Below are 57,671 nucleotides of genomic sequence, written 5' to 3' on the forward strand. Positions count from 1 at the left end.
AGCGGGCTAACACCGCCAGTGCTTGACGTTTACCCACGGGCCCTCAACGTCCCCGCATTTCTTGCGGCAGTGTGCTGGCTTGAGTTCGTTGCCAATGTTCTCGCTAAACGCCTCACCCGCTTCATGCGCGTGTGGCACGGCCGAGGATATCGCTGTTCCAGCGCCGCATGTCGGTAGTGAATGTGGGTTGCTGTGTCGTACAGGGCAACGCCCGCACTTGTCGCCGCATCGCGTCGCGAGGGTTTCCTGTGCGGTGCGAATGCCTACACACAGTTTGCCGCAAAGGGGCCGGGGATATTCGATGTCGCGGGCCGTAACGCAGGTGCAGGAAGCAGGTGAGGCGCTCAGGCAGCGCGCTGGCAACGAACATGAGCAGGTAAGCTGCCGTGTGAAGCATGGGGACGTTGAGAGCCCGTGGGTAAGGGTCAAGCACTGGTGGTGTGAGCGGCTTTTTTCTGCCTACTCTTCTTTGCCGCGGCAAAGAAGAGTAGGTGCCGCCCCGCACAGGGGCAACGTCCGCGCCGCGAGGCGCATACGCGGATGCCCGCGAAGGGCAAAGCAGACCAACCGTCCGCGGATGCCCGCGATAAGGGCGAAGCAAACGAACGCATCGCGGATGCCCGCGAAGGGCGAAGCAAACGAACGCATCGCGGATGCCCGCGCAGGGCGAAGCAAACGAACGCATCGCGGATGCCGGCGAAGGGCAAACCAAACGAACGCATCGCCGATGCCCGCGCAGGGCAAACCAAACGAACGCATCGCGAATGCCGGCGAAGGGCAAAGCAGACCAACGCATTCGCGGAGGCCCGCGATAAGGGCAAAAAACCAATGCGTCGCTGACATTAAAAAGAACCCGTCGCTTCCACGCAAGACGCCTCGCGCCACGTCACCTAAACTAGGACCATTACTGTGAACGAGCCCCAAGGACCCGCCATGAACGACCAGAACGTAACCCGCCAGACCTTCGACGAAGTCATGGTCCCCGTATTCGCGCCCGCGTCTTTCGTGCCGGACCGCGGCGTCGGTTCCCGTGTGTGGGACACGCAAGGCAAGGACTACATCGACTTCGCGGGCGGCATCGCCGTGACGGCGCTGGGCCACGCACATCCGGAACTGCTGAAGGTTCTGCACGATCAGGGTGCGAAGCTGTGGCACATCGGTAACGGTTACACGAACGAGCCCGTGCTGCGTCTGGCCAGGCGTCTCGAAGAACTGACCTTCGCCGACCGCGCGTTCTTCGCGAACTCGGGCGCGGAAGCCAACGAAGCCGCGCTGAAACTCGCGCGCCGCGTTGCGTTCGAGCGCTTCGGCGCGGAGAAGGACGAAATCATCTCGTTCACACAGTCGTTTCATGGCCGCACGTTCTTCACAGTGAGCGTCGGCGGCCAGCCCAAGTATTCGGAAGGCTTCGGCCCCGTGCCCGCAGGCATCCGGCATCTGCCGTACAACGACATCGATGCGGCGCGCGCGGCCATCGGCCCGAAGACGTGTGCCGTGATCGTCGAGCCGTTGCAGGGCGAAGGCGGCGTGATTCCCGCCGATCCCGCGTTCCTGAAGGCGCTGCGCGAAGCGTGCGACCAGCACAATGCGCTGCTGATCTTCGATGAAGTGCAAACAGGCGTGGGCCGCACTGGCTTCTTCTACGCGTACGAGGACACGGGCGTGACGCCCGACGTCCTGACGACGGCCAAGGCGCTCGGCAACGGCTTCCCGATCGGCGCGATGCTGACCACGAAAGAACTCGCCGCGCACTTCAAGGTCGGCGTGCACGGCACGACATATGGCGGCAATCCGCTCGCGACGGCGATCGCGCTCAAGGTGGTCGATCTCGTCAGCGACCCGAAGCTGCTCGAAGGCGTGCGTGCCCGCAGCGAAGCGCTAAAGGCGACGCTCGCGAAGATCAACGAACGCTTCGGCATTTTCAGCGACGTGCGCGGCAAGGGCCTCCTGATCGGCGCCGAACTTACGGACGCCTACAAGGGTCGCGCGAAAGACTTCGTGACGGCAGCGGGCAATCACGGCGTGATCATGCTGATGGCGGGCCCCGATGTGCTGCGTTTTGCGCCGTCGCTGATCATTCCGCTCGACGACATGAACGAAGGTCTCGCGCGCTTCGAAAAGGCGATCGAGGAAGTCGTCGGCGCTGCGGCACTGGCCAAGTAATCGTCGAGCCACATTAAAGCTTCATTACACGAGACCACGATGCTCTTCGTCCGCCCTGGCCGCCTGGCCGATCTCGACGCCTTGCAACAGATGGCGCGCAACGCGCAGCCCGTGCTGCACTCGCTGCCGCACGACCGGCGCGCGCTGGAGGCGCGCGTCGCGTTGTCGGAAGACTCATTTCGCGCGGAAGTCGATTTTCCGGGCGAGGAGTTCTATCTCTTCGTGCTGGAGGACAGCGAGACGGGCAAGCTGCACGGCACGGCGAGCATCGTCGCGGCGGCCGGCTACTCGGAACCGTTCTACGTGTTCCGCAACGATGCCCTCATTCATGCGTCGCGCGAGCTGCACGTGAACCGCAAGATTCACGCGCTGACGATGTCGCACGAACTGACGGGCAAGAGCCGTCTCGCGGGCTTCTACATCGACCCCGCGATGCGCGGCGATGCCGCCGCCCATCTGATGTCGCGCGCGCGCATGATGTACATCGCCGCGAACCGCAAGCGCTTTACGTCCGAGGTGTTCTCGCTGCTGCTCGGCGTGACGGACGACGCGGGCGTGTCGCCGTTCTGGGAGGCCGTCGGCCGCAAGTTCTTCGGCCGCAATTTCGCGGACATCGAAGTGCAGTCGGGCGGACGCAGCAGCACGTTCATCGCGGAAGTGATGCCGAGCTACCCGATCTATGTGCCGCTCTTACCCGAAGCCGCGCAGCGCGTGCTCGGCGAGCCCGACGAAAAGGCACTGCTCGCGTACGACATCCACATGGAAGAGGGCTTCGAGACGGACCGCTACGTCGATATCTTCGATGCGGGCCCGGTGCTCACCGCACAGGTCGATCGCAGCACATGCGTCGCGCGCAACGAGCCGCGCATGGTGCGCGAGGCATCGGCGCAGCGGGGCGCGACGTATCTGATCGCGAGCAACAGGCCCGGCGAGTTCCGCTGCGTGCTCGCCGATCTGCCCGCGCACAAGGACGAAGGCGCGCCGCTGCCGGCGGCCGCGCGTCATGCGCTCGGCGTGCAGGACGGCGAGGCCGTGCGTTGCGTGCCGCTGCATCAGCAGGAACAGAAACACACTACGGGAGAAGCACAATGATCGTCGTTCGCGTCGTGCAGACGGGCGATGTGGACGCGCTCGTCGCGCTCGCTCAGGAGACGGGGCCCGGTCTCACGACCTTCAAGCCGGATCGCGATGCGCTCGCCGCGCGCATCGCGCGTGCGCGCCGCACGATCGAGGACAAGGCCGCGTCGCACGAGAAGGGCTACTTCTTCGTGATGGAAGATTCGCAGACGAAGGACATTGCCGGCGTCTGCGGGATCGAAACGGCCGTGGGACTCGAGCAGCCGTTCTACAACTATCGCGTGAGCACGGTCGTGCATGCGTCGCAGGATCTCGGCATCTGGACGCGCATGCGCGCGCTCAACATCTCGCACGACCTGACGGGTTACGCGGAAGTGTGCTCGCTGTTCCTGAGCCCGCGTTATCGCGCGCATGGCGTGGGCGGCTTGCTGTCGCGCTCGCGCTTCATGTTCATCGCGCAGTTTCGCGACCGCTTCCCGCAGCGCATCTGCGCGGAGCTGCGCGGCCATTTCGACGCGGACGGCACGTCGCCGTTCTGGCGCGCGGTCGGCTCGCACTTCTATCAGATCGACTTCAACGCGGCGGACTATCTCAGCTCGCATGGACGCAAGTCGTTCCTCGCGGAGCTGATGCCGCGCTTCCCCGTGTATGTCGAACTTCTGCCCGAGGAAGCGCAGCAAGCGATCGGCCTCACGCATAGCGATACGCTGCCCGCGCGCAAGATGCTCGAAGCGGAAGGGCTGCGTTACGAGAATCACGTCGACATCTTCGATGCAGGCCCCGTGCTCGAATGTCACGTCGCCGACTTGCGCACGGTGCGCGAGAGCGTCGTCGTGCCCGTCGAAATCGCCGCGGTTCAAGCGCATGAAGAAGCCGCGCCGGAAAGCGGCCCGCGCTCGCTCGTATCGAACACGTCGCTTGCCGATTTCCGCACGGGCGTGGCCGCGGGCGTCGTCGAGGACGGCGTGTTCCGTCTGTCGGCGGACGAGGCGGCGGCATTGAACGTGAAGGCAGGCGAGCCGGTGCGCGTGCTGCCCCTGAAACGCAATGAGCGCAAGTGAGAGAGAAACAAGGACTGACATGAGCGAGCTTTTCATCAACGGCGAATGGATCGCCGGCACAGGACACGCATTCGCATCGCGCAACCCGGGCACGGGCGCGACGGTGTGGGAAGGCAATAGCGCATCGGCCGAAGATGTCGATCGCGCCGTGATGAGCGCGCGCCGTGCGTTCGCGATGTGGTCGGCCGTGAGCCTCGACGAACGCATCGCCATCGCGCGCCGCTTCGCTGCATTGATCAACGAACGCAAGGAAGCGATCGCCGAGGCGATCGGCCGCGAAACGGGCAAGCCGCTGTGGGAAGCGCGCACGGAAGCTGCGTCGATGGCCGCGAAGGTCGAGATCTCGATCCAGTCGTACAACGAGCGCACGGGCGAACGGCGCGCCGCGATGGCGGACGGCACGGCCGTGCTGCGTCATCGTCCGCATGGCGTCGTGGCCGTGTTCGGTCCTTATAACTTTCCTGGGCATCTGCCGAACGGGCATATCGTGCCCGCGCTGATCGCGGGCAATGCCGTCGTGTTCAAGCCTTCGGAACTCGCGCCGGGCGTCGCGCGCGTCACCGTCGAAGTGTGGCGCGACGCAGGTCTGCCCGCTGGCGTGCTGAACCTCGTGCAAGGCGAGAAGGACACGGGCATCGCGCTTGCGAATCATCGGCAGATCGACGGCCTCTTCTTCACGGGCAGCTCGGATACGGGCACGCTGCTGCACAAGCAGTTCGGCGGGCGGCCTGAGATCGTGCTCGCGCTGGAGATGGGCGGCAACAATCCGCTCGTCGTCGCGCCCGTCGCCGATATCGACGCCGCCGTGCATCACACGATTCAATCGGCGTTCCTGTCGGCAGGCCAGCGCTGCACGTGTGCTCGCCGCGTCTTCGTGCCGAACGATGCATTCGGCGAGCGCTTCATCGAGCGCCTTGTCGACGTGACGTCGCGCATCGCAGTGGGCGAATACAACGCCGATCCGCAGCCGTACATGGGTGCCGTGATCTCGGCGCGCGCGGCGGCGCGTCTCGTCGAAGCGCAGGCGCGCCTGATCGCCGACGGCGCGAAACCGCTCCTGAAGATGGAGCAGCGCGATCCGAAGCTCGGCTTCGTGACGCCCGCGATTCTCGACGTGACGAACGTGCTGAGCCTGCCCGACGAAGAGCACTTCGGCCCGCTCGCGCAGATCGTTCGCTATGGCACCTTCGACGAAGCGATCGCGGGCGCGAACGATACCGAGTTCGGTCTCTCGGCGGGATTGCTCGCCGACGACGAAGCGCTGTGGACGCACTTTCAGCGCGCGATCCGCGCCGGCATCGTGAACTGGAACCGGCCGACCAATGGCGCATCGTCGGCGGCGCCGTTCGGCGGCACGGGGCGCTCGGGCAACAACCGGCCGAGCGCGTACTACGCGGCCGATTACTGCGCGTACCCGATGGCCTCCGTCGAAAGCGCGCAACTGCAAATGCCCGCGAGCGTGTCGCCGGGTCTTCATTTCTAAGGATCGACGATGCAAGCCACTGAAGCGAATTTCGACGGACTCGTCGGACCGACCCACAACTATGCGGGGCTGTCGTTCGGCAACGTCGCGTCGCAGACCAACGAGAAGTCAGTTGCGAACCCGAAGGCCGCTGCGAAGCAGGGCCTGCGCAAGATGAAGCAGCTCGCGGACCTCGGTTTCAATCAGGGCGTGCTGCCGCCGCAAGAGCGTCCGTCGATGCGCCTGTTGCGCGAGCTGGGTTTCTCCGGCGATGAGGCGAGCGTGATCGCGCGCGTCGCGAAGAATGCGCCCGAATTGCTCGCGGCGGCGAGTTCCGCATCGGCGATGTGGACGGCGAACGCCGCGACCGTCAGCCCGTCCGCGGACACCCACGATGGCCGCGTGCACTTCACGCCCGCGAACCTGACGAGCAAGCTGCATCGCGCGATCGAACACGAATCGACGCGCCGCACGCTGCGCGCGATTTTCGCGGACCCGTCGCGCTTCGTCGTGCACGAAGCGCTGCCCGGCACGCCTGCGCTCGGCGACGAAGGCGCGGCGAACCACACGCGTTTTTGTGCGCAGTATGGCGCGAAGGGCGTCGAGTTCTTCGTCTATGGCCGCAGCGAATATCGCCGCGGACAGGAGCCGAAACGTTACCCCGCGCGTCAGACCTTCGAGGCGAGCCGTGCGGTTGCCCATCGTCATGGCCTTTCCGACGATGCAACGGTGTACGCGCAACAGACGCCCGACGTGATCGACGCGGGCGTGTTCCACAACGACGTGATCGCAGTGGGCAACGCGCGCACGCTGTTCTGTCATCAGTTGGCGTTCGTCGATCAGCAGGCCGTGTACGACGAACTGCGCGCAAAGCTCTCGAAGCTCAACGCCGAGTTCAACGTGATCGAAGTGCCGGACGCGCAGGTGAGCGTCGCCGATGCCGTGACGTCGTATCTGTTCAACAGCCAGTTGCTGTTGCGCGGCGACGGCCGCCAGGTGCTGGTCGTGCCGCAGGAGTGCCGCGAGAATCCGCGTGTCGCGGCTTATCTCGACGACCTGGCATCGGGCAAGGCGCCTATCGACGACGTGCTCGTGTTCGATCTGCGCGAGAGCATGAAGAACGGCGGCGGCCCCGCTTGTCTGCGTCTGCGTGTGGTGCTCAACGATGCCGAGCGTGGCGCGGTGACGCCGGGCGTGTGGATCGACGACAGTCTTTTCACGCGGCTCGATGCGTGGATCGAGAAGCACTATCGTGATCGCCTCGCGCCCTTGGATCTGGCCGACCCGCGGTTGCTTACGGAGTCGCGCACTGCGCTCGACGAACTGACGCAGATTCTGGGTTTGGGATCGCTGTATGACTTCCAGCGCTGATACGGCCGTGCCGGCGATGCTCGACGATTTCCTCGCGTTCACGCTCGCGGGCGCGCGGCCGGCCGACGATGCGCGCGATGGCGTGTGCGCGAACGGCGTGCGATGGTCGTGGATCGATGATGGCGTGCTGCAGTTCGAGCCTGCTGCGTCATCGGGCGGCGAGGTGCGCAGTGTGCTTGCATCGGCGGGCGTTCACGGCGACGAGACAGCGCCCATCGAGTTGCTGTCGTTTCTGGTTCGCGACATTGCGCACGGACGCGTTGCGCTCGCGTGCCGACTGCTCGTGATCCTCGGCAACGTGCAGGCGATGCGCGAGTCGTGCCGCTATATCGACGACGATCTGAACCGCCTCTTCAGCGGGCGTCATGCACAACTGCCCGAGAGTCGCGAGGCGCCGCGCGCTGCCGCGCTGGAGCGTATCGCGATGCGGTTCTTCGCCGATGCATCGAATACGCCCGGCGCACGCTGGCACATCGATATGCACACCGCGATTCGCTCATCCGTGTTCGAGCAGTTTGCGTTGTTGCCGCATACGGGCGCGCCGCTGTCGCGATCGATGTTCGAGTGGCTGCGCGATGCGCGCATCGCGGCTGTGCTGCTGCATACGACGAAGGGCAACACGTACTCGCATTTCACGGCCGAGTCGTGTGGCGCGGATGCCTGCACGCTGGAGCTTGGAAAGGTGAGGCCTTTTGGGCAAAACGACTTGTCGCGGTTTGCCGGTGCGGATCATGCCGTGCGGCAACTCATTGCGGGTGAGGCAGGGGATGCTTCGCTTGCGTTGCCGCGCGTGTTTACCGTGATCGATCAGATCACCAAGCAGAGCGATGCATTTGAATTGCTGTTCGCGAAGGACGTGGCTAATTTCACCGCGTTCGAGCGCGATACGGTGCTCGCGCGGGATGGGGATTATCGGTATGTCGTGCGGCACGATGAAGAGCGGATCGTGTTTCCTAATGCGACCGTCAAGCCTGGGTTGAGGGCGGGGTTGCTGGTCGTTGAAACGACTGATGAGACGCATTCGGTACTGATGTAGGTTTGTTGTCTGCGACGCTGTTGGTTTTTTAGCGTGCCGCTGGCATCAGCGAATGCTTCCGTTTTCTTTGGCCTTGCGCGGGCATCCGCGATGCGTTGGTGTGCCTTGCCCTGCGCGGGCATCCGCGATGCGTTCGTTTGCTTCGCCCTGCGCCGGCATCCGCGCCGCCAGGCGCATCGCGGATGCCGGCGGCACGCTGAAACAACAACAAAAGCCGTCGCAGACAAAAAGCCGTCGGCAGACACCAATTCCATTGCCCCTTTCCGACAAGAACTTGCAAATTCGCGCGCAGCAAGAACCCTCATAGCGACCACTAAAACACCGCTGCGCGGAATGAACAACGAGGACCCTGTAAAATCCACCGCCTTGTGCGCCGCACCAAGCCCCTCACAACCGTTTGAACCGTATTTTTGGCGTTGCAATGATCACGCGCACGCCCAACGCGGGGCGTACCGCACACCAGCACTTCTTGAGGAAAGCATCGATGAAAATGAGTTGGCAAAAAATGGCCGCGCTCGCCGCATTCGCGGGCGCGATGATGGCAGTGAACGCAACGGCCGCCCAGATCAAGGAACTCCGCTTCGGCGTCGAAGCGTCTTATGCGCCGTTCGAATCGAAGTCGCCGGCGGGTGAACTGCAAGGCTTCGATATCGACATCGGCAACGCCGTCTGCGCCAGACTCAAGACGAAGTGCGTGTGGGTCGAGAACGCGTTCGACGGCCTGATTCCCGCGCTCCAGGCCCGCAAGTTCAACGCGATCAACTCGGATATGTCGATCACCGACCAGCGCCGCGCTGCCATCGACTTCACCGATCCCATCTACGTGATCCCCAACCAGATGATCGCGAAGAAGGGCAGCGGCCTGCAGCCGACGGCCGCATCGCTGAAGGGCAAGCACGTCGGCGTGCTGCAAGGCACGATCCAGGAAACCTACGCGAAGGCCAAGTGGGCGCCCGCCGGCGTCGACGTGATTCCGTATCAGACGCAAGACCAGGTGTACGCCGATCTCGTCGCGGGCCGTCTCGATGCATCGTTCCAGGACGCGGAAGCGGCCTCGAAGGGCTTCCTCAAGAAACCGCAGGGCGCGGGCTTCGAATTCGCCGGCCCGCCCGTTTCGGATGAAAAGCTGCTCGGCTCGGGTGTCGGGTTCGGCATCCGCAAGGGCGACACCGCGCTGAAGGACGCCGTCAACCAGGCACTGAAGGAACTGAAGGCCGACGGCACGATCGACCGCCTAGCCGCAAAATACTTCGACGTGAAAGTCGTGCTCAAGTAATACGCGCGTCATCGGCTGCGGATACGCGCGCCGATGTTGTTCGACGACGGCCGCTTCGAGCGGCCGTTTTGTTTTTTTGCCCTTGTTTCATGGTCTTTTTCGCGTAGCCATGCTCCGGGGCCATTGTGGCTGCGCTAAAATCGGCGAGCGGGGGAAAAGGCTCGATGCGCCGCGCTCGGGAAGCGGGCGCCTCGAAACCTCAAGAACAACACTGAACGCGATGAGAGTACGAAGCGCCACGCTTCGCCGCAACCACATGTATGGGACCAGGTAGTCATGGGACGGGAGCCAAAGTGCCCACTTCCATCGACACGCGAGTCCTGGTCGACAGGGGACCGGAATGACCACCAACGCAGTCGCTGACGAACGCCAGGCAGAGGGCGTTCCCGGCATCGCGCAGGACCAGTGGGCAAACGTTTCAATCGCCCGTCAGCCTGTTCTGAATCGCGACAACATGTTGTGCGCGTTCGAACTCAAGGTGCACCAGCCGCCCGTCGCGCAAGCGAGCGAAGAGCCGGCGGCGGCAGACGAACCATCGTCGAAGGGGCAGGCGAGCGCAACGAAAGCCATCATTCACGCCGTTTTGCAGGCCGATGTGCGCGCCGCGCTCGCCGGTCATCCGGGCTATCTGCAGGTCACGCGCGAACTGCTGTTCGACGACGCGCTCCGCCAGATTCCCGCCGGGCGCTTCATGTTCGAGCTGCCGACCGAAATTGGAGCCGACGATCAGTTGATCGCACGCATCGTCGAGTTGCACGCTCGCCGCCATCGCTTCGTGCTCGACAACGTTGCGCAGGCCGACGAAACGTTCGCGCGTCTTCTGCCGTATGCGGATGCCGTGAAGATCGACATGAACCGCATCCCGCAGGCGATGTTGCCGAAGTTCGCGAGCGTGCTGAAATCGGCGGGCAAGCTGCTGATCGCGCTCGGCGTCGAGTCGCAAGCCGTTTTCGAGCAAGCCTTCAATCTCGGCTTCGACCGCTTCCAGGGCTATTACTTCGCGCATCCACAGGGCGCGGACGCGCGCAAGGTCAGCGCGCCGCGTCATGCGCTGCTGAACCTGCTGCAACTGCTCGGCGGCGAGCCGACAGTCGCGCAACTCGAAGCTGAACTGAAGCTGAACCCCGTGCTCGTGATGCACCTGATGCGCCTTGCGAACTCAAGCGGACTCGCGATGGGGCGCAAGGTCACGACGCTGCGCGAGGCGATCAATGCGACGGGCACCAACCGCATCGCCCGCTGGACGCAACTGCTGTTGTACGCGGACGGCCGCAAGGTCGCGCTCGAAGACGATCCGTTGCTGCAACTCGCCGCCACGCGCGCGCGCTTCATGGAACTCGCTGTCGAGCGCCTGCCCGAGGCGGGCCGCCACGAAACCGATGCGGCGTTCCTCACGGGCGTGTTCTCGTTTGTCGATTCGGTGTTCGGCGGCTCGCTCGAACAGACGCTGAACGTGCTCACGCTGTCGAAGCCGATCCGCGACGCGATTCTCCAGCGCGAAGGCGTGCTCGGCACGTTGCTGACCGTGGTCGAAGCGCTGGAGCGCGGCGCATGGGCCGACATCGAAAACGGCTGCGGGCGGCTCGAAGGCCTGCACGTGCACGATATCGCACAAATGGGCCTGGTCGCGGCCGCGTGGGCGGGCGTCGCGGATCGCAGCGCGGATGCGGCGGGGCTCGAGCGGATCGAAGATTGAACACGGCGCGCGGCTCGAACGCATGAGCCGCGCATGTCGATGGCAGAAGGCGCGCGCTTGACCTCCCGGCCTGAGCAGGTCAGCGCGGTCTTCGAGGGTGCTTCACAGCGTTTCCACTTCACTCACCGGCGCGTGCGCGAAGAACCGTCCCAGTTCTCGCGCGAGGTCGTTGAGCGCGGCCATTTCCCGCTGCGAGATGCGACGCGGCATATCGTGACGCGCCCAGTCGCCATAGAGCAGGGCGACCGTCGTTTTGTTTTCCATCACCACGGGCAGCAATACGAACGAATGCACGTCGTCGAATGCGCGGCGGTACCAATCGGGCAAGCGCGCGTGCATCTTCGGATCGCGTGCGTTCTCGATGAAGATGCCGACCGAGTTCGCGATCGCGAGATGAAACACGTCCGGCTCGAACGCCGTCGCGAAGCTGAGCTTGGGCAACGCCCCTTCGATCTTCGCGCCGAAGCCCATCGTCGCCTTGAAGATGCCGTTGCCCTGACGCACGAACACGACGGTGCGTTCGAAGTTCAGTCCGGCAAGCACGGTCTCCGATGCCATCGCGAGCGCGGGCGCAAGACCGCTGTCGCCCGGCAATGCCTGTAGCTCGACGACGCCCGCAAGAATGCACGATTCGGGGTCGAGCGACTCGCGCGCGATCGCATCGGCATTCGCGCGCAATTCGAAGATCTCGCGCATCACGCCGTTTCGGGTCTCTTCTTCGGCGAGCGTCAGGCTCATGTCGACGAGCACTTCGGGGTCGGTGCCGAGCGTGCGGCTGTAGCGCTGCGCAAGTTCGGCGATGCGCACGTCGCGTTGCGACTCGGGCAGATGCGCCTGCGTGAGCACGTTCGCGACTTCCGTCGAATAGTTCGTGATCGCGCGCAGCCATTGCGCCTGGCGCGGTTCGTCGTGCTGCAGTGGATCGAATTCCGTCATGCCGACGCGGATCATGTCCGGCAGGCGCCAGCGCGTCGCCGCTTCGAGTCCGATCTCCTCGAACGTCACGCCGAGCACGCTCTCGCACGCTTCGTTCTCGCCCATGCCCGTATCGACCTGGCGGCGAATCTGATCCCACTCGGCATCGAGATAGAACACGACGAGCAGCTTGCCGACCTGGCGCATCAGCGTGCACACGATGGCCTCTTCGCCCTGGCGCAGGTCGCCGCGTTCGGTGATCTTGCGCGCGACGCAGCCCGAGAGCATGGTGCGGTTCAGTTCGAGCTTCGCGTCGATGCGACGGGGCACGCTGTGATGAAAGTGATCGACGATCTTCAGGCCGACGACGAGATGGCCGACGGCGTCCATGCCGAGCACCATCAGCGCGCGCGAGACGGTCGTGATGTTGCCGCCGAACGCCATGTACATCGCCGAGTTCGCGAGACGCAGCACTTTCTGCGTCAGCGCGAAGTCGGAGAGCACGATTTGCACGAGCGCGCTGAAGTCGAGATCGTCGTTGTTCATCGCGGCCATCGTCGTGCGGAGCGACTGCTGCAGCATCGGAAAATCGCCGCGCTCGTTCATGCGAGCCCAGAGCCGGTCAAGCAGCGCAGCCTTTAGCATGGGAATCCCACGAAAGCCATACAAGTTCCAGTTAGCGGCACGCGCAAGCGCGGCCGATGCACAGTGCGAGCGCGCGTCATCTGAGTCACGCTTCACCATGCACGCGTAGCGCGCGCGATTCGAAGCGCTGTGCGAGTTCTTCCGAGGGCAGTGCCTTGCAGACGAGCCAGCCCTGAATGTGATCGCAGCCCATCTCGGTGAGCAGATTGCGCTGTTCTTCCGTCTCGACACCTTCGGCGACGAGCTCCAGATCGAGTGTCTGCGCAAGGCCCACGACAGCGCTGACGATGGCCTGATCGTTGCGCGAGGTTAGCAGGTTCTCCACAAAGCTCCGGTCGATTTTCAGTTTGGCCAGCGGAAAGCGTTGCAGGTACGCGAGGCTCGAATAGCCCGTGCCGAAGTCGTCGACGGCGAAGCGGATGCCGAGGCCCGTCAGCTCTTCGAGCAACGTCGTCGCGTGCTGCGGGTCGTGCATCAGCAGGCTTTCCGTGATCTCGAACACGACGCGGCGCGGATCGATGCCCGTCAGCGCAATCGCTTCGCGCACGCTCTCCTTGAAGCGAGGATCGCGGAACTGTTGCGGCGACACGTTGACGGCGACGTATTGCAGCCGGATGCCTTGTGCGTCCCAGCGGATCAGCTGCATGCACGCGGCCTTCAGCACCCAGTTGCCGAGGTAGTTGATGAGGCCGACCGATTCGGCGAGCGGAATGAACATCGACGGCGGCACGAGTCCGTGCACGGGGTGCTGCCAGCGGATCAGTGCTTCGACACCGACTACGCCGCGTGTCTGGCTGCTCGTGATGGGCTGGAAGTGCAGCGAGAACTCGCCATTGCGCACGCCGTCGTACAGGTCCGATTCGAGCTTCAGGCGCTCGGCGTCGGCGGGGCTGTCGTCGTGCATATAGAAAGCGAGCGTGTTGCCGCCCGCCGCCTTCGCGCGCAGCAGCGCGTGATCGGCCCAACGCAATAGCTGACTGTCGCGCGGCGAGGCGTCGGACGAGTCGGGCGTGCGCTGTGCGTCGGGCGTGCGCTGTGCGTCGGGCGTGCGCTGCGAGTCGGGCGTGCGCTGCGAGTCGGGATACAGCGCGATGCCGACGCTCGCCGACAGATGCACGGGCTGACGGTTGAATGTGTACGGCTGCTGGATCGCCGTCAACAGACGCCGCGCCAGCGCTTCGGCGGCGATCGCGGCGTCGGCGCGCGCATGCACGGGCGGCAGCAGGATCGCGAACTCGTCGCTGGAGATGCGCGCGATCACTTCGCCTTGTGTCGCCATGTTGATCAGGCGCCGTGCGGTATCGCGCAGCATCTCGTCGCCCGCGTCGTAGCCGAGCGCGCGGTTCACACGCTGATAATCGTCGAGATCGAGCAGCAGCAGCGCGGCCGCCTTGCCCGTCGCATCGGCCTTTCGCTGTGCGTCGCGCATGTCCTCGATCAGCGCGGGCAAGGTCGCGAGGCCCGTCAGATGATCGTGATGCAGTTGATGCCTGAGGTTCGCTTCCGCCGTGCGCCAGCTCGATACGTCGAAGCCGGCGATCGCATAGCCTTCGATGCCGTCGTGACAGTTGCGCACGATGCGCAGTTCGACAGGCACGGGGTAGGTCAGCGACTTGATCAGATCGAGCGTGACCTTTTCGATGGCGCCCGTTTCGTCGGCGCGGCGCAAAGCGGCATCGAGACGCATGACGTCGGCGGGCGCGACGAGTTCGTGCAGCGTGACGGTCTGCAGGTATTCGCGGTGGTAGCCGATGAAGCGCAGGCTCGCTTCCGACACATACAGGAACGTGAGGTTGCGTGCGACGTGCGCGAGGAAGTCGACGGCACCCGCAGCCTGCTCCAGGCCTGCCGCGAGGCTTTGCGCGACGGGCGAGCGCGCGGGCCGACGGACCGCGCGGAACCGGTCGATAGCCGTGCGCAGCAAGCCCCGGCGGGCTGGGGTGATCCTGGTCGCTTCCATGTATGTCGCTGACTACCCGGGTTCGTCGTGAGGCGGGACGGCCGCGCAATGCCCGCGACACGACGGGTCCGTGCGGGCGTAAGGCCATCCATCAGAACGGGATAACGACCCTCGCGGCGGAATCTTTAGCGCTCGCACATAAAAAGCGCCTTGACATGTGGTAGGGGCGGCCGATCGTGCACGCGTCGGTGAATTCCGCTAAAGTCGCGGCGATCGCGCACCGTTAACGCGTCCGATGTCCTGCTTTGCCCGAAGCACGCGCGTTGCCCTAAGGGTGGCGCGCGCCATCCCCACTCAACTCGCTATGGAATTCAAGCCGCCGGGAAAAATATCCGATCCGTCCCACGACAACGACGAAGCCGCTCGCCTCCAAACGTTTGCGCAAGCGCATGGCGAGGACTCGCAGTCCGCCTCGCAGTTCGTCTACGTGGGACGTCAGCCGATTCTCGACCGCAACGGCGCGTTGCATGCATACGAACTGCTCTTTCGCGGCAGCGCGCGCAACTACGCGGAGGTCTCCGACGATGCGCAAGCGACTGCACAGGTCGTCGTGCGCACGATCGGCGGCATCGGCGTGCAGTCGGCGCTGGGCACGCATCTCGGCTACGTGAACATCGGCCGCAAGCTGCTGTTCGACGACATCGTGCATCTGATGCAGCCCGAGCGCTTCGTGCTCGAAATCCTCGAAACGGTCACGTTCGATGCGCGGCTCATTGCGCGCATCGCCGAGCTGCGGCGCGCGGGCTTTCGCATCGCGCTCGACGACGTGTGCGACCTGTCGCCGAATCTGCTCACCGTGTTGCCACACGCGGACATCGTCAAGATCGACTTCCTGCAGACGGACCGCGCGCAGCTGCGCACGCTCACACGGACGCTGCGTATGCACGGCAAGACGCTGATCGCCGAAAAGATCGAAACGCGCAAAGACTTCGCGCTCGCCCGCGAGTTGGGCTTCCATCTGTTCCAGGGTTATTTCTTCGCGCGGCCGCAAGTGCTGTCGACGCGCCGCAACCGTTCATCGCGCACGTCATTGCTGCGGCTGCTTGCGCTGCTCGCGCGCGACGCGGTCATCGTCGAGCTCGAAGACGAATTGAAGCGCAATCCGAATGTGGTGATGCAACTGCTGCGGCTCGTCAATTCGAGTGCGTTCGGGCTCGGACGCAATATTTCGTCGCTGCGCGAAGCGATCATCGCGACGGGCACGCGGCAGATCGCGCGCTGGGCACAACTGCTGTTGTACGCGGGCGGCGGCGACCTGCCGTGGCGCTCCGATCCTCTCGTGCAGCTGGCGGGCACGCGTGCACGCTTCATGGAGCTGGCCGCGCGCCGGATACGCCCGAACGACGAAAGCTTCGCCGATGCAGCGTTTCTGACGGGCGTGTTTTCGCTGGTGCATGTGCTCGTCGATTCGACGCCCGATGAGACGCTCGATCCGCTGGACCTGTCGCCCGTCATTCGCGATGCGATCGTCGGACGCGAAGGGCCGATGGGCGCGCTGCTGCGGGTCGCGGAAGCGGCAGGCGAAGCGCAGGATGCGGCCGCGATTGCGGCGATTGCGACCTCGGAATCGCTGGCTGAATTCGCGGCGCTGACGCCCGCCGTGCTCGCCGAGTTGAACCTGTCGGCGGCAGCGTGGTTTGGTGCGCACCTCGTGGATTAAAGTCCTCATCCCATTCGTTTCATGGATTAGCGGGTGATGGTGCGCGACGTCAGCGGACTGCGAAGTCCATGATCGGTCCGGCAGCATTCATGCTGCGCGCCGACGCGCATTCGCCAAACGTGGTCCAATGTTGAAGGTCAGGTTACGGTTGCGACGGCTCGCATGGTTGATGCGCGAGCGTCGCGCGGCATCGCACGGGCATCGTGCGCTCACGATTCGAGGACTCCACATGAAGCAGAAGATCGTGCCGTTCGCGCTGGCGGCTACGCTGTGCGCGAGTTTATCGCTGTACGCGTTGACGGCTTCCGCCACGCTCAAGCCCGGCGACGATGCGCCGGACTTCACGACGCAGGCGTCGCTGGGGGGCAAGACCTATCAGTACCAACTCGCCGATGCGCTCAGGAAAGGGCCCGTCGTCCTGTACTTCTATCCCGCCGCGTTCACGAAGGGCTGCACGATCGAGGCGCACGAATTCGCGGAGGCCGTCGACGAGTACAAGAAGTATGGCGCGACCGTGATCGGCGTGTCGCACGACAATATCGACACGCTGACGAAGTTCTCGGTCAGCGAATGCCGCAGCAAATTCCCCGTTGCGGCCGACCCCGATTCGAAGGTCATCAACGCGTATGACGCGGGCCTGCCGATGCACGTGCCGATGGCGAACCGCGTGTCGTATGTGATCGCGCCCGACGGCAAGATCATCTACGAATACACGAGTCTGTCGCCCGACAAGCACGTCGAAAACACGATACAGGCGCTCAAGGAGTGGGCCGCGACCCACAAGCAGCCTTGATGCTGCTTCGTTGCGCGCAGTCCGCGTCGCTCCATTTCTGATCGACGATACGCGATGCCCATAGTCGTCGGACTGCTCTTACTGGCCGCGCTGATCTATGGCGCCGTGCAGGCGTTTCACACGCTGTCCGCGCAGTTCGGGTTGGGCGTGGCGGTCGGCGTCGCGGTGCTCGCCGTCGCGCTGCTGCTCGCGGCGCTTGCATGGTGGTGGCGTCGCCGCAAGGAAGTCGCGGCGAATATCCGCGACGGCGACTGGACGCATGAACTCAAAGGCGAGTGGGGCGACGTGCGGCTCGCGGCGGGCAAGCGTCTTTGCGACGTGCAGGTGAGCGGCACGCGCGGCTCATACATTTTCGCGGACCTTCGACAGGCGCAGCCGGTGCGCGACGGCGAGCGCTGGCAGGTCAAGCTCGATGTGAAGGATGCGGCGCATCCCGAATGGCGCTTGCCGATGACGTCGGAGCGCGAGGCGCGTCAGTGGACGCGCATTTTTTTGCTGGCGATGGTGCAGAAGCTTTGAGAAGCAGTGGCGCGGTTGTACTTCGCCGAACGCAGGCATCCGCATGATGCCTGGCGGAAGCCGGCGACGGGCAATGCACATCACAACACACGCCACCGCGTGCAGCGAACCGACCGGGTTCAGCTCCCTGAAGCCGCCGCCTGCGCCCCCTTGTTCTTCCGCGCTTCCCATCGCACGCGGAGGCGGTCCATATACAGATAGACGACGGGCGTCGTATAGAGCGTGAGCATCTGGCTCACGATCAGCCCGCCGACGATCGCAAGTCCCAGCGGCGCGCGCAATTCCGCGCCTTCACCGCGCCCGAACGCGAGCGGCAGCGCGCCGAGCAGGGCCGCGCAGGTCGTCATCATGATCGGGCGGAAGCGCAACAGGCATGCCTGCTCGATCGCATCGCGCGACGACAGCCCTTGCCGCGACGCATCGATTGCGAAGTCCACCATCATGATCGCGTTCTTCTTCACGATGCCGATCAGCAGGATCACCGCGATCAGCGCGATGATGCTGAACTCCGTGTTGAAGAGCAGCAGTGCGAGCAGCGCGCCGACACCCGCCGACGGCAGCGTCGACAGAATGGTCAGCGGGTGAATGTAGCTCTCGTACAGGATGCCGAGCACGATGTAGACGGCCGCGAGCGCCGCGAGTATCAGGATCGGCTGGTCGGACATCGATTGCTGGAACGCTTGCGCGGTGCCCTGGAAGCTGCCGTGGATTGTCGCCGGCATGCCGATCTCGGCCATCGTCTGGTAGATGATCTGCGTGGCCTGCGAGAGCGACTTGCCGGGCGGCAGGTTGAACGAGATCGTCGACGAGACGAACTGGCTCTGGTGATTCACCGCGAGCGGCGTGTTGCCGGGGCCGAAGCGGGCGATCGCGGAGAGCGGAATCATCGTTTCCTTCGAGGTCGACACGGCCGCGCCCGTCGACGCGCTCGACTTGCCGCTCGCCGCGATCGAGTTGTTCGCCAGATTGCGCGCGGAGTCGGCGGCGATGGCGGCCGCGCTCGACGCCGCCGTGCCCGCCGTACCGCCCGCCGACGAACGCGTCGTCGCTGACGTGACCGTTCCCGCCGTCGCGTTGGTGGACTGCGAGCCGCTCGCGCTGCCGCCCGACGTGCTGACCCACACCTGATTCAGCATGTCAGGGCTCTGCCAATATTTCGGCGCGACTTCCATCACGACGTGATACTGGTTCAGCGGGTTGTAGATCGTCGAGACCTGGCGCTGGCCGAATGCGTCGTACAGCGTGTTGTCGATCTGTGCGGGCTTGATGTTCAGGCGCGCCGCCGTCGCGCGGTCGATCGTCACCATCGATTCGAGACCGGCCTGCTGCTGGTCCGAGTTGACGTCGGTGAGTTCGGGTCGCTTTTGCAGCGCTTCCGTCAGGCGCGGCGCCCATTTGTACAGGTCGGCCGTGGTGTCGGAGAGCAGCGTGAACTGATACTGCGCATTCGACTGCCGGCCGCCGACGCGTATGTCCTGCACCGCCTGCAGGAACGTGCGCGCGCCCGCGACGCCCGACAGCGGCCCGCGCAACTGCTGGATCACCTGATCGGCGGAAATCTTGCGCTCAGTCTTCGGCTTGAGCGACACGAACATGAAGCCCGAGTTCGTCTGGCGTCCGCCCGTGAAGCCGACCACGCTGTCGACGGCGGGATTCGCCTGCACGATGCGCATCATCTCGGAGAACTTCACTTTCATCGCCTGGAACGAGGTCGCCTGATCGGCCTGGATGCCGCCGACCAGTCGCCCCGTGTCCTGCTGCGGGAAAAAGCCCTTCGGCACGATGATGTAGAGCGCGATGTTCAGCGCGATCGTGATGAACAGCACCATCAGGATCAGCAGCGGATGACGCAGCGACCAGCCGAGCGTGCGTGCGTAGCCGTGCTGCATCCTGTCGAAGCCGCGTTCGAGCCAGCGCGCGAAACGGCCTTCTTCGCGCTTTTCATGTGGCTCGAAGAGCAGGCGCGAGCACATCATCGGCGTGAGCGTCAGCGATACCATCAGCGACACGCCGATTGCGAGCGACAGCGTCAGCGCGAACTCGCGGAACAGCCGCCCGACGATGCCGCCCATCAGCAGGATCGGCAGGAACACGGCGACCAGCGAGATGCTGATCGACATCACCGTGAAGCCGACCTCGCGCGCGCCGACGAACGCCGCCTTCATGCGCGGCATGCCGCTCTCGATATGGCGCGTGATGTTTTCCAGCACCACGATTGCGTCGTCGACGACGAAGCCCGTCGCGATCGTGAGCGCCATCAATGACAGGTTGTCGATTGAAAACCCGAGCAGATACATCGCCGCGAACGTGCCGATGATCGAAATCGGCACGGCCACGCTCGGAATCAGCGTCGCGCGCCAGTTGCGCAGGAACAGGAACACGACCATCACGACGAGCGCGACGGCGATCATCAGCGTGTGCTCGGTGTCCTTCAGCGACGCGCGGATCGTCGTCGAACGGTCGGCCGTCGGCGTGACTTCGACGGCGGCGGGCAGCGACGCCTTCAGCTGCGGAATCATCGCCTTCACGCGATCGATCGTCTCGATGATGTTCGCGCCGGGCTGCCGGTACAGGATCACGAGCACCGAGCGCTCGTTGTTCATCAGGCCGAGGTTGCGCAGGTCTTCGACGGAATCGACGACCTCGGCGACATCGGACAGATGCACGGCCGCGCCGTCGCGATACGCGATCACGAGGTCCTTGTACTGCGAAGCCTGCTTCGCCTGGTCGTTCGTGTAGAGCTGCACGCGGTTCGGGCCGAATTCGATCGAGCCCTTCGGGCTGTTCGCATTCGCCGAAGCGAGTGCCGCGCGCACGTCTTCGAGACCGATGCCGTAGTGAAAGAGGGCTTGCGGCTCGAGCTCGACGCGCACGGCGGGGTTCGCCGAGCCGCTCACGTCCACTTCGCCGACGCCGTCCACCTGCGACAGCGACTGTTGCAGCACCGTCGCGGCCGAGTCGTATAGCTGGCCCGCCGTCATCGTCTTCGACGTGAGCGCGAGGATGAGGATGGGCGCGTCGGCGGGATTGACCTTGTGGTAGGTCGGGTTTTGCCGGAGGCTCGTGGGCAGATCGGCGCGCGCCGCGTTGATGGCGGCCTGCACGTCGCGCGCGGCGCCATCGATGTTGCGGTTCAGGCCGAACTGCATCGTGATGCGCGCCGAGCCGACGGAACTCGTCGACGTCATTTCGGTGACGTCGGCAATCGTTCCGAGATGCCGTTCGAGCGGACTCGCCACGCTCGTCGCGACGGTCTCCGGGCTCGCGCCCGGCAGGCTCGCCTGAATCGAGATGGTCGGGAAATCGACTTGCGGCAACGGCGCGACGGGCAGCTTTGCGAACGCGAACAGGCCAGACAGCGCGATGCCGATCGCGAGCAGCGTCGTGGCGACGGGGCGCTTGATGAAAGGGCGCGACAGGTTCATCGTTTCGGCCTCTTCATTCAGACGTCCGCGTCGGTGACGGGCGGCCGGGTCGAGCCGTCGCCATGGCCGTCACGATGAAAGCGCGCGCGCAGGCGCCGCGCAATCGAATCGAAGCCGAGATAGATCACGGGCGTCGTGAAGAGCGTCAGCAGCTGGCTGACGATCAGGCCACCCGCAATCGCGATACCGAGCGGCCGGCGCAGCTCCGAGCCCGCGCCCGTGCCGAGCATCAGCGGCAGCGCGCCGAGCAGCGCCGCCATCGTCGTCATCAGGATCGGGCGGAAGCGCAGCAGGCACGCCTGATAGATCGCTTCGCGCGGCGGCTTGCCGTGCTCGCGCTCGGCTTCGAGCGCGAAGTCGATCATCATGATCGCGTTCTTCTTCACGATGCCGATCAAGAGCACGATGCCGATGATGCCGATGATGTCCAGATCGTGGCCCGTCAGCAGCAGCGCGAGCAGCGCGCCGACGCCCGCCGACGGCAGCGTCGACAGGATCGTGACGGGATGCACGAAGCTCTCGTACAGCACGCCGAGCACGATGTACATCGTGACGACGGCGGCGAGAATCAGGAACAGTTCGTTCGAGAGCGACGCCTGGAACGCGAGCGCCGCGCCCTGGAAGCGCGTCTGGAACGACGCGGGCAGCCCGATGTCCTTCTCCGCCTGCTGGATCGCCTTGACGGCCGCGCCGAGCGACGCGCCGGGCGCCAGATTGAACGACACCGTCGTGGCCGGGAACTGGCTCAGATGCGTGACGAGCAGCGGCGCGGGCTTTTCGTGGAAGCTCGCGATGGACGCGAGCGGCACCTGACCGCCCGTCGACGTCGACGACGGAAGATAGATCGAGTTCAGCGAATCCGTGTAGTGCTGCATCTGCGGCTGCGCTTCGAGAATCACGCGGTACTGGTTCGACTGCGTGAAGATCGTCGAGATGATGCGCTGGCCGAACGCGTCGTAGAGCGCGTTGTCGACGGTCGCGGGCGTGATGCCGTAACGCGCCGCCGACGCGCGGTCGATTTCCACGTACACCGACTGGCCGTTGTTCTGCAGATCGGTGGCCACGTCGACGAGTTCGGGCGACTGTTGCAGGCGCTCCATCAGCTTCGGCACCCAGGTCGCGAACTCTTCGATGTTCGGATCGGTCAGCATGAACTGATACTGCGTCGGGCTCACCGTCGAATCGATGGTCAGATCCTGCACCGGCTGCATGTAGAGCGTCGCGCCCGGAATGTGCGACGTGTCGCGCTGCAACTGGCGGATCACTTCGCTTGCCGTCGCGTCCCGGTCGTCGCGCGGCTTCAGGTTGATCAGCATGCGGCCGCTGTTCAGCGTGATGTTGCTGCCGTCCACGCCGATGAACGACGTCAGGCTCTCGACGTTCGGATTCTTCAGGATCTCGGTGGCGAGCTGCTGCTGGCGCTCGGCCATCGACGCATACGACACCGACTGCGGCGCCTGCGTGATCGCCTGGATCGCGCCCGTGTCCTGCACCGGGAAGAAGCCCTTCGGAATGAACACATACAGCACGCCCGTGAGCACCAGCGTGAGCACGGCGACGACGAGCGTCGAGCGGTGCCGGTTCAGCACCCATTCCAGCGCGACGGCATAGCGCGCGATGATCCAGTCGATCGCCGCGTGTGCCTTCGCTTCGAAGCGGTGGCTTTCCTTGGGCGGCGTATGGCGCAAGAGCTTCGCGCACATCATCGGCACGAGCGTGAGCGACACGACGGCGGAAATCACGATCGTCACGGCGAGCGTGATCGCGAACTCGTGGAACAGGCGCCCGACCACGTCGCCCATGAAGAGCAGCGGGATCAGCACGGCGATCAGCGAGACCGTCAGCGAGATGATCGTGAAGCCGATCTGCTTCGAGCCTTTCAGCGCGGCTTCGAGAGGCGTGTCGCCTTCCTCGACGTAGCGCGCGATGTTCTCGATCATGACGATCGCGTCGTCGACGACGAAGCCTGTCGCGATGGTTAGCGCCATCAGCGAGAGGTTGTCGAGCGAGAAGCCGCACAGGTACATCACGGCGAGCGTGCCGATCAGCGAAAGCGGCACCGAAAGGCTCGGGATGATCGTCGCGTAGATGTTCGCGAGGAACAGGTACATCACCAGCACGACCAGCACGACCGACATCAGCAGCTCGAACTGCACGTCGCGCACGGACGCGCGGATCGTCGTGGTGCGGTCGGTGACGATCTGCACGTCGAGCGCGGCGGGCAGCGACTGCTGGAGCGTGGGCAGCAGCTTCTTGATGCTGTCGACGGTCTGGATCACGTTCGCGCCCGGCTGGCGCTGCACGTTCAGGATGATCGCGGGCGTGCTGTTCACCCACGCGCCGAGCTTCGTGTTCTCCGCGCCCGAGACGATGCTCGCGACGTCCGTCAGCATCACGGGGCGGCCGTTCTTGTACGCGACGACGGCGCTCTTGTACGCGTCGGCGTCCGTCAGCTGGTCGTTCGCGTTGATCGTGTACGCGCGCGTCGGGCCGTCGAAGTTGCCCTTCGGGGTGTTGACGTTGAGGTTCGAGATCGTCGTGCGCAGATCGTCGAGATTGAGGCCATACGACGCGAGCGCGCGCGGGTTCGCCTGGATGCGCACGGCGGGGCGCTGGCCGCCCGACAGGCTCACGAGGCCGACGCCCGCGACCTGCGAGATCTTCTGCGCGAGGCGCGTATCGGCGATGTCCTGCACCTGCGTGAGGGGCATCGAGTTCGACGTGATCGCGAGCGTGATGATGGGCGCGTCGGCGGGATTGACCTTCGCGTAGATGGGAGGCGCGGGCAGGTCCGACGGCAGCAGGTTGCCCGCTGCGTTGATCGCGGCCTGGACTTCCTGCTCGGCGATGTCGAGGGGCAGGTCGAGACTGAACTGCAGCGTGATGATCGACGAGCCCGCCGAGCTTTGCGACGACATCTGGTTCAGCGACGGCATCTGCCCGAACTGGCGCTCGAGCGGCGCCGTCACCGACGACGTCATCACGTCGGGGCTCGCGCCCGGATAGAACGTCTGCACCTGGATGGTCGGGTAATCGACTTCCGGCAGCGCGGAAAGCGGCAGGAAGCGCAGTGCGACGAGCCCGACCAGCATGATCGCCGCCATCAGAAGGGCGGTGCCGACCGGGCGCAGGATAAAGGCGCGGGATGGATTCATGCGAAAGCCACTGCCTTATTCCGCCGACGTCTGCGACGCGTGCCGGCGACGATGCGCGCCCGATGCGCCGGCCGCGCCCGATGCGCCTGATGCGCCCGCTGTGCCCGATGCGGCGCGGGCAGCCGATGCACCCGATGCACCCGATGCACCCGAGGCACCTGAAGCACCACGTGGCCGGTCAGCCGGAATGGTGATTTTCGCGCCTTCCTTCAAACGGTCCGAGCCGTCCGTCACGACGCGCTCGCCGACCTGCAGACCCGATGCGATGCTGGTGCGCTCGCCGTCGACGGGGCCGATCTTCACGGTGCGTACCGTCACCGTATTGTCCGGCTTCACGACATACACGAACGACCCCATCGAGCCGTTGAGCACGGCCGACGTCGGCACGATGATGGCGTTCTTCACGACGTTCACGAGCAGGCGCGTATTGACGAACTGATTCGGGAACAGCAGGCCTTCGTTGTTCTGGAACGTCGCGCGCAACTTCACGGTGCCCGTCGTCGTGTCGATCTGGTTGTCGACGGTTTCCAGATAGCCCGCTTCGAGCGACGTCGTATTGCTGCGGTCATACGCCGTCACCGACATCTTCGTGCCCGCGTGCAATTGCTTGAGGATGGCGGGCAGGTTGTCTTCCGAGGTCGTGAAGATCACGCTGATCGGCTGCAGTTGCGTGATGACGACGACGCCATTCGTATCGCTCGGCGTCACGTAGTTGCCGGGGTCGACCTGGCGCAGGCCGACGCGGCCCGACACGGGCGCCGTGATGCGCGCATAGACGAGATCGAGCTTGAAGGTATCGATGTTCGCCTGGTCGGACTTGACCTGACCTTCGTACTGCCTGACGAGCGACGCTTGCGTATCGACTTGCTGGCTCGCGATCGAGTCTTGCGACAGCAGTGTCTGATAGCGCTTCAGGTCGAGGCGGGCGGTTTGCAGGAGCGCCATGTCCTTGGCGAGCGTGCCTTCGGCGTTGGCGAGACTGATCTGATACGGACGCGAATCGACCTGTGCGAGCAGATCGCCTTGCTTCACCATCTGACCTTCCTGGAACGCGACCGTCTGCAGCGTGCCCGTGAGTTGCGTGCGCACCGTAACGTTCGCAAGCGGCGTGACGGTGCCGAGCGCGTTCAGCACGACAGGCATTTCGCCTTGGGTGACGGTCGCCACATGGACGGGCTGCGGCTGGTTCATGCCGCCTGCGCCGCCGCGGCGTCCGCCGCGCGCCGCCTGCGCGCCGCTCGCGCCCGTTGCCGCGCTCGCGCCGGCGTCGCTGCTGCTCCACGGATGCCAGCGCACCAGCACGATCGCCGCGACGATCGCGACGGCGACGATCAGCGCGACCGTGCGGCCGCGATGCCGCCTGACGGCGCCGGGTCCGGGTTCCTGTCCGGGAGCAGGGCTGGACGGACGGGCGTTGCGTGAAGGTTCTGGCTGATTTTTTTGTTCGTCCATCGGTTCGATCAAATGGCTGGCGTGAATTGAAGCAAACTTGCGATACGCGGCGCGCGAACCGACGCGTGCCGCGCGCGGGTTGTCGTGCTCGCGCTTGTCTGCGCGTCCGTCTGCGCGATGCTACGCGATGTGTGGCTCATCGAGATGACCACGACGTGACGGTGACGGCGGCCGCGTGAGTGGCCTGACGCGTTGTCGACATGAATGACGGCTCCTCCCTGATGGCCGTGCTTTTGCCCGCTGCGGATTCGACGTCGCGTTGCCGCGTCAGCGCTTTCGCTGCTGCAACGAAAGACCGGTCCGATGATCGCCCCGACGGGGCTGGCCGTTGCCGATGCGTGTCGCGTCGCATGTGACACGCGTGGGTGGCCCGGTCGCGCCGAAACCGGCCGCAACGAGCGTCGGCGCGCGGGAAAGCATGATGCTACGTCCCCGGCGGAGTTACAGTCCAGCGGCGTATCTTTCGGCGGATTACGACCGTTACATACCGCTGGGCGAATTGAAAGCCAGGCTTACCGAGTGGCGCGTAAGGTTGCGCGGCGACAGGCGCGCGACAAGGAGAGCGGCAAGGAGAGCGGCAAGGTGAGCGGCAAGGTGAGCGGCAAGGAGAGCGGCAAGGAGGGCGGCAAGGTGAGCGGCCGCGCGTCGACGCCTCGCGCGGGCGCGAAGCTCAATCGTCGAGCCGGCGGCCAGGCGTTCCGCCGATCTCATGGACGATTTTTTCGATCGTTTCGAGCAGCACGGGCGCCGCGCGCGACACGAGCCAGTCGCGCGGGCACTGATGCGCCGAGCCGCCGCAATTCACAGCGTAGCGCTCGCCCGACGGTCCGATGAAGCCGGCCGCGATCGCGTTGAGCCCCTCGTACCATTCGCCCGTCGCGATCGCGAAGCCTTGCGCGGCCGTTTCCTGCAGCGCCGCTTCGAGCCGGCTGCTGATGTGCCCCCACTCGTCGCCTGCCGCGGCCTGCAGGCCCGTCAGCAGACTCCGGCGATCCGTCTCGCTGAGCGCGGCGAGATACGCGCGGCCGACGGCCGTTCGGCCCAGGTCCATCCGCGAGCCGACGTCGAGGCGCGACACCAGCACGGCCGAGCGCGGCTTGATCGCATCGATGACGACCATGTCCAGCCGGTCGCGCACGGCGAGATGCACCGATAGCGACGTGCGTTCGGCCAGTTCGATCAGGAAGGGCCGCGAGCGCGCGCGGATATCGAAGTTGCGCAAGAAACCATTGCTCAGCTCGAGCACCGACGATGTGAGCACGAAGCGCTCGCTGTCGGGCAGACGAAACAGAAAACCTGCGCTGACGAGCGTCGCGGTGATCCGCGAAACGGTCGGTTTCGGAATCCCCGTCAGTTCCGTCAGCTCGCGGTTGGAGAGCGGCGCGTCGGCGGCGGCAATGCGCCGGAGCACGGTCAGGCCGCGCGCGAGCGCAGTGACCTCGTCGCCGGAGCCGTCTTTTTCCTTCAACGGATCGGTGGCGGACGGACGCGTCGATGACTGGTTCATGTTGGTTTTTATGAAACGTTATTTCACTATAATTGAACGCGCGTCGAAAGACAGACGCCCCCAAGCCGCGCTCGGCCTCTCTCAGCAAGGCCTAAGTCCTTTTTTCGTACGACCATTCATTGTATCGGATCGTCAGATGCGGGCCCGTCCAAGCTCTCAAATTTTGCTTGACTTAGTCAGCATTACCATAAAAAATGGAACTATATTCCGAAACCGGAGAAGTGGGCCTGCGCCCACATATCATTGCGCGTACAACCAGCGTGCGCGCCGGCGTTAGCCCGGTTCCGCTGCGCTTCGCAGCGGCTTCGAATACAGGATTTCTTTCTTCAGTACCGTCTCTCAGGTTCTAGCACGGCCCTCGGAATGGCTAGAACTTTTTGAAGGCGCCATGGCAACATGGCGCCTTTTTTTTGTCCGTCCGGTCGGTTGTCGTTTGCTTTAGTTTGCTCGTAGTTTTCGTCGGATGCGGTTTGCCGTCATGGCGTGCATCCGTAAACGACGCGGCGGCAGTCTGCTCGACTGCCGCCGGCAGGGCGCCCAAAGGAAAGAGAATCGCAGGCGCCCGTCTGGCTGCGCGACGCGAGGGTGCCTGTCAGAGCCCGCGGTCGCGCACCGCCGTCGGATCGACCGAAGTCGTGATCCAGTACGGATCGCGGTTGTAGTACTTGTGCATCTGCGTGCTCCAGGTCTCGTCGGCCATCGACGGCCAGTGGTCCTTGTCGAAGCCCGGTTCGTCCTTGATCCGCCGCGCGGTGATGTCGACGCGGAAAACTTTTTCGTCCGTATCGAGCGTCAGCGCGCTCCACGGGATCGCATGCAGATTGCCGCCCATGCCGAGGAAACCGCCTTCCGACAGCACCGCGTACGCGATGTGTCCGCTGCGTACGTCGAGCATGATGTCCGAAATCTTGCCGACGTGTTCGCCATCCGACGAGACGACCTTGTTGCCATCCAGCGTAGCCGCGGCCATCACCTCGGGCCCCGGACCTTCGCCGACTCCTCCGCCGACGATGCCTGCGCCGGCTTGCGCCGGGTTCATTTTCTTTGGCGTGGTCATGATTTCCTCCCTGGAAAAGTCCACGGGATGCCATGTGCATCCGCCATGCCCGAGAGTGGTGTTCACGTGAAGGCGAATGCACGCGCGCGTGCATCGTCACGAACACGGCAGGACCAGACTCGAAACCGCGCCCCGCGATGTACAGCAGTGCGGGTCGAATGTGCGGCGGCAAAAACTTCATGCACCAGTGTCAAGCTGACAGAGGCTCTCACGCGTTGCCCGGCCGACTGCGCGCGCAACGCTATCGGCAGTAGCCTGTGGCGAGCGATGGCACGCTCGCACAGTCTGGCGCACCTGTCGATGGCTCATGATGCGCGATCCGTCGTGGCGCGCCTGGTTGCGGCTCCCGCTAGCACCTCGCTTTTGAAGCGATATGGAAAGCGTATGATGTCGTTTGCATCGGTCGATGCACCACAAGTCGTCGTCTTGTTGTCGGTCCCGATACGAGGCCACATGAAACACGACGATCGCGCTCACGACGTCGCGGTGGCGGGCGTTGAGCCGCATGCCGAGTCGACGTTCTCCGCGCTGGCGACACCGCTGATCGACGAAGCGCTCGCGCGGGTCGCCTCCATCGACGCCGATGCTTCCCCCGAATCACTGCATCAACTGCGCGTCGCGCTGCGGCGCCTGCGCTCGCTGTGGTGGGCGTACCGGCCGCTGCTCGACGAGGAAGAGAACGCACGGCAGCGCGCGCTGTATCGCTATCTGGCCGATGTCGCGGGCAGAACGCGCGACTGGGACATCCTCCTCGAACTGCTCGCCGGCGACGAAGACAGTCCCCGCGACGTGCCGCCGTGCCTGCGCGAAGCGCGCGAGCAGGCGCTGGCGGCGAGCCGCGAGACGCTGATCAACGCCGATATCCGCAACGTGCTGCACAGCGCGCTTGCGAGCGCGTCGAAGAAATTGAACACCGCGCCCGAACGGCACGCGCTGCAGAAGTTCGCCGCGAAGCGCGTGCGCACCGCCGAGCGCTCGTTGCGCAAGACGCTGCGCGGTGCATCGCATGCGAAGCGCTTCGATTATGAAGCGCTTCATGATGTGCGCAAGGCGGGGAAGAAGGTCCGCTATCTGCTCGAGTTTTTCGGGCCGATGCTCGACGACGGACACGGGCATACGCTCGCGCACATGAAGAAACTGCAGCAGTGCTTCGGCGAACTCAACGCCGTGATCGCAAGCATCGCGCTGTTGCGCGACAACACGAGTCTTTTCGCCGACGAGCAGGACGCCAGCGCGGCGCTCTTGTATCTGAAGGACCAGCGTAAGCGCCGTCAGCGCGAAGCCGTGCGGCTGCTGCGTAAAAGGTAGCGTCCGTTGCTTCCGCGCATCGGGCGCGCGAGGGCGGAAGTCGCGCCCTTGAAACCGTATATACTGTTTATACCGTTAACGAGGAATCGACATGAGCACGCCACGAATCAAGGAACCCACGAAGAAGGCCTTCCACTTCCCGAAGAGTGCGAAGGAACCGTCCGCTGAAGCGAAGAAGCCGTCCGCGAAGGCGTCGCGGGCGTCGGACGCGAAAAAGGCGTCGCCGGATGCACAGGCGGCCGCGAGCGCGCCGGAAGCGGCATCGACGCAAGCGCAGGCGCTGAAGGCCGCGCCGAAGAGCAAGGCCGCGAAGTCGACCAAGGCGACGAAGCCGGCGAATACGACGAAGCCGGCGAATGCAACAAAGCCGGCGAAGCCAGCAAAGCCGGCCAAGCTCGCGCAGACGGCAGAGGCCGCCAAGCCCGCGGCGAAAGCACCGAAGGCAGCAAAGCCGTCGAAGGCGAAAGTGGCGCCCGCCGCCGCTGCGGAGAAGAAGCCACGCGCGAAGAAGGAGAAGGAAAAAGTCGTCCGCGACAGCTTCACGATGCCGAAGTCGGACTACGCGAAGATCGCAGAACTCAAGCAGCGCTGCCTCGATGCGGGACTTTCCGTGAAGAAGAGCGAATTGCTGCGCGCGGGTCTGAACCTGCTCGCCGTCTCGCCTGCGAAGCGGCTCGTCGCGGCCGTGCAGGAACTCGAAGCGGTCAAGACAGGACGTCCCGCCAAGTCGTGATCATGCGGCGGCCGCACGCGCGGCCGTCATCCCGCATCGCGCAGATAGTGCCCGGCGAAAGCCGAGTGCATGCGCTTGAGCAGCGCGATATACGGACGCCCTCGATCCGTCATCATCCATGACGCGGCCAGGGCGTTCGTCTCATCCCACAGACGCTCGAACTTGTCGCGCGCGATGTCCGCGGGAATGCCGGACCTCATCAGATCCAGAAAGTCCTTTTCGATCGCATCGGCGGAGCGGGGCGCCCGCGCTGGCGGGCACATCTGCATGTCGCCGGACTGATCGGGGGACACGATCGCCTCGCCCGCTAGTTCATCGATGGCAGGAACCGCCAGCGCCGATCCATCCTGTGCAGCAGCGCGATATACGAAAACGCGGCATCGCTGTCGACGCACGACTGTGCCGCATCGTTGACTTCGTTCCACAACGTTTCGAAGCGCGCCGCCGCTTCGGGCCGGCTGAGCGGCTGCGTGAGCAGCACCGAAAAGGCAAACGACAGTTCCTCCGCGCTGCGCCGCAGCGGGTAGCGCGATCGACGCGATAGATATCTGTACTTCATGGTCTCCGGCTGACGTTTAGGTCTGTGCGCGTTCGAAAGCGGCGCCGATGTCGCTGGCATCGCTAGTGGCCGACATCACATTGCCCGCCGCATATGACGCCGATGATACAGCCGCGCGAAACGCACGCGGCAGCGATCGTCCGTGATGTTTTGGTGAAGGGCGGATGTCTGTCATCGCCGGCGGTGGCTGCGCGGCAACGTGCTCCGCTCAACGCGCGGCGACGGCCACCGTCGCGATGCCGAGCACCGTCGCGATCACGGAAGCCATCACGTGAATCGCGATCTCGCCCGCAGCCCAGTTCAGCCGTCCCTGTTGCAAGTGCTGGACCACTTCCGCTGAGAAAGTCGAGAACGTCGACAGACCGCCCATCAGGCCGGTGATGATGAAGAGGCGCCATTCGGGCGCGATCTGCGGATTGCGCCCGAAGTACGCGACCGCCACGCCGATGATGTAACCGGCGATCACGTTCGCCGCGAGCGTGCCGAGCGGCAGCGCGGGAAAGAGCGCATTGAGACGCAGACCGAGAAACCAGCGAAACAGCGAGCCGAGTGCGCCGCCGATGCCGACGGCAAGAATGGACAGATACATGGGAAGCCTGGAAAGCCGAACGTCGACAAACCGGCTGCGGCGGGGCGTGAGGCTGCAACGTCCGCAGTGATCCGGGCGAAGCAGGCATCATCAGCCACGAGGGCGGTTCAGGAGAATGCCATCTCCGGCGCGCGCAAGTCTACACCGGCGCGCGCGTTGTATGAAGCGTGAGCGGCTCGACAGGGCGGGCCGCGCGCCGGCATCGCGAGGGTACACCAGAAGCGCGGACACTGTCAGCGAACGCACGCAGCCGCGTTGTGTTTCCGGCGATGCGGCACACGCCGTCCCGCCTTCCGCGCGTCCTTCTGATGCTGGGCCGATGCGGGCCAGATAACGTTCTGTTCAGCCGACCGTCTCGCGCTCCGGCGTCGACGTGATCTTGTGGATCGACAGGTCGGCGCCGTTGAACTCGTTCTCCTGGTCAATGCGCAGTCCGACGCTCATGCGGATCGCGCCGTAGACGATCGTGCCGCCCAGCGTCGCGAACACGACGCCGCCGAGCGTGCCGATCACCTGCGCGATCAGCGACACGCCGCCCAGCCCGCCCAGCGCATGCTGGCCGAAGATGCCCGCCGCGATGCCGCCCCACGCGCCGCACAGGCCATGCAGCGGCCAGACACCGAGCACGTCGTCGATGCGCCAGCGGTTCTGGACGATCGTGAACATACGGACGAACAGCACGCCCGCGACGGCGCCCGTCACCAGCGCGCCGAGCGGATGCATCACATCCGAGCCGGCGCACACGGCCACCAGCCCCGCGAGTGGGCCGTTGTAAGTGAAGCCCGGGTCGTTGCGGCCCGCAAGCCACGCAGTGAGCGTGCCGCCGACCATCGCCATCAGCGAGTTGACGGCGACGAGGCCGCTGATCTTGTCGATGGTCTGCGCGCTCATCACGTTGAAGCCGAACCAGCCGACGGCGAGCACCCACGCGCCGAGCGCGAGAAACGGAATGTTCGACGGCGGATGCGCGGCGATGCGTCCGTCGCGCGTGTAACGGCCATGGCGCGCGCCGAGCAGCATCACGGCGGGCAGCGCGACCCAGCCGCCGAACGCGTGCACGACTACCGAGCCCGCGAAGTCGTGGAACGGCGCGCCCAGCGCGTGCGTCAGCCACGACTGGATGCCGAAGCGGTCGTTCCACACGATCCCCTCGAAGAACGGATAGATGAACCCCACCAGCACGAACGTCGCGAACAGTTGTGGGTTGAACTTCGAGCGCTCGGCGATGCCGCCCGAAACGATCGCAGGGATCGCCGCCGCGAACGTCAGCAGGAAGAAGAAGCGCACGAGCGCGTAGCCGTTGTGGGCGGCGAGCGTGTCGGCGCTGCCGTAGAACTGGACGCCGTAGGCGATCGTATAGCCGATGAAGAAATACGCGATGGTCGATACCGAGAAGTCGACGAGGATCTTCACGAGCGCGTTGACCTGATTTTTCTTGCGGACCGTGCCCAGTTCCAGGAACGCGAAGCCCGCGTGCATGGCGAGCACCATGGCCGCGCCGAGCAGCAGGAAGAGGGTGTCGGTGCCGGTTTTTAGACTATCCATCGGTAGGAATCCTGCGATGCGCAAAAAGCGGGCATCGAACGCAAGAAGCGGGCCAAAGCGAGGCACGCACGCGTTCTGCCGGTGCGAAGACGCACCGGAACGGGACGCGAGGGCTCCGTAAGACGATTCGTCCGAGATGGTGATGTCGCGGGTCGTGCTGAGTGAGCACCGTCTGTGTGCAATTGATCCGAATTAGGGCATGCAGCGGTCCCAAAAACGTGCGAATTCCTATGGTTTGCTTAATAGAACCCTACGATTGCATGACGGATGCAACGACGGACACGGCACACGAAAAAGAATGGCGACCGGGCGTGGCCGGCATTCGCCTATGTCTCCTGGCTTTGCACCCGGCTGCGAGCTATCTTGGCCGGACGGCGTTTTGTCATCGGAACCGATCGCCGACATAATGTGCCGTCCCCGGCGCGACCCGCCGGCTTCCGACTCTTCCGGCGCGCGCATGAGACTCACCACCAAAGGGCTGCTGCTGATCGCGATACCCGCCGTATTCGAACTCGCGCTGCTGTCGGGGCTGCTGAAGGCGCAGTCGGACGCCGATCAGGCCGAACGCCGGAGCGTGCACAGCCAGGACGTGCTGCGTCGGACGGCGGACATTCTGGCGCCCGTGCTGCTGGAATCGGTACGGCTGCGCGGCGCCGTCGTGAGCGGCGCGCACGATATCGCCACCCCCGTCACGCTGTGGATGGATGTCGACCGGCGCATCGACCAGCTCGCTGAACTCGTCTCCGATGACCCGGCGCAGGTCGAGCGCGCGGTGCAGATACGCCAGTCCGTGCAGGCGTACCGGCAATGGTCGGACCGCGTGCTGGACCTGATTCGCTCGGGGCGTCGGCGCGACGTGCTGCAACGCTTTCGCGACCTCGCCGTGACCGACGTGCTCGACCGCTTCCGTTCGCAGGTCGCCGAGTTTCAGGCTGAGGAGCGGCGCCTCGATTCGCTGCGCTCGGCGGCGGCCTCTGCGGCACGCTCGCGGCAGCAATCGCTGATCGTCGCGGCGGTGGTCAGCTCGCTCGTGTTCGTCGCAATCGCGTTCTGGATGTTCGCGCGCGGCTTGCGTGGCCGGCTCGCGCTGCTGTCGGACAATGCGAGCCGCCTCGCGAGCAACGAGCCGCTCACGCCGCTCACGCCGGGCAGCGACGAGATCGCGCGGCTCGATCTGATGCTGCATGAGACCAGCCGACGGCTGCTCGAATCGGAGCGCCAGCAGGCGCGTTTCCAGTCCGATCTGGGCCGCCATGCCGCCGAACTCGCGCAGACCAACGAAACGCTGCGCCAGCAGACGCAGGAGAACGAGACGTTCATCTACAGCGTGTCACACGATCTGCGCGCGCCGCTCGTAAATTTGCAGGGCTTCTCGAAGGAACTGATCCATGCGTGCGACGATCTGCGCGCGGCCGTGCGGCAGTCGTCGCTGACGCAGCAGCAGCGCGAGCACGTCGAACAATTGATCGACGAAGACATCGGCGAAGCGCTGCATTTCCTCCAGACGGCTGTGCTCCGCGCATCGCACATCATCGATGCGCTGCTGCGACTGTCGCGCGTCGGCCGCGTCGAGTACCGGCGCCAGCAGGTCGACGTGCGCGACATCGTGCAGCGCGTGATCGACGCAATGCAGGCGACGATCCGCGATCGCGGCGCGCGCATCGTCGTACAGGCGCTGCCGCCCGTGTGGGGCGACCCGACCACGCTCGAACAGATCTTCGCGAACCTGATCGGCAATGCGATCAACTATCTGAGCCCGGCGCGCGCGGGCGTCGTCGAGATCGGCACGACGGCCGCGCCGCCCGGTGTGCAGACGCTGCGGATCTTCTACGTGAAGGACAACGGACGCGGCATTCCCGACAACGCGATGCCGCGCCTTTTCAACGCGTTTCAGCGGCTGCACGGCAAGGTCGCGGCGGGTGAGGGGATTGGTCTTGCGCTCGTGCGGCGGATGGTCGAGCGGCACGGCGGGCGGGTGTGGGCGGAATCGACGGAAGGCGCCGGAACGACGTTCTACGTGGCGTTGCCAGATGCCGCCCCGGCGACGTCCGGCAATGAGCCGCAAGACGTCGCGCTACCGGGCGCCGCGCAGGCGCTGCGGGCCGAAGCCCGGTAGCGTCGGGTGCGCGGGGCGGGAGCGCGCAGGAAGCGAGCGTCAGGTTGCCGAAAACAGCCGACGCGGCCTGAGCAGCTTGCTGCCGCGAATCGACCAGTAGCAGCTGGCAGCGATCAGGAACAGCGCGCCCGCCAGAATGAACGAGGGTGCGACGTGGAGGGCCCCGGCGCCCAGCGCGAACAGCCCACGCACGATGACGAGCAGCGCGGCCCAGAATGACAGCACGGCCTGTGCGAGCAAACGCGTGCCCGTGAAGCGCCGCGCGCGGTTTTCAATCGACCAGCCGGCCGGCGCGCGCGAGCAGAAGAACGTCAGCGAGAGCAGTGCGACTGCGAGAATGATCACCCAGTTAGTGAGATCCATGGTAGAGCCCTTCTAAAGTCAACCTGCGACTTTAGGGGGCGCTACGGGTGGGGGATATCGGAGAAGTCTCAATCTGACAGTGAGCGGCAGCGCGCCGCGCAATCAGGCCGGGTGCGAACCCAGCCATCGGGACGCGTCAAAGTTCGATCCGCGTGCCGAGCAGGACGAGGAACTGCCGTAGCCATTCCGGATGAGCGGGCCACGCGGGCGCGGTGACGAAATTCGCATCGGTGACGGCCGCGTCGATGGGGATGTCCGCGTAGTCGCCGCCCGCCAGTTTCACTTCCGGCGCGCACGCCGGATAGGCCGATATGCGTCTGCCGCGAATCACGTCGGCGGCGGCCAGCAACTGCGCGGCGTGGCAGATCGCGGCGATCGGCTTGTTGCTATGCGCGAAGTGGCGTACGAGGTCGATCACTTTCGCGTCGAGGCGCAGATATTCCGGCGCGCGTCCGCCCGCGATCGCGAGCGCATCGTATTGCAACGCGTCGATGTCGTCGAATGCGGCGTTCAGCGTGAACTGGTGGCCGGGCTTCTCGGAGTATGTCTGGTCGCCCTCGAAGTCGTGGATCGCCGTCTTCACGCGCTCGCCTGCGCGCTTGCCGGGGCAGACGGCATCGACGGTATGGCCGACTGCCTTCAGCGCCTGAAAGGGCACCATCGTTTCGTAATCCTCGGCGAAGTCGCCCGTGAGGAACAGAATCTTCTTTGCTGCCATCGCATGCCTCCAGTTGTTGAGGGAATACGTCGAACGTCGGCCAGTCTACTCCAGCACATTTGACAACATTGCGAAGGATCGCCTGACGGTCCGTTGCGAACGGAGCCGGTGATACGCGACGGCGTATCATTGAGGCGTTTTCGCATCACGAAGCCGCCAGACGCGGCTCATACACAACGATGACAACCATCAAACCCATCTCACGCCGTCCGCTCGTCCGTTCGACGCTGTTCGCCGCCATGCTGCTCGCGGGCCTCGCTGCGTGCCAGAAGAACGATGCGTCCGCAGGCCAGACGTCGTCGGGCCTCAACAATATCGGGCAGCAGGCCAGCCAGAAGCTCGATCAGGCGGCGAGCTACGTCGGCCAGCAGGTCGATGCCGCGAAGGCGACGGCGCAGCAGAATCTGGACGCGGCCGCGTCCGGCCCGTCGATCAAGCTCGATCCGAGCGATCTCGCGTCGCGGGCGCAAGCCAATTTCCAGGGCGCAGCCAGCGCGACGAACGCGGCCGTCGCCAAGGCGATGAGCTCGACGGGCGCCGGACTCGAGTCGGCGGGACGCAAGCTCCAGCAATGGTCGAGCGAAACGTCGTCGAACTCGCAGCCGTCGTCCACCGAAGGCGGCAGCGACGCGCAGAAACAGATGGACAAATAAGCCCGCCCTTGACCGGGACCCGTAAATGTAACTATCATGATTGCATATCGTCGATCGGACGGTGTGTAAGTGCGCGCGTGTTACGCGCATCGGATGATCTGCCGCTGTGAATACGAGTAGCCGATTTGCCTTCGCGGTTCATGTGCTCGCGTTGCTGTCGCTGCAGCAGGGCGTGCCGTTGTCGTCGGAGATGATCGCGGGGAGCGTGAACACGAACCCCGTGCTGATCCGCCGGCTGCTTGCGATGCTGGCCGAAGCGGGCCTCACCACGTCGCAACTGGGCGCGGGCGGCGGCGCGCTGCTTGCGCGCGAGCCGCGCGACATTACGCTGCTCGACGTCTATCGCGCCGTCGACGATGCGCAACTGTTCGCGCTGCATCGCGAGACGCCGAACCCGGCATGCATGGTCGGCCGCAACATCCAGACGGTGCTGACGGGCATCATCGGCGACGCGCAGCAGGCGCTCGAAGCGTCGCTCGCGTCGCGCACGCTGGCGGACGCGACGGCCGACGTCGTGCGTGCGGAACGTTCGCGCGAACGCAAGCGAAAAGCCGCGGACGGCTGAACCGAGCCGGAAGCTGCAAACAAGGGGCCACGCCCCGATTTTTTTAACGAAATATGTAATCAACTAGGTTACATTTGAAGAAAGGACTATCGACATGAGCAAGACACTGAAGATCGCGCTGTTCGGCGCAACGGGCATGATCGGCTCGCGCATCGCGGCGGAGGCGGCGCGTCGCGGGCATCAGGTGACGGCGTTTTCGCGCAATCCGGCGCGCGTGCCCACGGATGTCGCGAACCTGAAGGCGGCGCAGGCCGACGTGACGGATGCGGCAAGCGTGGCGGCAGCGGCGCGCGGCCATGATGTCATCGCGAGCGCGTATGCGCCGCCGATGGACGACGTCGCGTCGATCGGCAAGGCGACGCGCGCGCTGGTCGACGGCACGCGCGAAGCGGGTATCAGGCGTCTCGTCGTGGTAGGCGGCGCGGGCTCGCTGGAAGTGGCGCCCGGCAAGCAGCTCGTCGATAGCGAGGGCTTTCCGGAAGCGTACAAGGCGATCGCGCTCGCGCATCGCGACGTGCTCCCGATCCTGCGCGCCAGCGACCTCGACTGGACCTTTTTCGCGCCCGCCGCGATGATCGCGCCGGGCGAGCGCAAGGGCACATTCCGCACGGGCGCGGGCTCGCTGATCGTCGACGCGCAGGGCAACAGCAGCATCTCGGCGGAAGACTACGCGATCGCGTTCGTCGACGAGCTGGAGCAAGGCCGTTTCGTTCACCAGCTCGCGACGGTCGGGTACTGAGGGCTTCGAAGCATCGGCCGGCACGCGCGCGAACTGCACGCAGCGTGCCGGAGCGCGTCTGACGGCGTCGCGCAAGTGCACTAACATTCGGTTACGCATCGGGGAGGTTTCCCTCGACGACACCCGCTAAACTTGGCGTCTCTCCCGTTCTGTTACGGATTGCCATGAAGTCATGCCTCGCGCGGCGTGAATCGCGGGCTGCGCCGTTATGCGGCGGGCTTCTGGCGATTGACGCCGTCTTTTGCTTTATTTTCCATATTGTGTTGCGTGAGCGCTTGTTCGGCCTCGTGCGCGATTTCACGCGCGATTGCGTTCGCTTGCGCTCGCTTGTGTATGCCGTCTGCGTATGGCTTGCGCTCGCGGGCGCTGGCGTCATGCTGCCCGCCGTTGCGCACGCCGCGGGCGCGGCCAGCGGCACGCCGATGATTCCCGCGCTGCAAAGCCTGATCAACAGTGCAACGGTTTCGACGGCGGCGCCTGCGTCGGGTGCTTCGGCGGCGGATGCCGCGTCGGCGCCGTCGCCTGCGAGCCAGGCCGAGATGGCGAAATCGCTCGACAGCGTGATCACGACGCTCGACAACGACCGTCAGCGCACCGCACTCATCGCACAACTGAAGAAACTGCGCGATGCGACGAAAAAGGTCGCGCCCGCTGCGACCGCGCAGCCGAGCCCTGGGCTGCTCGGTGCCATCGCGGCGGGCATCGCGTCGTTCGAATCGGACGTGCATCAGGGCCGCTCGCCGCTCGACTACTGGTCCGGCCGCTTCAACGCGGCGGCCAACGAGATCTACACGATCGTCACGAGTCAGGGGCGCGAGCACTTCGGCCAGGTGCTGCTGAACATGTTCGCGGTGCTGGCCGGCTGGGGCGCGTGCGCGTCCGGTCTCATCTACGTTCAGCGCAGGGTGCATGAGCGTTTCGGCATCGTGGTGCGGCTCGATGCCAATCCGACCACGCGCGATCTGCTGATCTTCGCGCTGCGTCGCGTCGGACCGTGGATCATCGCGTTCGTCGCCGCGCTGATGTTCGTGCGCGCGATGCCCAATTCATTGGGCCGTACGATCGCGATGGTGATCGCGTATGCAATCGTCGCGGGCGCGGTGTTCTCGGCGATCTGCCTGATCATGTTCTCGCTGTTCGGTTCCGGGCACCGGCGCGCGGCCGTGCGCCTGCTGATCGAACAGGCGCGCCGGCTGCTGTTCGCGATCGGCATCTGCAGCGCGCTCGGCGATGCTGCCGTCAACTACGACGTCGCGCATGAACTCGGCACGAATCTGGCGGCGCTGGTGTCGACGGTATCGAACATGACGGCGGCCGCGCTGACCGCGTACTTCGCGCTCGCTTTCCGCCGGCCCGTCGCGCATCTGATCCGCAACCGTGCGTACGAACAGCGGCACGACCACAAGGCAGCCACCGACGCATTCGACGTGCTCGCTTCGCTGTGGCACGTGCCGATGCTCGTGCTCGCGACAGCATCGGTGATCGCGACGATCGGCGGCATCGGCAGCGGCGAGAACGTGCTGCAGATTTCCGTCGTGACGGCGCTGCTGCTCGTGCTGGCGTTTTTCCTGTCGGCGATCGTGCTGCGCGTGACCCGGCCGCGCAACGCTCGCCGCCGTCGGCGCTCGCCGTATCTGACGCGCCTGTTGCGCTTCGTCGGCACGTTGCTGACGCTCTTCATCTGGCTCGCGTACTTCGAGTTCGCGTCGCGTCTGTGGGACGTATCGCTCGCGCAGATCGTCGAGGAGAGCGTGACGGCGCGCGGCATCGCGCACGCGCTGACGGCGATCCTGATCACGGTGTTCGTGTCGTGGCTCGTGTGGATTCTGATCGACACGGCAATTCAGGAAGCCGTCAATCCGAGCAGTCCGCGCAACAAGTCGAAAAACCCGAGCATGCGCGCGCGCACGATGCTGCCGCTCGTGCGCAACGTGCTGTTCGTAACGATCCTGACGATCGCGGGCATCGTCACGGCGGCCAATCTCGGCATCAACGTGACGCCGCTGCTCGCGGGCGCGGGCGTGATCGGTCTCGCGATCGGCTTCGGCGCGCAGTCGCTGGTGAGCGATCTGATCACGGGCCTTTTCATCATCATCGAGGACACGATTTCGGTCGGCGACTGGATCGACATCGACGGCGGCCATGCGGGCACCGTCGAGTATCTGTCGATCCGCACGGTGCGGCTGCGCGACGGTCAGGGCGCGATTCACGCGATCCCGTTTTCGCAGATCAAGATCGTGAAAAACCTGTCGCGCGATTTTGCGTACGCGGTGTTCGAGGTACGCGTGCCGTTCTCAGCGGACGTCGATCAGGTGACGCAGCTGATACGCGCGGTCGGCGCGGATCTGATGGCCGATTTCCGTTACCGGCGCGAGATGCTCGGGCCCGTCGAAGTGTGGGGTCTGGACCGTTTCGATCCGAACTGGATGGTGGTCAAAGGGCAGATCAAGACGCGTCCGCTGCAGCAATGGAGCGTCGCGCGCGCATTCAATCTGCGCGTCAAGCGCAAGATGGACGAGGCGGGTATCGAGATTCCCGTGCCGCAGATGCGCATTCATTCGTCGCGCGACGATGCCGAAGGCGAGGCGATGATGAACGAAGAAGCCGTGCGGCATGCGGCTGGCGAGCGCGAATCCGCGACGGGCACGACGACGCCGTTCAGATCGAGGCAGACCAGCGCGATGCCGCCCGCACGCGACGTGTCGCATGAGCCGCGGCCGGCGCCGCCGTCGACGGGGCAATCGGCGGCCGTGCCGCCGCAGATTCCGACGGCGGGCGACGGCGGGAAGACTTGAGCGGGGAATCGGGGCTTTCGGTGGAAAGAATGGAAAGGCGTCACGCGTGACGCCTTTCTTTTCAACGGGAGAAGCAGCGCGCGGACTTCAGGCGAGCAGCGCTTGCGCGCTATCGGCGATACGCACGATGTCGTTCACGTGGCTCGCGATCCGTTCACCGGGCACGCCGTAGATATGCAGCGATACGGCGGCTTTGCCGCTGCTGTTGCTGTTGCCGAGGCGATGGATGCCCGTGCGTCCCGCGCGCGTGAACGAGACTGCGCCCGGCTCGCGCGAGTGTTCGCGCAACGGCGTCGCGCACTCGCTGGCCGGGTTCCATTCGTAGACGGTCTCCGTCATCGTGCCATCGATCACCGCGTATCCGCACCACGTGTGATGTGCGTGAATCGGGCTTGCCTGGCCGGGCATCCAGACGATCGCGGCGATCGCGTAGCGGCCGAGCGGATCGGCGGCGAGCAGATGCCGCCGATAACCATTGGCTGCGCCTTCACGCTGCGCGTCGGTGAGCAGCGCGGGGTCGGCGGCGGCTTCCGCGAGGGCCGCGCGCACGCCGCGTGCAAAACTTGCGTGCAGCGACGGATCTTGCGCGTCGTCGCACGTGTCGAAGGCTGCATCGATGGCCTGGCAAAGGCGCGCGATCGCGCAATCAGACGATGCCGCACGAGAGAAAGATGCGGGCATGGCCTGTGTCGGCGAACGGTCGGCTGTGCTCAAGCCGGTTGTGTGGTTCATGAAAGGCTCCGCGGATGTTGTTTTTAGAGAACGCCACTGCCCACATTTATACCGATTTGCGTGGAGAAAGAGTTTCCATATAATTCCCTCGTTTTGACGAGAAATAGAATAATTTTCTATCCGGGTGCAAAGATGGGAATGGACATCATTGATCGGCGGCTGCTCGAATTGCTCCAGGCGGATGCGACGATGCCGATCGCGGAACTCGCGGCGCGGGTGAATCTGTCCCAGACGCCATGCTGGAAGCGGGTGCAGCGACTCAAGGAAGCGGGGGTGATCCGCGCGCAGGTTGCGCTGTGTGATCCACGCAAGCTGGGGGTCGGTACGACAGTGTTCGTCGCGGTGCGTACGAACCAGCACACCGAGGCCTGGGCGCAAACCTTCACGCGCGCGGTGCAGGATATCCCCGAAGTGGTCGAGGTCTATCGGATGAGCGGCGAGACCGACTATCTGCTGCGCGTCGTGGTCTCGGATATCGACGACTATGATCGCGTCTACAAGCAACTGATCCGCGCGGTGCCACTCTACGACGTCAGTTCCAGCTTCGCGATGGAGCAGATCAAGTATTCGACGGCGCTGCCCGTGCGTGCCGCCGTGGTCGCGGAAGGGCGCTGATTCATCGGGCATTGCGCTTGCGTATGCGTCAGGGGCGCAGCGGATGTGCGCGGCGGACCGCAAGCCGCGCGCAAGGTGCTTCGTCGTAGAATGCCCGCTTTGTCGAATCAATCAGCAAGCAGAGCCAGACTCATGAACGATCCGCGCAAGAAAAACTCGACGCTTGGCATCGCCGTGTTCATCGTTGTCGTCGTGTTGCTCGTGATCGCGACGATCCTTTACAACGCGATCTCCGAAAAGCACAAGTACGAGCGCGAAAATCCTTCCAGTTCGTCGACGGCGCTATCGGCAGCGGCGTCTGCCGTGGATGCCGCCAAGGGCGCATCGCAGTAAAGGGTTGTGCGACCCGGGGGGCAGCCCTTGTCGCAACCCGTCACGCAATAAGCGACGCAAACAGTCACGCAATAGGCGACGCAAACCCTGCGTCAGTTCTCCGGCAGCCGGATCAAGCTCGCGTCCTTGCGGATCAGAAACGACGCCGCCAGCATTTGCTTGCACTGATGCGCGAGCAGCTTCAGTTCATGCACGGCATCGGCCGAATAGTCGGGCGCGCGCTCCGCTTCGACGACCATCGTATCGAGTTCACGCGTCAACTGCTTCGAGATGTCGGCCTGATCGGCGGGCGTCGCGCTGCCTTCTTCCGCTTGCGCGAGGTTGTCGCGGATCGCTGTCAGCGCGCGTTGCAGCGGCTGATGCGACGGACCGCCCATCTGCTGCGACGACGTGCGCAGCAACGGCGCCGCCGCCGTGATCTGCGATGCGAGCACGTGTGAGCGCACGAGCAGATCGTTCAGTTCCGGCACGAACTTCTGCGCGGACTTGGGCTCGAGCATCATGCGCTGGAACGCCTGGCCGAGATTGGCGAACGCGACGTGCACGTTCTTGCGCGCAAGCCGATAACGATAGTCGCGATCGAGCGCGCTCGCTGCCGCTGCGGCCGCAGGCGTCGGCGCTGATGTTTTCGCTGCTGTCGTCGATGTCGCGCTCACCGATGCGGCGTTGCTTCCCGCGTCGGGCGTCGGCATGGACGATCGAGCCGTCGCTGCCGTCGATCTCGCATCGGCTTGGGCCGCATTCACCGGCGCACCATTCATCGGCACATTACCCGCCGCGACTTCCGCCATCGCCACGGCGGGCGCGAGCGCTGCCGCTTCCGTCAGCGCGACGGGCGCGGCGACGGCGGCGGCCGGCTTGCCGCTCCACCACCAGCTCGCTTCCAGATAGTTGCGCATCGCCGCGATCATGTTGTTGACGAGCTTGCCCATCAGCCGGTATTCCCAGTACGGGAACAGATGGCTTGCCGCGATCGCGATCGCGCAACCGACGACGGTATCGATCGCCCGCTCGCCGATGATATGCAGGCTGCCCGGCGCGAGCAGATGGAACATCAGCAGCACATATGACGACGTAAATACGACGCTCGCCGTGTAGTTGAAGAGCAGCAGGCTATAGCTCATCACCATCGAAGCGAACATCACGACGAGCAGGATATGCGGCTCCTTCACGCTGAAGATGAGCGCGATGCTCGCCGCGCAGCCGATCAGCGTGCCGACGATACGCTGCCCGTTGCGCTGCTTGGTGAGCGAGTAACCCGGCTTCAGGATGATGACTGTCGTCATCACGATCCAGTACGCGTTCGTTAGCGGCAAAAGGCGCCCGAGCCAGAAGCCGATAGCCACGGCGATCGTCACGCGCAGCGCATGCCGGAAGCTGGGCGAAGCCATCGTGAGATTCGAGAAGATCGAGCCGAACGGCACGCGCCGGCTCGACACGAAACGCGTGAGCGCCTGGTCGATGCGCAGTTCGGTTTCCTTCGCGCTCTCCTCGTTCGCGAGGTTCTTGCGCATCTTGTCGATCAGACGCGTCGCACTCCAGATGCGCCGGAACGTAGCGGAAACGGCCGAATAGGCCTCCGGGTTTTTCGCGGGCAGATCCTGCTTGCGCATCAGCTCGATTTCATATTCGATCGCGCGCAGTTCTGCCTTTACGCTGATCCGCGCGCGCGGCGGCTCGTTCTGCAGCACGGCGAGGCCGATGTCCTCGAGATCGGACGCGGCCTTGCGGATCAGATCGCGATAGAAGATCAGCAGGTCCGAGCCGCCGAAGGTGTTGCGCACGAGCGGGTAGTCGGTATGTGCGCCGACGAACTGCTCGTGCAAATCGACGATATGGATGAACAGATTGAAGAGCGTCGCGCGGCGCGGCTCGAGCCGACCGCTCCTGAGCTTGGGCAGATTGCGCAGCACGATATCGCGCGCGGCATCCTGCATCGCGACGGCATCGATCTGCTTCGCGACGAGATTGCGATAGCACTCGTCGAGGTCGTTGTCGAGATCGTAGAAGTTCGCGCGCGCGAGCAGATAGTCGGCGAGCGCGAACACGCTTTCGGCGAGCGCCTGTTGCTCGATCCGGTACAACATCCAGTGGCTCACGAGCGTCGACCAGTACGTGAACCACAGACCGCCCACGAGTATCCACGACGCGTTGACGAGCGCCTGCAACGGCGTGAAATGCTCTTCGAGCGTCATGATCATCATGAAGAGCGTCGCGAAGCTGATCTGCGGCCAGCGGTTGCCGTAGACGACGATCAGCGACAACACGAACGTGAGCGGCACGACGGTGCACCACAGCGCGATCGAACTGACGGTGGCGAGCCCCGTGGCCAGCGCGGCAAGAAAGCCGATCACGCTGCACGCGAGCATCTCGTTGTGCTTGTACTTGAGCGGACCGGGCATGTCGACGACACATGCGCCGAGCGCGCCCGTCGCGATCGTGAAGCCGAGCTCCCGGTTATGAAAGACGATCAGGCAAAGAACGGCCGGCAGCGAAATGCCGACGGCAATGCGCAAGCCGCCGTAGAAGTACTGGCTATACAGAAACTTTTTGATTTCGACTGAATAGCGCATCGACTGCCTGATGTCTCGTATCCGTATGTTGACGAAAGCAGATGAGGACGTGCCTGAAGGCTTTCATCCGAGCCCGAACTGCCGTCGAGTCTAACTGATTTGCCCATGCCCGGACCATCGTCCGAATGGCCAGGTTTCGTTGCGTCGAGTGCCTTTGTTATGCTGTCGGCTCTTCCATATGCGGGCTCCGCGCGAGCGCGGCGCCGCTTCTTCGTACAGGCTTTATGCTCCAGCTTTTCTATTCGAACCGGTACGATGTGCTCGTCGATGCGCTGCTCGACGGACTCGCTCAGGCGCCGTCGAGTCCATGGACCGCGCAGCCTGTGATCGTGCCGAGCGCGGCCGTGCGGCGGCGGCTCGAACTGGACATTGCCGCGCGTCAGGGCGTGTGCGCGAACATCGACTTCGGCTATCTCGCGCAATGGCTGTGGACGCAGATCGGCGGCGTGATCGAAGTGCCGCCGCGCTCCCCCTTCGCGCCGGACCGGCTCGTGTGGCGCTGCTATCGCTTGCTCGGCGACGCGGACGAAGCGCGGCCCTGGAACGCGTCGCCGCGCTTGCGCAGCTATCTCGATGCCGCCGACGCGCCGATGCGTTACGAGCTTGCGCGCCGCGTCGCGACGGTGCTCGACCATTATCTGACCTATCGTCCCGAGTGGCTGCTGCAATGGCAGAAGGGCGGCTCGATCTTCGCGAGCAGCGCCGCCGACGATACGGGCCCGCGCCTCGTCGGCGCGAGCGGCGCGGCGCGCGAAGACGAACGCTGGCAGGCCGCGCTGTGGCGCGCGCTGCTCGGCGAAGTGGCGGGCGACGCGCATTCCGCAGATGCCGCCACGCCGCCCGCGTATCGCTTCCTCGACGAAGTGCGCTCGCTTGATCTCGAAGCGATTGCGAACGCCGACTGGCCCGAGTCCGTCAGCGTGTTCGCGCTGCCGACCATGCCGCCGCTGCACATCGCGTTGCTGCGCGAACTGTCGCGCTGGATCGACGTGCGCCTGTACGCGATGAATCCATGTCGCGAGTTCTGGTTCGATATCGTCAGTGAAGGTCGCGTGCAGGCGCTCGACGTCGCGGGCCAGCTCGACTATCAGGAGGTTGGTCATCCGCTGCTCGCGGAATGGGGGCGGCAGACGCAGGCGCAACTGCACATGCTGCATGAACTGACCGAGAGTGCGGCATCGGGCGAGGCTTCGTACTTCGCGGAAAACGCCGCGCCCACGTGGCTCGCCGCCGTGCAGAACGGGATGCTCGATCTGCGCAGCGAGCGCGATCTCGACCCGAAGCCGCAGGAGCGCGGCATCGAAGTGCATGTGTGCCATAGCCTCGCGCGACAGCTCGAGGTGCTGCACGACCGGCTGCTCAGCTGGTTCGGCGAGTTCGACGATCTGCAGCCTTCGGACGTGCTCGTTACGTTCCCCGATCTCGACGCGGCCGGGCCGCTGATCGATGCCGTGTTCGGCACGGCGCCCACGGGAGATACACGCCGCATTCCGTATCGCGTCACGGGCTTGCCGCCTTCGCAGGCGAACCCCGTTGCGCGCGTGCTGCTCGACTGGCTCGCGTTGCCCGAACGCAATGTCGGCGCGCCGGAGCTGATCGAATGGCTGCGCGTCGATGCGATTGCCGCGCGCTACGGCATCGATGCGGCGGCGCTCGAAGACATCCAGGAATGGCTCGCGGCAGCAGGCGCGCGGCGCGGCCTCGCGCCCGTCACGCCCGCCGACAGCGCCGTTCCCATCGCGCGCCACACATTCGCCGACGCGCTCACGCGGCTCTTTCTCGGCTACGCGATGCCTGAAGGCGGCGAGCCGGTGGATGCGTGGCTGCCCGTCGAAGGCGCGGATGGCTCCGATGCGGAACTGCTCGGGCGCCTCGCGAGCTTCGTCGACGACGTCGACGCGTTCGCGCGCCGTTGCACCGATGACCTGACGCCCGCCGAATGGACGCAGCTTCTGCTCGAAGTGCTCGGCCGCTGCTTCGATGGCGGCGTCGACTTTGCGGACACGCTGGCGACAGTGCGCGACGCAATCGACAAGATGAGCGAAGCGATGCGCGCGGGCGGCGGCGATATCGCGCTGCCGGCGGCCGTCGTGCGAACGGCGCTGTCCGAAGCGCTCGACGATCCGGCGCGCGGCGGCGTGCCTTGGGGCAGCGTGACGTTCTCGTCGTTGACGAGTCTGCGTGGCTTGCCGTTCAGGATCGTCTGCATGCTGGGCATGGACGACGGCGTGTTGCCGAGTCTCGCGCGCGCCGACGAGTTCGACCTGATGGCCGAGTTCGGCAAGGCGGGCGACCGGCAGCGCCGCGATGACGAGCGCAATCTGTTTCTCGATCTGCTGCTTGCCGCCCAAGATCGGCTGCTGATCGCCTACACGGGGCGAAGCATCCGTGACAACGCGCCGTTGCCGCCCGCCGCGCTCGTCGATGAACTGCTCGATCACCTCGCGCGCGTGTCGTGCGACGAGGATGCGTCGCCCGCCGAACTCGACGCGGCGCGCCGTGCGTTTATCGTCGATCATCCGTTGCAGCCGTTCGCGTCCGAGTACTTCGATGCAAAGAACAATGGAAAGAGCGGCCTGTTCACGTACGACCCGGACCGCGCGGAACTGGCCGCGTTGCTGGCTGCGCCAGCGCGCGACACGACGCCGCCGTTCTTCGCCGCGCCGTTGCCCGCCGAGCCGGACGAACGCAACCAGCCAGTTGCGTTCGACGACTTCAGGCGTTTCTGGCGGCATCCGGCGCGCGCGTTGTTGCGCGACCGGCTTGGCATCGTGCTCTCCGATGCGCAAGGCGAACTGCTCGACATGGAGCCGTTCGAACTCGACTTCGCGGGTCGCGATGCGCTCGCCGAACGGTTGTTGCCCGCGCTGCTCGACGCGAGTCCCGGCGACGATGCATTGGCGCGCGTGCGCCGGGTCGCGGAAGCGAGTCCCGAACTGCCTGGCGGCGCGACGGGCGCCGTGTGGCGCGCGCGCGAACTGTCGGCGTTGCGGGGGCTCGCCGAGCGCGTGCGGCGCGAAGTGGCGTCGGGTGTCACGCGCTTGCCTTTCGCGCTCGACATCGACGCGCGCTGGCCCGATACGGGCGGCGTCGCGCTCTTCGGCGCATTCGACGCGCCGCTGCGCGAGCGCTCGGAAGGCCCGCTGCAACTGCAAGGCACACTCAATCTGTTGACTGAAACGGGGCAAGTCATTTTCCGATACGCAAGACCCAGCGCACGCGACTATCTGGCCGCGTGGCTCTCTCATCTCGTCTATTGCGCGGCGTTGCCCGACGGCCCGCGGCGTACCGTGTGGCACGCGAGCGGCGAGTCGTTCGAACTCGCGCCCGTCGAAAAGCCGCTCGATCAGCTTGCGCCGCTTGCCGCGCTATACCGGGCAGGGCGCGCGTTTCCGCTGCGCTTCTTTCCGAAGAGCGCGTGGGCGAAGATCAGCGACAGCGACTCCGTCGCGCAGAACGCGTGGGCAAGCGACCGCGTGCGCGCCGAATCCGACGATGCCGCGTTGCGCATCGCGTTCCGAGGCACGCCGCTGACGCTCGACGAACCGTTCGGCACGCTGGCGTCGCTTGTCTTCAAGCCGCTGGTCGCGCATCTGAGGAGCGCATCATGAGCGGCGCAGCGTGGATGCATGCACCCGCCGCGCAGGAACTCGATGTGTTCGCCTGCGATCTGGATGGCGTCAACCAGATCGAGGCGTCGGCGGGCACGGGTAAGACATGGAACATTTGCGCGCTCTACGTTCGGCTGTTGCTGGAGAAGAAGCTGAGCGCCGATCAGATCCTCGTCGTGACCTTTACGAAGGCGGCAACGGCGGAACTGCATGAGCGTATTCGGGGCCGTCTCGCCGAAGTGCAGCGCGCGATCGAAACGGGCGACGATGGCGGCGATCCGTTCATCGCGCGGCTTTTCGAAACGACGCTTTCCGAAGCGCGCGGCGTCGATCTCGAAGCGGCCGCAAAGGTGGTGCGCCGCGCGCTGCGCACCTTCGATCAGGCCGCGATTCACACGATTCACGCGTTCTGCCAGCGCGCATTGCAGGAAGCGCCGTTTGCCGCCGCGATGCCGTTCGCGTTCGAGATGGAAGCCGATGACGCCGCGTTGCGTTTCGAGCTTGCCGCCGATTTCTGGCGCGAGCAGGTCGAACCCGTTGCCGCGGCGCATCCTTCGTTCGCGGCCTGGCTGGTCGAACGGCGCGCAGGCCCCGCGTCGCTCGATGAACAGCTTGCGCGGCGTCTGAAGAAGCCGCTCGCGCAACTGCGCTGGGGCCAGACAGACGATATCGACGAGCCGGAGACGGACGCGTCGGATGACGCGCGCGAGCGCTTCGATGCAGCGTGGGCAATGTGGCGCGACGAACGTGACAACGTCATGCGTTTGCTCGACGAGACGCAGGCGCGTCTGAAACAGACGTCGCACAAGCCCGACGCCATTGCCGCCGCGATTGCCGCGTGGAACGACTACTTCGCGCAGGACGACTGTCACGCCGCGCCGCCGAAAGCCGCACTGAAGCTGACGGCCAGCGCGCTGACGAAGGGCACGAAGAAGGATTTCGAGCCACCAGCGCATCCGTTCTTCGCCGCCGCCGACGAACTCTCGACCGCCGCCGTCGCAGCCGAAGCGGCGCAGCACGCGCGCTGGCTTCGCCTCGTGCAGAAATGGCTCGACTATGCGCCGCATGAACTGGCGGCGCGAAAGCGCACGCGGCGGGTCGTGTCCTTCGACGATCTGCTGTCGAACCTGCATCGAGCGCTTGCCACGCACGTGTGGCTCGCGGACGCGTTGCGCGCGCGCTATCCCGCTGCGTTGATCGACGAGTTCCAGGATACCGACCCATTGCAGTTCGCGATCTTCAACCGCATCTTTGCGCCGGCTGGACCGCTCTTTCTCGTTGGCGATCCGAAGCAGGCGATCTACAGTTTTCGCGCGGCCGATCTGCATACGTATCTCGCGGCGCGCGCCAAGGCATCGGCGCGCTATACGCTCGCCGTCAACCAGCGTTCGACGGCGCCCATCGTCGACGCGTGCAATCGCTTCTTCGAAGCGAACCCTCAGGCGTTCGTTCTCGAAGGGCTCGACTATCACCCGGTGCGCGCGGGCGAGCGTCAGCGGCCGCCGTTCGTCGATCGAGCCGGACCCGATGACGGCGACTTCCGCGTCTGGATGCTGCCGTCCGGCGACGCGGCGCGAACCAGGCGCGACGCGCAGCGCGCGGCGAGCGAGGCGTGCGCTGCGGAGATCGTGCGTCTGTTGCGCGGTGCGCGCGACGGCAGCGTGACGATCGGCGACAAGCCGCTCGCGCCCGGCAATATCGCGGTGCTCGTGCAGACCCACAAGCAGGGCAGTCTGATCAAGCGCGAGCTGTCCGCGTGGGGCGTGGGCAGCGTCGAACTGGCGCAGGCATCCGTGTTCGAATCGCTCGACGCCGAGCAGATCGAACGCGTGCTGGCCGCCGTCGATACGCCCGGCGACTTGCGCCGCCTGCGCGCCGCGCTCGCGACGGACTGGTTCGGGCTCGACGCCGCTTCGCTGTGGCGGCTCGAGCACATCGACGACGGCGCGTCGTCATCGGCCGATGCCGCGCAATCCGTCGATGCGATGAGCTGGGTCGAGCGCTTTTCGCGCTACCGGATGTTGTGGCACGAGCGCGGCTTCGCTGTAATGTGGCGCACGCTGATACGCGAACTGAACGTCGCGCAGCGACTCGTCGCGGGTGTGGAAGGCGAGCGGCGGCTCACCAACGTCAACCATCTCGCCGAACTCGTGCAGGCGCGCGCCGCGACGAAGCCGGGCATCGCGCCGACGCTGCGCTGGCTGGCCGCCCAACGTGCTGGCGGCGCAGGGGGCGGCGAAGAGGCGCAATTGCGGCTCGAGTCGGACCGCAATCTCGTGCAGATCGTCACCGTGCACAAGTCGAAGGGTCTCGAATACGCGGTTGTGTTCTGTCCGTTTCTCAACGACGGCGGCATGCGCGAGCCGTCGTCGTCGGGCTTGCCCGACGCGCGCGAATATCACGACGACGACGGCGCGGCCGTGCTTCACTACGGCTGCGACGACGAGCAGAAGGACTACGCGAGCCGCCAGGCCTCGCGCGAGCAGGCGGCCGAGCGCGCGCGCCTCGTCTATGTCGCGTTGACGCGCGCCGTGTATCGCTGCTACCTGGTGGCGGGCACGTATCTGTCGCACAACTCGACGAGGGAATCGGCGCGCGGCGTGTTGAACTGGCTCGTCGCGGGCAGCGGACGCGACTTCGACGAATGGCTGGCGAAGCCACTCGACGAAAGCGCGATCTATCAGCATTGGCAGGCGCTCGCGGGCGGGCCTGTGGCCGTCGGCGCGCTGCCCGCCGTCGGGCGCCGCGTGCCGCTGGAAAGCATCGCCGACGGAACAGCGCTGATGCGCGCGCGCACGAGCCGGCGCACGCTGCGCGACGCGTGGCGCATGGCGAGTTTCAGCTCGCTGATCGCGGCCGGTTCGCGCGCCGAAGAAGCGACGGCGGCGAGCGACGAGGCGCGTCCCGATCACGACGAACTGGCCGACGTTCCGGCGCCGCTGCACGCAAGCGCATTCGATGCCGCACCTGCTCCCGTCGAACTCGCGCCCGACGATATCCTCGCGTTCCCGCGCGGCGCGGCGGCGGGCGAATGTCTGCACCGCATGTTCGAGCTCGCAGATTTCTCCGACCGCAGCACATGGGCGCATGCGATCGAACGCGCGCTGCATGAGCGGCCCGCGCCCGCCACGCCCGAACTCGCGCAACGGCTGCCCGCGATGATGCATCGTCTGCTCGGTGACGTCGTGAGCGCGGAACTCGTGCCGGGCATGACGCTCGCGGAACTCGATCCGAAGCGCCGGCTCAACGAGCTGGAATTTCTGTTTTCGGCGGCATCGCTGGATTTTCCGGCGCTGCGCGCGCTGCTCGCCGGGCATGGCTTTCCCGATGTCGCGCTGGAGCCCGGCATGCTGCGCGGCTACGTGAAGGGGTTCATCGACATGATCGTCGAGCATCAGGGGCGCTACTGGGTGATCGACTGGAAGTCGAACCATCTCGGCGATACGCGCGAAGACTACGCCGCCGCGCCGCTCGACGAAGCGATGACGAGTCACGCCTATCACCTGCAAGCGCTGCTTTATGTCGTCGCGCTGCATCGTTATTTGCGCGTGCGGCTTGCGGACTATGAGTACGGCAAGCATATCGGCGGCTATCTGTATCTGTTCGTGCGCGGCGTGCGTCCGGCGTGGCGCGACGCGGACCGCTCGGCGGGCGTGCATGCGCGACGGCCCGACTACGCGCTCGTCGCCGCGCTCGACGCATTGATGGATGGAGGCGCGGCATGAGCACATTCGATCAGCCATTGCCCGACGTCGAAGTGAACGTGCCCGCGCCGGCGGATTTCAGCACGGCGCTCGCCGAAGGTTTTGCGCGGCGGGTGAGCGCGCTCGCGCAGCGCGGTCGCGCGCCTGCGGACGGCGTGCGCTGGGCCGCGCGCGCGGCATTCGCCGTGAGCCGGGCGACGTCGGAGGGGCACGTCTGCATGTCGCTCGACGAACTCGCGCAGCGCTACGATGCGCACGCCGACGATGTGCGCGCCGCGCTGCTCGCAAGCGGTGTCGCAAGCGACGGCAAGGAGACGGCGCAGGCGTTGCGGCCACTCGTCGTCGATGGGCAAGGGCGGCTTTATCTCGCGCGTTACTACGATTACGAGCGGCGGCTTGCGCGGTCGCTCGTCGGCCATGCGCACGCGTCGCGCGGCGAAGGGCAACAAGCGGATTTTGTGTCGCGCAGCGCATCGCCGCACGCGTTGCGCGAAAGACTGCTGCGTTATTTCGGAGAGCCTCGGGACGACGAGATCGACTGGCAGCGCGTGGCCGCCGTAATGGCGCTGTCCGGGCGGCTCACGATCGTCAGCGGCGGGCCGGGCACCGGCAAGACTACAACTGTCGTCGGCGTGCTCGCGTGTCTGCTGGATGCGCGAGCCGATCTGCGCATCGCGCTCGCCGCGCCGACGGGCAAGGCCGCTCAACGCATGCAGGAAGCGCTGCTCGCGCGCGCGGGCTCGCTGCCGCCGGAGCTTGCCGTGCGTCTGCCGCAAACGTCCTTCACGCTGCATCGCTTGCTGGGTACGGGACCCGACGGGCGCTTCAGGCATCATCGCGACAACCCGCTGCCGTATGACGTGATCGTGATCGACGAGGCATCGATGATCGACGTCGCGATGGCGACGCATTTATTCGACGCGCTCGCACACGAGACGCATCTCGTAATGCTCGGCGACAAGGATCAGCTGGCGGCCGTCGAAGCAGGCGCCGTGTTCGCTGAGCTGAGCGCGCAGCCGGCGTTCAGCGATGAAGGTGTAAGCGGGATCGCGGTAGCGCTGGACATCGGCGAAAGCCGGCTGCGCGCAGCGTTGCCGGCCGCCGGCCGCGATACTTCGCCAAACGATGCGCCGCCGTTCGTCGACGATCTGTTCGGCGTGCCGTCGGACGCAATGAGTGACGCGCAATCGCGGCCTGCGCCGCTGGCCGATTGCGTCGTCTGGCTGGAGCGCAACTATCGCTTCGGGCTGGAGTCGGCGATCGGCCGGCTGTCTGTCGCGATCCGGCGCGGCGACGCGCAGGCCGCGCTCGACGTGCTGGAGACCGATCCCGTTGAGCATTGCGCGGCGGCATTCCACGTGGACACGGACGCAGCGCCATCGGAGCGCACGATCCAGCGGCTTGCCGCCGGTTTTGCGCCATATGCCGACGCGCTCGCCGCGACCCTCGGCGAAGGGGCATCCGGCACGGCGCCGCAGCCGCTTGCACTGTTCGACGCGCTCAACCGCTTTCGCATTTTGTGCGCGACGCGTCTCGGGGGGCGCGGCGTCGATCAGATGAATGCGGCGATGGCGACGCAGGTACGCCGCGCCGCGCGCGTGCCGCTGACGGCGGGCGCGCAGTGGTTCGCGGGCCGTCCCATCATGGTCACGCGCAACGACTATGCGCTGGGTCTCTTCAACGGCGATATCGGCATCGCGCTGCCGGGCGCGGATGGCTCGCTGCGCGTGTACTTCCGTGGCGCGGACGGCGGCTTGCGCGCGGTGTCGCCCGCTGCGCTGCCACCGCACGATACCGCGTTTGCGCTGACGGTTCACAAGTCGCAGGGATCGGAGTTCGAGCACGCGGTGCTGATGCTGCCTTCGACGTTCAGCCGCGTGCTATCGCGGGAGCTCGTCTATACGGCGATCACGCGAGCGCGCGAGCGCGTCGAAGTGATCGGCTCGCGGGCAGTGCTGATGCGCGCGATCGCGACGCCGACGCAGCGCGATTCAGGGCTCGCCGCGCGGATCGCCGAAGCGGCGCGAGAGGGGGCTTGCTGATTCGGTTCGAAACGAGGAAGGTGCGAAGGATACGATGAAGGCGTGAAGCAGACGGGAAGCGGCGAGGCAGACGGGGAAGCCGCGAGGAAGACGGGGAAGCGGCGAGGCAGACGAGGACGCGGCGAGGCAAACGGGAAGCGGCGAGGCAAACGGGAAGCGGCGAGGCAAACGGGAAGCGGCGAGGCGAACGAGGAAGCGGCGAGACAGACGGGAAGCGACGAGGCAGACGAGGACGCGGCGAAGCAGACGGGAAACGGCGGGCAGACGAGGAAGCCTCGAATCGACCGAGGAAGCGGCGAGGCGAACGAGGAAGCGGCGAGACAGACGGGAAGCGGCGAGACAGACGGGAAGCGGCGGGCAAACGAGGAAGCCTCGAATCGACCGAGGAAGCGGCGAGGCAGACGACGAAGCCTCGAATCAACCGAAGAAGCCGCTCAGTTCGCGGCCGTCCCGCGCTGCGGTTGCGCTTCGGATTCCGGCGCCTGTCCGGCAAGGTCGCGCATCGTGCGCCGATACCAGAACGTCCAGACCATCAGGCCACCGAAGATCCCATAGCCGACGACGGGCGACACCACCAGCACCCGCTCGATCGGCCAGTGCCACGCCATCCAGATGCGCAGCGCGGTTTCGCTGATGAGGCCGACGCCCCATGTGGTCGTCAGCACCCGCAGCGCGCGAGCGAAAGCGGGCTGCTCGCGCCACAGCATGTCGACGTGCGCGGCGCCGTTGGTCATCTCGCGGGCCACGAAGGCGCGCGTCAGGTAGAAGATGATGGGCCGGCGCAGCAGCAGCGACAACAGGAACGCGGTGCCGATCGCGCCCGACACCAGCGATTCGCGCATCAGCAGCACGCGCGAATCGCCGCCGAGCATCATCGCGCCGATCGACAGCACGATGCCGAGCAGCACCATCAGGGCAAGCGCATCGACGCGCCGAAAGCGCACGAGTTCGACGACGCTCCAGATGACGGGCGGCACAGCGGATGCGATGAGGCCACCCGTCTCGCCCCAATACGGCTGCGCAAGGCGATACGTGACCCAGGGCAACAGCAGGTTGACCACCAGTTCCAGCACCTGCGCGGGGCGCATCTTCATCACGATGATTGGCCTTTGAGTTAAAGATGTCAGTATCGGCGAGATCGGCGAATTGCAGCAAATGCGTCGCGCGTACGGCGAGCGTGCATGCCGCGCGGCGCATGCGGTTTCGTCTGGACACAGCATAGCCGGTACACGATAAAGCATAGCCGGTACACTTATTTTGCATCGTCCGATCATTTGACATGACTTCACGCTATCCGATTCCGCCGAACGAAATCGAACTGACGGCCGTGCGCGCGCAGGGCGCGGGCGGGCAGAACGTCAACAAGGTGTCGAGCGCGATCCATCTGCGCTTCGACGTGCGCGCGTCGTCGCTGCCCGACGTGCTGAAGATGCGTCTGCTTGCGTTGCAGGATCATCGGTTGACGCGCGATGGCGTCGTCATCATCAAGGCACAGGAATACCGGACCCAGGAAATGAACCGCGCGGCGGCGCTCGCGCGGCTCGATGCGCTGATCGACAGCGTGAGCGTCACTCGCAAGGCGCGCGTCGCGACGCGGCCGACGCGCGCATCGAAGGAGCGCCGGCTGGAGAGCAAGGCGAAGCGCAGCGATGTGAAGGTCGCAAGGCGGCGCATCGTGCAGGAGTAGCCCGGGAGCAGTGAGCCCGGGAGCAGCGCATGGCCCGCAGCGCGCGAGTCACTCGCGGCGAATCTCGCCGTTGAAACCGCGCGGAACCGGCCAATCCTTCAGACAGGACTCGCGTTGCGCAGCTCGGGCAGAAAGTCGACGCAGAATACGCGCGTGACGCCGCCACGCTCGACGGTCACGGCGGCCGTGTAGCAATCCCGGCCATCCATCAGCGAGCAGTGCGGCCCCATCATCGCGACGCGTCCCGGGGCTGCGAGCGCGTGCTTGAAGTAGGCGCGCCGCGACCAGTTGTTGCGCGTGTCGGGCACGAGAGGCGCAAGCCGCGCCGGCGGAGGCGGCGTGCCGCAAGCGGCGATCGACGGCTCCAGCTGTTCGCCGCGCTCGCTCAGCACGAACACGCGGCGCGCATCGGGCACGAGAAAAACGGGGTGCGCGGCCTGCGCGAGATCGCCCGTCTGGATGTACACGTTCGCGCCCGCAAGTACCGCTTCCGTGAAGCCCTCGAAGCCCGGGCGCTGATAGCGCGAGTGCGTGCGCTCGAAGCTCTCGAAGCGCTGCCACATCTCATCGATCAGGTCGGGCACGCGCGCTTTCGACGCCTGAATCGACGCTTTCGGATGCCCAAACCAGTAACCCTGGACGAAATCGACGTCGGCCTGCATCAGCGTCATCAGTTCGTCTTCCGTCTCGACGCCCTCGGCCAGCACCAGCGTGCCCGATTGATGCAGCATGTTGATCAGATGGCCGATCAGCGAATTGTCGTTGTCCTGGCGGCCGGCGCGCGCGACCAGCGAGCGATCCAGCTTCACGATGTCCGGCCTGAAGCGCCACACGCGATCGAAGTTCGAAAAGCCCGTGCCGAAGTCGTCGATCGCGATCAGGAACTCGCGCGGCTGCGATGCCGCGAGCATGCTCGCGACAGCGGACTCGTCATCGGCGGGCTGCTCGAGCACTTCGATCACAATGCGTTCCTGCGGCAGTCCGAAATGCTCGGACAGTTCATCGATGAACGGGCGCTGCGGCCAGCCCGTCTCGAACACCTGGGGACGCGTGTTGAGGAACAGCCAGCCCGTCTCGATGCCTTGCGCCATGAAGTTCGCGACATGCAGGCAGCGCGCGAGCCGGTCGAGCGCGCGCGCATCGGCCGTCGAGCGGGTGCCCGAGAACAGCACGGCGGGTGAGATCGGGTGGCCCACGGGATCGAAGGCGCGCAGCAGCGCTTCATAGCCGACCACGCGCTGATGCGTCACCGAGACGACCGGCTGAAAGACGCTGCGCAGCGTAATGGTTCGCCACGGCGCGGCCCATCCGGCTTCGTCCTGCACCATATGCTGCAGGAGGCCAGGGAGCGTCGTATCGTCGACGTTTGGCATGACGGCAGATTTGTCCTATGCAGCGTGCGGCGCGCGCCCGGACGAGGCGACTTGTCCGCGGCAGGCATGCGCAACTTCAGCGCAATGG

43 protein-coding genes and 1 riboswitch are annotated in these 57,671 nt (G+C 65.4%); of the genes, 26 read left to right on the plus strand and 17 right to left on the minus strand.

Annotated features, from left to right (window positions below; all coding sequences use genetic code 11):
* The first annotated feature begins 540 nt into the window (after positions 1-540).
* The 10 genes from AB4Y32_RS24805 (at position 541) to AB4Y32_RS24850 (ending at position 11,142) form a co-directional block, all read left to right on the plus strand.
* Positions 541-840, plus strand: a complete 300-nt coding sequence (locus AB4Y32_RS24805; protein ID WP_368723883.1) for a hypothetical protein — start codon at positions 541-543, stop codon at positions 838-840.
* A 93-nt stretch (positions 841-933) separates the two neighbouring features.
* Positions 934-2,163: an aspartate aminotransferase family protein gene (locus AB4Y32_RS24810; RefSeq protein WP_368723884.1), complete on the plus strand. Its 1,230-nt coding sequence runs from the start codon at positions 934-936 to the stop codon at positions 2,161-2,163.
* A 39-nt stretch (positions 2,164-2,202) separates the two neighbouring features.
* On the plus strand, positions 2,203-3,255 hold the full coding sequence (aruF, locus tag AB4Y32_RS24815) for an arginine/ornithine succinyltransferase subunit alpha (RefSeq protein WP_368723885.1): 1,053 nt from the start codon (positions 2,203-2,205) through the stop codon (positions 3,253-3,255).
* A complete protein-coding gene (astA, locus tag AB4Y32_RS24820) occupies positions 3,252-4,301 on the plus strand; it encodes an arginine N-succinyltransferase (RefSeq protein ID WP_368723886.1) in 1,050 nt (349 codons plus the stop codon). Before aruF ends, astA begins: the two co-directional genes overlap by 4 nt.
* Positions 4,302-4,320: 19 nt before the next feature.
* On the plus strand, positions 4,321-5,784 hold the full coding sequence (gene astD, locus AB4Y32_RS24825; RefSeq protein ID WP_368723887.1) for a succinylglutamate-semialdehyde dehydrogenase: 1,464 nt from the start codon (positions 4,321-4,323) through the stop codon (positions 5,782-5,784).
* A 9-nt stretch (positions 5,785-5,793) separates the two neighbouring features.
* Positions 5,794-7,134, plus strand: a complete 1,341-nt coding sequence (astB, locus tag AB4Y32_RS24830) for an N-succinylarginine dihydrolase (protein ID WP_368723888.1) — start codon at positions 5,794-5,796, stop codon at positions 7,132-7,134.
* Positions 7,118-8,170, plus strand: coding sequence for a succinylglutamate desuccinylase (gene astE / locus AB4Y32_RS24835; RefSeq protein WP_368723889.1), 1,053 nt, complete (start codon positions 7,118-7,120; stop codon positions 8,168-8,170). The genes astB and astE overlap by 17 nt, the downstream gene beginning before the upstream one ends.
* 127 nt (positions 8,171-8,297) lie before the next feature.
* A complete protein-coding gene (locus AB4Y32_RS24840; RefSeq protein ID WP_368723890.1) occupies positions 8,298-8,477 on the plus strand; it encodes a hypothetical protein in 180 nt (59 codons plus the stop codon).
* A 177-nt stretch (positions 8,478-8,654) separates the two neighbouring features.
* A complete protein-coding gene (locus tag AB4Y32_RS24845) occupies positions 8,655-9,446 on the plus strand; it encodes an ABC transporter substrate-binding protein (RefSeq protein ID WP_368723891.1) in 792 nt (263 codons plus the stop codon).
* A gap of 340 nt (positions 9,447-9,786) precedes the next feature.
* Entirely contained in the window at positions 9,787-11,142 is a 1,356-nt protein-coding gene (locus AB4Y32_RS24850) for an EAL and HDOD domain-containing protein (RefSeq protein WP_368723892.1), read from the plus strand.
* Between the two features lie 102 nt (positions 11,143-11,244).
* Here the strand turns inward: AB4Y32_RS24850 and AB4Y32_RS24855 are convergent, their stop codons facing one another.
* A complete protein-coding gene (locus AB4Y32_RS24855; protein ID WP_368723893.1) occupies positions 11,245-12,702 on the minus strand; it encodes an HDOD domain-containing protein in 1,458 nt (485 codons plus the stop codon).
* An 85-nt stretch (positions 12,703-12,787) separates the two neighbouring features.
* Positions 12,788-14,662: a putative bifunctional diguanylate cyclase/phosphodiesterase gene (locus tag AB4Y32_RS24860; RefSeq protein ID WP_368723894.1), complete on the minus strand. Its 1,875-nt coding sequence runs from the start codon at positions 14,660-14,662 to the stop codon at positions 12,788-12,790.
* Positions 14,663-14,966: 304 nt separating this feature from the next.
* Here AB4Y32_RS24860 and AB4Y32_RS24865 point away from each other — a divergent pair, with 304 nt between their 5' ends.
* The 3 genes from AB4Y32_RS24865 to AB4Y32_RS24875 all read left to right on the plus strand — a co-directional run bounded on the left by AB4Y32_RS24865 (position 14,967) and on the right by AB4Y32_RS24875 (position 17,634).
* Positions 14,967-16,322, plus strand: coding sequence for an EAL and HDOD domain-containing protein (locus AB4Y32_RS24865; protein WP_368723895.1), 1,356 nt, complete (start codon positions 14,967-14,969; stop codon positions 16,320-16,322).
* A gap of 229 nt (positions 16,323-16,551) precedes the next feature.
* On the plus strand, positions 16,552-17,115 hold the full coding sequence (locus tag AB4Y32_RS24870; protein WP_368723896.1) for a redoxin domain-containing protein: 564 nt from the start codon (positions 16,552-16,554) through the stop codon (positions 17,113-17,115).
* Positions 17,116-17,169: 54 nt separating this feature from the next.
* A complete protein-coding gene (locus tag AB4Y32_RS24875) occupies positions 17,170-17,634 on the plus strand; it encodes a hypothetical protein (protein WP_368723897.1) in 465 nt (154 codons plus the stop codon).
* A 119-nt stretch (positions 17,635-17,753) separates the two neighbouring features.
* On the opposite strand, the gene AB4Y32_RS24880 is transcribed toward AB4Y32_RS24875, so the two are convergent.
* The 5 genes from AB4Y32_RS24880 to AB4Y32_RS24900 form a co-directional block, all read right to left on the minus strand.
* Positions 17,754-21,059, minus strand: coding sequence for an efflux RND transporter permease subunit (locus AB4Y32_RS24880; protein ID WP_368723898.1), 3,306 nt, complete (start codon positions 21,057-21,059; stop codon positions 17,754-17,756).
* 17 nt (positions 21,060-21,076) lie between these two features.
* Entirely contained in the window at positions 21,077-24,214 is a 3,138-nt protein-coding gene (locus AB4Y32_RS24885) for an MdtB/MuxB family multidrug efflux RND transporter permease subunit (RefSeq protein WP_368723899.1), read from the minus strand.
* A gap of 15 nt (positions 24,215-24,229) precedes the next feature.
* The gene (locus tag AB4Y32_RS24890; RefSeq protein ID WP_368723900.1) at positions 24,230-25,666 is read right to left on the minus strand and encodes an MdtA/MuxA family multidrug efflux RND transporter periplasmic adaptor subunit; all 1,437 of its coding nucleotides are present in this window, start codon (positions 25,664-25,666) and stop codon (positions 24,230-24,232) included.
* A 670-nt stretch (positions 25,667-26,336) separates the two neighbouring features.
* Positions 26,337-27,173 (minus strand): IclR family transcriptional regulator, encoded by an 837-nt coding sequence (locus AB4Y32_RS24895; protein ID WP_368723901.1) that lies wholly within the window; start codon positions 27,171-27,173, stop codon positions 26,337-26,339.
* A 592-nt stretch (positions 27,174-27,765) separates the two neighbouring features.
* A complete protein-coding gene (locus AB4Y32_RS24900; protein ID WP_368723902.1) occupies positions 27,766-28,230 on the minus strand; it encodes a PRC-barrel domain-containing protein in 465 nt (154 codons plus the stop codon).
* 453 nt (positions 28,231-28,683) lie between these two features.
* Between AB4Y32_RS24900 and AB4Y32_RS24905 the strand changes: the two genes are divergently transcribed.
* Together AB4Y32_RS24905 and AB4Y32_RS24910 are read left to right on the plus strand one after the other, a co-directional pair.
* The gene (locus AB4Y32_RS24905; RefSeq protein WP_368723903.1) at positions 28,684-29,538 is read left to right on the plus strand and encodes a CHAD domain-containing protein; all 855 of its coding nucleotides are present in this window, start codon (positions 28,684-28,686) and stop codon (positions 29,536-29,538) included.
* Positions 29,539-29,629: 91 nt separating this feature from the next.
* Entirely contained in the window at positions 29,630-30,271 is a 642-nt protein-coding gene (locus AB4Y32_RS24910) for a hypothetical protein (RefSeq protein ID WP_368723904.1), read from the plus strand.
* A 26-nt stretch (positions 30,272-30,297) separates the two neighbouring features.
* Here AB4Y32_RS24910 and AB4Y32_RS24915 read toward each other — a convergent pair whose 3' ends face one another.
* The 4 genes from AB4Y32_RS24915 to AB4Y32_RS24930 all read right to left on the minus strand — a co-directional run bounded on the left by AB4Y32_RS24915 (position 30,298) and on the right by AB4Y32_RS24930 (position 32,964).
* Positions 30,298-30,564 carry a hypothetical protein gene (locus AB4Y32_RS24915; RefSeq protein WP_368723905.1) on the minus strand — a complete coding sequence of 89 codons (267 nt, stop codon included), beginning with the start codon at positions 30,562-30,564 and terminating at the stop codon, positions 30,298-30,300.
* 14 nt (positions 30,565-30,578) lie between these two features.
* The gene (locus AB4Y32_RS24920; protein ID WP_368723906.1) at positions 30,579-30,830 is read right to left on the minus strand and encodes a hypothetical protein; all 252 of its coding nucleotides are present in this window, start codon (positions 30,828-30,830) and stop codon (positions 30,579-30,581) included.
* A gap of 208 nt (positions 30,831-31,038) precedes the next feature.
* Positions 31,039-31,419 (minus strand): fluoride efflux transporter CrcB, encoded by a 381-nt coding sequence (gene crcB / locus AB4Y32_RS24925; protein ID WP_087732705.1) that lies wholly within the window; start codon positions 31,417-31,419, stop codon positions 31,039-31,041.
* Between the two features lie 74 nt (positions 31,420-31,493).
* A riboswitch (Fluoride riboswitch) is annotated at positions 31,494-31,554 on the minus strand.
* Between the two features lie 207 nt (positions 31,555-31,761).
* On the minus strand, positions 31,762-32,964 hold the full coding sequence (locus AB4Y32_RS24930) for an ammonium transporter (RefSeq protein WP_368723907.1): 1,203 nt from the start codon (positions 32,962-32,964) through the stop codon (positions 31,762-31,764).
* Positions 32,965-33,421: 457 nt separating this feature from the next.
* Between AB4Y32_RS24930 and AB4Y32_RS24935 the strand changes: the two genes are divergently transcribed.
* Positions 33,422-35,080 carry a sensor histidine kinase gene (locus tag AB4Y32_RS24935; RefSeq protein WP_368723908.1) on the plus strand — a complete coding sequence of 553 codons (1,659 nt, stop codon included), beginning with the start codon at positions 33,422-33,424 and terminating at the stop codon, positions 35,078-35,080.
* A 39-nt stretch (positions 35,081-35,119) separates the two neighbouring features.
* On the opposite strand, the gene AB4Y32_RS24940 is transcribed toward AB4Y32_RS24935, so the two are convergent.
* Together AB4Y32_RS24940 and AB4Y32_RS24945 are read right to left on the minus strand one after the other, a co-directional pair.
* Entirely contained in the window at positions 35,120-35,443 is a 324-nt protein-coding gene (locus tag AB4Y32_RS24940) for a hypothetical protein (RefSeq protein WP_368723909.1), read from the minus strand.
* A 136-nt stretch (positions 35,444-35,579) separates the two neighbouring features.
* Positions 35,580-36,161 (minus strand): DJ-1/PfpI family protein, encoded by a 582-nt coding sequence (locus tag AB4Y32_RS24945; protein ID WP_368723910.1) that lies wholly within the window; start codon positions 36,159-36,161, stop codon positions 35,580-35,582.
* Positions 36,162-36,340: 179 nt separating this feature from the next.
* Here AB4Y32_RS24945 and AB4Y32_RS24950 point away from each other — a divergent pair, with 179 nt between their 5' ends.
* The 4 genes from AB4Y32_RS24950 to AB4Y32_RS24965 all read left to right on the plus strand — a co-directional run bounded on the left by AB4Y32_RS24950 (position 36,341) and on the right by AB4Y32_RS24965 (position 40,913).
* Positions 36,341-36,814, plus strand: coding sequence for a hypothetical protein (locus AB4Y32_RS24950; protein WP_439899838.1), 474 nt, complete (start codon positions 36,341-36,343; stop codon positions 36,812-36,814).
* A 106-nt stretch (positions 36,815-36,920) separates the two neighbouring features.
* Complete coding sequence (locus AB4Y32_RS24955; protein WP_368723911.1) at positions 36,921-37,379, plus strand: Rrf2 family transcriptional regulator; 459 nt, start codon at positions 36,921-36,923, stop codon at positions 37,377-37,379.
* A 94-nt stretch (positions 37,380-37,473) separates the two neighbouring features.
* Complete coding sequence (locus AB4Y32_RS24960) at positions 37,474-38,118, plus strand: NAD(P)-dependent oxidoreductase (protein WP_368723912.1); 645 nt, start codon at positions 37,474-37,476, stop codon at positions 38,116-38,118.
* Positions 38,119-38,282: 164 nt separating this feature from the next.
* Positions 38,283-40,913, plus strand: a complete 2,631-nt coding sequence (locus AB4Y32_RS24965; RefSeq protein ID WP_368723913.1) for a mechanosensitive ion channel family protein — start codon at positions 38,283-38,285, stop codon at positions 40,911-40,913.
* A gap of 87 nt (positions 40,914-41,000) precedes the next feature.
* Here AB4Y32_RS24965 and AB4Y32_RS24970 read toward each other — a convergent pair whose 3' ends face one another.
* Positions 41,001-41,645, minus strand: a complete 645-nt coding sequence (locus tag AB4Y32_RS24970) for a cysteine dioxygenase (protein WP_439899839.1) — start codon at positions 41,643-41,645, stop codon at positions 41,001-41,003.
* A gap of 132 nt (positions 41,646-41,777) precedes the next feature.
* Here AB4Y32_RS24970 and AB4Y32_RS24975 point away from each other — a divergent pair, with 132 nt between their 5' ends.
* Both AB4Y32_RS24975 and AB4Y32_RS24980 read left to right on the plus strand, forming a co-directional pair.
* Positions 41,778-42,260: an Lrp/AsnC family transcriptional regulator gene (locus tag AB4Y32_RS24975; RefSeq protein ID WP_368723914.1), complete on the plus strand. Its 483-nt coding sequence runs from the start codon at positions 41,778-41,780 to the stop codon at positions 42,258-42,260.
* A gap of 132 nt (positions 42,261-42,392) precedes the next feature.
* Complete coding sequence (locus tag AB4Y32_RS24980) at positions 42,393-42,593, plus strand: hypothetical protein (RefSeq protein WP_368723915.1); 201 nt, start codon at positions 42,393-42,395, stop codon at positions 42,591-42,593.
* Positions 42,594-42,685: 92 nt separating this feature from the next.
* Here AB4Y32_RS24980 and AB4Y32_RS24985 read toward each other — a convergent pair whose 3' ends face one another.
* Positions 42,686-45,166, minus strand: a complete 2,481-nt coding sequence (locus tag AB4Y32_RS24985) for an FUSC family protein (RefSeq protein WP_368723916.1) — start codon at positions 45,164-45,166, stop codon at positions 42,686-42,688.
* Positions 45,167-45,390: 224 nt separating this feature from the next.
* On the opposite strand from AB4Y32_RS24985, the gene recC reads away from it, so the two are divergent.
* The 3 genes from recC to recD are packed head-to-tail and all read left to right on the plus strand — an operon-like array spanning position 45,391 to position 54,523.
* Complete coding sequence (recC, locus tag AB4Y32_RS24990; protein WP_368723917.1) at positions 45,391-48,777, plus strand: exodeoxyribonuclease V subunit gamma; 3,387 nt, start codon at positions 45,391-45,393, stop codon at positions 48,775-48,777.
* Entirely contained in the window at positions 48,774-52,502 is a 3,729-nt protein-coding gene (gene recB, locus AB4Y32_RS24995) for an exodeoxyribonuclease V subunit beta (protein ID WP_368723918.1), read from the plus strand. The genes recC and recB overlap by 4 nt, the downstream gene beginning before the upstream one ends.
* The gene (gene recD / locus AB4Y32_RS25000; RefSeq protein WP_368723919.1) at positions 52,499-54,523 is read left to right on the plus strand and encodes an exodeoxyribonuclease V subunit alpha; all 2,025 of its coding nucleotides are present in this window, start codon (positions 52,499-52,501) and stop codon (positions 54,521-54,523) included. The genes recB and recD overlap by 4 nt, the downstream gene beginning before the upstream one ends.
* A 434-nt stretch (positions 54,524-54,957) precedes the next feature.
* On the opposite strand, the gene AB4Y32_RS25005 is transcribed toward recD, so the two are convergent.
* The gene (locus tag AB4Y32_RS25005; RefSeq protein WP_368724009.1) at positions 54,958-55,617 is read right to left on the minus strand and encodes a VC0807 family protein; all 660 of its coding nucleotides are present in this window, start codon (positions 55,615-55,617) and stop codon (positions 54,958-54,960) included.
* Between the two features lie 185 nt (positions 55,618-55,802).
* On the opposite strand from AB4Y32_RS25005, the gene arfB reads away from it, so the two are divergent.
* Entirely contained in the window at positions 55,803-56,210 is a 408-nt protein-coding gene (gene arfB / locus AB4Y32_RS25010; protein ID WP_368723920.1) for an alternative ribosome rescue aminoacyl-tRNA hydrolase ArfB, read from the plus strand.
* A gap of 98 nt (positions 56,211-56,308) precedes the next feature.
* On the opposite strand, the gene AB4Y32_RS25015 is transcribed toward arfB, so the two are convergent.
* The gene (locus tag AB4Y32_RS25015) at positions 56,309-57,583 is read right to left on the minus strand and encodes an EAL domain-containing protein (protein WP_368723921.1); all 1,275 of its coding nucleotides are present in this window, start codon (positions 57,581-57,583) and stop codon (positions 56,309-56,311) included.
* Between the last annotated feature and the right edge of the window lie 88 nt (positions 57,584-57,671).

Source organism: Paraburkholderia phymatum, assembly GCF_040965635.1.
GTDB lineage: Bacteria > Pseudomonadota > Gammaproteobacteria > Burkholderiales > Burkholderiaceae > Paraburkholderia > Paraburkholderia phymatum_B.

What these genes read in the sequence shown, in the direction of transcription:
- AB4Y32_RS24805 (WP_368723883.1), top strand. Translation starts at nt 541, where the DNA reads ATGCCCGCGAAGGGCAAAGCAGACCAACCGTCCGCGGATGCCCGCGAT.
- AB4Y32_RS24810 (WP_368723884.1), top strand. Translation starts at nt 934, where the DNA reads ATGAACGACCAGAACGTAACCCGCCAGACCTTCGACGAAGTCATGGTC.
- aruF (WP_368723885.1), top strand. Translation starts at nt 2,203, where the DNA reads ATGCTCTTCGTCCGCCCTGGCCGCCTGGCCGATCTCGACGCCTTGCAA.
- astA (WP_368723886.1), top strand. Translation starts at nt 3,252, where the DNA reads ATGATCGTCGTTCGCGTCGTGCAGACGGGCGATGTGGACGCGCTCGTC.
- astD (WP_368723887.1), top strand. Translation starts at nt 4,321, where the DNA reads ATGAGCGAGCTTTTCATCAACGGCGAATGGATCGCCGGCACAGGACAC.
- astB (WP_368723888.1), top strand. Translation starts at nt 5,794, where the DNA reads ATGCAAGCCACTGAAGCGAATTTCGACGGACTCGTCGGACCGACCCAC.
- astE (WP_368723889.1), top strand. Translation starts at nt 7,118, where the DNA reads ATGACTTCCAGCGCTGATACGGCCGTGCCGGCGATGCTCGACGATTTC.
- AB4Y32_RS24840 (WP_368723890.1), top strand. Translation starts at nt 8,298, where the DNA reads ATGCGTTCGTTTGCTTCGCCCTGCGCCGGCATCCGCGCCGCCAGGCGC.
- AB4Y32_RS24845 (WP_368723891.1), top strand. Translation starts at nt 8,655, where the DNA reads ATGAAAATGAGTTGGCAAAAAATGGCCGCGCTCGCCGCATTCGCGGGC.
- AB4Y32_RS24850 (WP_368723892.1), top strand. Translation starts at nt 9,787, where the DNA reads ATGACCACCAACGCAGTCGCTGACGAACGCCAGGCAGAGGGCGTTCCC.
- AB4Y32_RS24855 (WP_368723893.1), bottom strand. Translation starts at nt 12,702, where the DNA reads ATGCTAAAGGCTGCGCTGCTTGACCGGCTCTGGGCTCGCATGAACGAG.
- AB4Y32_RS24860 (WP_368723894.1), bottom strand. Translation starts at nt 14,662, where the DNA reads ATGGAAGCGACCAGGATCACCCCAGCCCGCCGGGGCTTGCTGCGCACG.
- AB4Y32_RS24865 (WP_368723895.1), top strand. Translation starts at nt 14,967, where the DNA reads ATGGAATTCAAGCCGCCGGGAAAAATATCCGATCCGTCCCACGACAAC.
- AB4Y32_RS24870 (WP_368723896.1), top strand. Translation starts at nt 16,552, where the DNA reads ATGAAGCAGAAGATCGTGCCGTTCGCGCTGGCGGCTACGCTGTGCGCG.
- AB4Y32_RS24875 (WP_368723897.1), top strand. Translation starts at nt 17,170, where the DNA reads ATGCCCATAGTCGTCGGACTGCTCTTACTGGCCGCGCTGATCTATGGC.
- AB4Y32_RS24880 (WP_368723898.1), bottom strand. Translation starts at nt 21,059, where the DNA reads ATGAACCTGTCGCGCCCTTTCATCAAGCGCCCCGTCGCCACGACGCTG.
- AB4Y32_RS24885 (WP_368723899.1), bottom strand. Translation starts at nt 24,214, where the DNA reads ATGAATCCATCCCGCGCCTTTATCCTGCGCCCGGTCGGCACCGCCCTT.
- AB4Y32_RS24890 (WP_368723900.1), bottom strand. Translation starts at nt 25,666, where the DNA reads ATGGACGAACAAAAAAATCAGCCAGAACCTTCACGCAACGCCCGTCCG.
- AB4Y32_RS24895 (WP_368723901.1), bottom strand. Translation starts at nt 27,173, where the DNA reads ATGAACCAGTCATCGACGCGTCCGTCCGCCACCGATCCGTTGAAGGAA.
- AB4Y32_RS24900 (WP_368723902.1), bottom strand. Translation starts at nt 28,230, where the DNA reads ATGACCACGCCAAAGAAAATGAACCCGGCGCAAGCCGGCGCAGGCATC.
- AB4Y32_RS24905 (WP_368723903.1), top strand. Translation starts at nt 28,684, where the DNA reads ATGAAACACGACGATCGCGCTCACGACGTCGCGGTGGCGGGCGTTGAG.
- AB4Y32_RS24910 (WP_368723904.1), top strand. Translation starts at nt 29,630, where the DNA reads ATGAGCACGCCACGAATCAAGGAACCCACGAAGAAGGCCTTCCACTTC.
- AB4Y32_RS24920 (WP_368723906.1), bottom strand. Translation starts at nt 30,830, where the DNA reads ATGAAGTACAGATATCTATCGCGTCGATCGCGCTACCCGCTGCGGCGC.
- crcB (WP_087732705.1), bottom strand. Translation starts at nt 31,419, where the DNA reads ATGTATCTGTCCATTCTTGCCGTCGGCATCGGCGGCGCACTCGGCTCG.
- AB4Y32_RS24930 (WP_368723907.1), bottom strand. Translation starts at nt 32,964, where the DNA reads ATGGATAGTCTAAAAACCGGCACCGACACCCTCTTCCTGCTGCTCGGC.
- AB4Y32_RS24935 (WP_368723908.1), top strand. Translation starts at nt 33,422, where the DNA reads ATGAGACTCACCACCAAAGGGCTGCTGCTGATCGCGATACCCGCCGTA.
- AB4Y32_RS24940 (WP_368723909.1), bottom strand. Translation starts at nt 35,443, where the DNA reads ATGGATCTCACTAACTGGGTGATCATTCTCGCAGTCGCACTGCTCTCG.
- AB4Y32_RS24945 (WP_368723910.1), bottom strand. Translation starts at nt 36,161, where the DNA reads ATGGCAGCAAAGAAGATTCTGTTCCTCACGGGCGACTTCGCCGAGGAT.
- AB4Y32_RS24950 (WP_439899838.1), top strand. Translation starts at nt 36,341, where the DNA reads ATGACAACCATCAAACCCATCTCACGCCGTCCGCTCGTCCGTTCGACG.
- AB4Y32_RS24960 (WP_368723912.1), top strand. Translation starts at nt 37,474, where the DNA reads ATGAGCAAGACACTGAAGATCGCGCTGTTCGGCGCAACGGGCATGATC.
- AB4Y32_RS24965 (WP_368723913.1), top strand. Translation starts at nt 38,283, where the DNA reads ATGAAGTCATGCCTCGCGCGGCGTGAATCGCGGGCTGCGCCGTTATGC.
- AB4Y32_RS24970 (WP_439899839.1), bottom strand. Translation starts at nt 41,645, where the DNA reads ATGAACCACACAACCGGCTTGAGCACAGCCGACCGTTCGCCGACACAG.
- AB4Y32_RS24975 (WP_368723914.1), top strand. Translation starts at nt 41,778, where the DNA reads ATGGGAATGGACATCATTGATCGGCGGCTGCTCGAATTGCTCCAGGCG.
- AB4Y32_RS24980 (WP_368723915.1), top strand. Translation starts at nt 42,393, where the DNA reads ATGAACGATCCGCGCAAGAAAAACTCGACGCTTGGCATCGCCGTGTTC.
- AB4Y32_RS24985 (WP_368723916.1), bottom strand. Translation starts at nt 45,166, where the DNA reads ATGCGCTATTCAGTCGAAATCAAAAAGTTTCTGTATAGCCAGTACTTC.
- recC (WP_368723917.1), top strand. Translation starts at nt 45,391, where the DNA reads ATGCTCCAGCTTTTCTATTCGAACCGGTACGATGTGCTCGTCGATGCG.
- recB (WP_368723918.1), top strand. Translation starts at nt 48,774, where the DNA reads ATGAGCGGCGCAGCGTGGATGCATGCACCCGCCGCGCAGGAACTCGAT.
- recD (WP_368723919.1), top strand. Translation starts at nt 52,499, where the DNA reads ATGAGCACATTCGATCAGCCATTGCCCGACGTCGAAGTGAACGTGCCC.
- AB4Y32_RS25005 (WP_368724009.1), bottom strand. Translation starts at nt 55,617, where the DNA reads ATGAAGATGCGCCCCGCGCAGGTGCTGGAACTGGTGGTCAACCTGCTG.
- arfB (WP_368723920.1), top strand. Translation starts at nt 55,803, where the DNA reads ATGACTTCACGCTATCCGATTCCGCCGAACGAAATCGAACTGACGGCC.
- AB4Y32_RS25015 (WP_368723921.1), bottom strand. Translation starts at nt 57,583, where the DNA reads ATGCCAAACGTCGACGATACGACGCTCCCTGGCCTCCTGCAGCATATG.